At 72.2% G+C, this 48,242-nt stretch carries 45 protein-coding genes and 2 pseudogenes; 33 read left to right on the plus strand and 14 right to left on the minus strand.

Annotated features, from left to right (window positions below; genetic code table 11):
* Positions 1-495: 495 nt before the first annotated feature.
* Positions 496-672: a hypothetical protein gene (locus tag ACH5A8_RS26585; RefSeq protein WP_399006014.1), complete on the plus strand. Its 177-nt coding sequence runs from the start codon at positions 496-498 to the stop codon at positions 670-672.
* A gap of 10 nt (positions 673-682) precedes the next feature.
* On the opposite strand, the gene ACH5A8_RS26590 is transcribed toward ACH5A8_RS26585, so the two are convergent.
* The 3 genes from ACH5A8_RS26590 to ACH5A8_RS26600 all read right to left on the minus strand — a co-directional run bounded on the left by ACH5A8_RS26590 (position 683) and on the right by ACH5A8_RS26600 (position 3,224).
* Entirely contained in the window at positions 683-1,189 is a 507-nt protein-coding gene (locus ACH5A8_RS26590) for a GNAT family N-acetyltransferase (protein ID WP_399006016.1), read from the minus strand.
* A 183-nt stretch (positions 1,190-1,372) separates the two neighbouring features.
* On the minus strand, positions 1,373-1,804 hold the full coding sequence (locus ACH5A8_RS26595) for a hypothetical protein (RefSeq protein ID WP_399006018.1): 432 nt from the start codon (positions 1,802-1,804) through the stop codon (positions 1,373-1,375).
* Between the two features lie 208 nt (positions 1,805-2,012).
* The gene (locus tag ACH5A8_RS26600) at positions 2,013-3,224 is read right to left on the minus strand and encodes a pyridoxal phosphate-dependent aminotransferase (RefSeq protein WP_399006020.1); all 1,212 of its coding nucleotides are present in this window, start codon (positions 3,222-3,224) and stop codon (positions 2,013-2,015) included.
* A 127-nt stretch (positions 3,225-3,351) separates the two neighbouring features.
* Here ACH5A8_RS26600 and ACH5A8_RS26605 point away from each other — a divergent pair, with 127 nt between their 5' ends.
* Both ACH5A8_RS26605 and ACH5A8_RS26610 read left to right on the plus strand, forming a co-directional pair.
* Positions 3,352-4,137, plus strand: a complete 786-nt coding sequence (locus ACH5A8_RS26605) for a hypothetical protein (RefSeq protein ID WP_399006021.1) — start codon at positions 3,352-3,354, stop codon at positions 4,135-4,137.
* Positions 4,138-4,463: 326 nt separating this feature from the next.
* Entirely contained in the window at positions 4,464-5,327 is an 864-nt protein-coding gene (locus ACH5A8_RS26610) for a serine protease (protein WP_399006022.1), read from the plus strand.
* A 42-nt stretch (positions 5,328-5,369) separates the two neighbouring features.
* Here the strand turns inward: ACH5A8_RS26610 and ACH5A8_RS26615 are convergent, their stop codons facing one another.
* A complete protein-coding gene (locus ACH5A8_RS26615; RefSeq protein ID WP_399006023.1) occupies positions 5,370-7,019 on the minus strand; it encodes an amidohydrolase family protein in 1,650 nt (549 codons plus the stop codon).
* Positions 7,020-7,318: 299 nt separating this feature from the next.
* Positions 7,319-8,635 carry an amino acid deaminase gene (locus tag ACH5A8_RS26620; RefSeq protein ID WP_399006025.1) on the minus strand — a complete coding sequence of 439 codons (1,317 nt, stop codon included), beginning with the start codon at positions 8,633-8,635 and terminating at the stop codon, positions 7,319-7,321.
* 82 nt (positions 8,636-8,717) lie between these two features.
* Here ACH5A8_RS26620 and ACH5A8_RS26625 point away from each other — a divergent pair, with 82 nt between their 5' ends.
* The 7 genes from ACH5A8_RS26625 to ACH5A8_RS26655 all read left to right on the plus strand — a co-directional run bounded on the left by ACH5A8_RS26625 (position 8,718) and on the right by ACH5A8_RS26655 (position 15,498).
* Positions 8,718-9,788 (plus strand): sugar kinase, encoded by a 1,071-nt coding sequence (locus tag ACH5A8_RS26625; protein WP_399006027.1) that lies wholly within the window; start codon positions 8,718-8,720, stop codon positions 9,786-9,788.
* Positions 9,785-10,558 (plus strand): IclR family transcriptional regulator, encoded by a 774-nt coding sequence (locus tag ACH5A8_RS26630; protein WP_399006029.1) that lies wholly within the window; start codon positions 9,785-9,787, stop codon positions 10,556-10,558. The genes ACH5A8_RS26625 and ACH5A8_RS26630 overlap by 4 nt, the downstream gene beginning before the upstream one ends.
* Complete coding sequence (locus ACH5A8_RS26635; protein WP_399006031.1) at positions 10,555-10,965, plus strand: RidA family protein; 411 nt, start codon at positions 10,555-10,557, stop codon at positions 10,963-10,965. Before ACH5A8_RS26630 ends, ACH5A8_RS26635 begins: the two co-directional genes overlap by 4 nt.
* 175 nt (positions 10,966-11,140) lie before the next feature.
* The gene (locus ACH5A8_RS26640; protein WP_399006033.1) at positions 11,141-12,616 is read left to right on the plus strand and encodes a GntP family permease; all 1,476 of its coding nucleotides are present in this window, start codon (positions 11,141-11,143) and stop codon (positions 12,614-12,616) included.
* Between the two features lie 119 nt (positions 12,617-12,735).
* Positions 12,736-13,467 carry a hypothetical protein gene (locus ACH5A8_RS26645; protein ID WP_399006035.1) on the plus strand — a complete coding sequence of 244 codons (732 nt, stop codon included), beginning with the start codon at positions 12,736-12,738 and terminating at the stop codon, positions 13,465-13,467.
* A 129-nt stretch (positions 13,468-13,596) separates the two neighbouring features.
* Positions 13,597-14,124: a SigE family RNA polymerase sigma factor gene (locus tag ACH5A8_RS26650; RefSeq protein ID WP_399006037.1), complete on the plus strand. Its 528-nt coding sequence runs from the start codon at positions 13,597-13,599 to the stop codon at positions 14,122-14,124.
* A gap of 117 nt (positions 14,125-14,241) precedes the next feature.
* On the plus strand, positions 14,242-15,498 hold the full coding sequence (locus ACH5A8_RS26655) for a hypothetical protein (RefSeq protein ID WP_399006038.1): 1,257 nt from the start codon (positions 14,242-14,244) through the stop codon (positions 15,496-15,498).
* A gap of 104 nt (positions 15,499-15,602) precedes the next feature.
* Here the strand turns inward: ACH5A8_RS26655 and ACH5A8_RS26660 are convergent, their stop codons facing one another.
* A complete protein-coding gene (locus ACH5A8_RS26660) occupies positions 15,603-17,336 on the minus strand; it encodes a chitinase (RefSeq protein WP_399006039.1) in 1,734 nt (577 codons plus the stop codon).
* Positions 17,337-17,819: 483 nt separating this feature from the next.
* Between ACH5A8_RS26660 and ACH5A8_RS26665 the strand changes: the two genes are divergently transcribed.
* The 15 genes and pseudogenes from ACH5A8_RS26665 to ACH5A8_RS26735 all read left to right on the plus strand — a co-directional run.
* Positions 17,820-18,632 carry a hypothetical protein gene (locus ACH5A8_RS26665; protein WP_399006566.1) on the plus strand — a complete coding sequence of 271 codons (813 nt, stop codon included), beginning with the start codon at positions 17,820-17,822 and terminating at the stop codon, positions 18,630-18,632.
* 68 nt (positions 18,633-18,700) lie between these two features.
* Positions 18,701-19,408 (plus strand): Flp pilus assembly protein CpaB, encoded by a 708-nt coding sequence (gene cpaB, locus ACH5A8_RS26670; protein WP_399006041.1) that lies wholly within the window; start codon positions 18,701-18,703, stop codon positions 19,406-19,408.
* A gap of 13 nt (positions 19,409-19,421) precedes the next feature.
* A complete protein-coding gene (locus ACH5A8_RS26675) occupies positions 19,422-20,681 on the plus strand; it encodes a CpaE family protein (RefSeq protein ID WP_399006043.1) in 1,260 nt (419 codons plus the stop codon).
* Entirely contained in the window at positions 20,678-21,076 is a 399-nt protein-coding gene (locus tag ACH5A8_RS26680; protein WP_399006045.1) for a TadE/TadG family type IV pilus assembly protein, read from the plus strand. Before ACH5A8_RS26675 ends, ACH5A8_RS26680 begins: the two co-directional genes overlap by 4 nt.
* Positions 21,069-21,500, plus strand: coding sequence for a TadE family protein (locus ACH5A8_RS26685; RefSeq protein WP_399006047.1), 432 nt, complete (start codon positions 21,069-21,071; stop codon positions 21,498-21,500). Before ACH5A8_RS26680 ends, ACH5A8_RS26685 begins: the two co-directional genes overlap by 8 nt.
* 30 nt (positions 21,501-21,530) lie before the next feature.
* Positions 21,531-22,868 carry a CpaF family protein gene (locus ACH5A8_RS26690; RefSeq protein ID WP_399006049.1) on the plus strand — a complete coding sequence of 446 codons (1,338 nt, stop codon included), beginning with the start codon at positions 21,531-21,533 and terminating at the stop codon, positions 22,866-22,868.
* A 19-nt stretch (positions 22,869-22,887) separates the two neighbouring features.
* Positions 22,888-23,829 (plus strand): type II secretion system F family protein, encoded by a 942-nt coding sequence (locus ACH5A8_RS26695; protein ID WP_399006051.1) that lies wholly within the window; start codon positions 22,888-22,890, stop codon positions 23,827-23,829.
* Positions 23,830-23,861: 32 nt separating this feature from the next.
* The gene (locus ACH5A8_RS26700) at positions 23,862-24,749 is read left to right on the plus strand and encodes a DUF5936 domain-containing protein (RefSeq protein WP_399006053.1); all 888 of its coding nucleotides are present in this window, start codon (positions 23,862-23,864) and stop codon (positions 24,747-24,749) included.
* Between the two features lie 18 nt (positions 24,750-24,767).
* A complete protein-coding gene (locus ACH5A8_RS26705; RefSeq protein WP_399006055.1) occupies positions 24,768-26,213 on the plus strand; it encodes a sensor histidine kinase in 1,446 nt (481 codons plus the stop codon).
* 35 nt (positions 26,214-26,248) lie between these two features.
* Positions 26,249-27,121: a response regulator gene (locus ACH5A8_RS26710; RefSeq protein ID WP_399006057.1), complete on the plus strand. Its 873-nt coding sequence runs from the start codon at positions 26,249-26,251 to the stop codon at positions 27,119-27,121.
* A gap of 148 nt (positions 27,122-27,269) precedes the next feature.
* A complete protein-coding gene (locus ACH5A8_RS26715; RefSeq protein ID WP_399006058.1) occupies positions 27,270-27,503 on the plus strand; it encodes a Flp family type IVb pilin in 234 nt (77 codons plus the stop codon).
* Positions 27,500-28,105 carry a pilus assembly protein TadG-related protein gene (locus tag ACH5A8_RS26720; RefSeq protein WP_399006060.1) on the plus strand — a complete coding sequence of 202 codons (606 nt, stop codon included), beginning with the start codon at positions 27,500-27,502 and terminating at the stop codon, positions 28,103-28,105. Before ACH5A8_RS26715 ends, ACH5A8_RS26720 begins: the two co-directional genes overlap by 4 nt.
* 31 nt (positions 28,106-28,136) lie before the next feature.
* Positions 28,137-28,718: a hypothetical protein gene (locus ACH5A8_RS26725; RefSeq protein WP_399006568.1), complete on the plus strand. Its 582-nt coding sequence runs from the start codon at positions 28,137-28,139 to the stop codon at positions 28,716-28,718.
* Positions 28,719-28,728: 10 nt separating this feature from the next.
* A complete protein-coding gene (locus tag ACH5A8_RS26730; RefSeq protein WP_399006062.1) occupies positions 28,729-29,358 on the plus strand; it encodes an OmpA family protein in 630 nt (209 codons plus the stop codon).
* Between the two features lie 69 nt (positions 29,359-29,427).
* Positions 29,428-29,565: pseudogene (locus ACH5A8_RS26735) on the plus strand (alpha/beta hydrolase); the annotation flags it as partial.
* Positions 29,566-29,575: 10 nt separating this feature from the next.
* Here ACH5A8_RS26735 and ACH5A8_RS26740 read toward each other — a convergent pair.
* Complete coding sequence (locus ACH5A8_RS26740) at positions 29,576-29,968, minus strand: DUF192 domain-containing protein (protein WP_399006064.1); 393 nt, start codon at positions 29,966-29,968, stop codon at positions 29,576-29,578.
* 144 nt (positions 29,969-30,112) lie between these two features.
* On the opposite strand from ACH5A8_RS26740, the gene ACH5A8_RS26745 reads away from it, so the two are divergent.
* The 6 genes and pseudogenes from ACH5A8_RS26745 (at position 30,113) to ACH5A8_RS26770 (ending at position 37,884) form a co-directional block, all read left to right on the plus strand.
* Positions 30,113-30,862 (plus strand): prepilin peptidase, encoded by a 750-nt coding sequence (locus ACH5A8_RS26745; protein ID WP_399006066.1) that lies wholly within the window; start codon positions 30,113-30,115, stop codon positions 30,860-30,862.
* Between the two features lie 51 nt (positions 30,863-30,913).
* Positions 30,914-31,791, plus strand: a pseudogene (locus ACH5A8_RS26750) (class I SAM-dependent methyltransferase).
* Positions 31,792-32,481: 690 nt separating this feature from the next.
* A complete protein-coding gene (locus ACH5A8_RS26755; RefSeq protein ID WP_399006068.1) occupies positions 32,482-33,255 on the plus strand; it encodes an isoprenyl transferase in 774 nt (257 codons plus the stop codon).
* A gap of 622 nt (positions 33,256-33,877) precedes the next feature.
* Positions 33,878-35,203: a PhoH family protein gene (locus ACH5A8_RS26760; RefSeq protein WP_399006069.1), complete on the plus strand. Its 1,326-nt coding sequence runs from the start codon at positions 33,878-33,880 to the stop codon at positions 35,201-35,203.
* A gap of 413 nt (positions 35,204-35,616) precedes the next feature.
* Complete coding sequence (locus ACH5A8_RS26765) at positions 35,617-36,315, plus strand: lytic transglycosylase domain-containing protein (protein ID WP_399006071.1); 699 nt, start codon at positions 35,617-35,619, stop codon at positions 36,313-36,315.
* 153 nt (positions 36,316-36,468) lie between these two features.
* Entirely contained in the window at positions 36,469-37,884 is a 1,416-nt protein-coding gene (locus ACH5A8_RS26770; RefSeq protein WP_399006073.1) for an AI-2E family transporter, read from the plus strand.
* A gap of 210 nt (positions 37,885-38,094) precedes the next feature.
* Here ACH5A8_RS26770 and ACH5A8_RS26775 read toward each other — a convergent pair whose 3' ends face one another.
* Complete coding sequence (locus ACH5A8_RS26775) at positions 38,095-38,628, minus strand: alkyl hydroperoxide reductase (protein WP_399006075.1); 534 nt, start codon at positions 38,626-38,628, stop codon at positions 38,095-38,097.
* A 3-nt stretch (positions 38,629-38,631) separates the two neighbouring features.
* Positions 38,632-39,186 carry a peroxiredoxin gene (locus ACH5A8_RS26780; protein ID WP_399006077.1) on the minus strand — a complete coding sequence of 185 codons (555 nt, stop codon included), beginning with the start codon at positions 39,184-39,186 and terminating at the stop codon, positions 38,632-38,634.
* Positions 39,187-39,319: 133 nt separating this feature from the next.
* On the opposite strand from ACH5A8_RS26780, the gene ACH5A8_RS26785 reads away from it, so the two are divergent.
* Positions 39,320-40,279 carry a hydrogen peroxide-inducible genes activator gene (locus tag ACH5A8_RS26785; RefSeq protein WP_399006079.1) on the plus strand — a complete coding sequence of 320 codons (960 nt, stop codon included), beginning with the start codon at positions 39,320-39,322 and terminating at the stop codon, positions 40,277-40,279.
* Between the two features lie 91 nt (positions 40,280-40,370).
* Here the strand turns inward: ACH5A8_RS26785 and ACH5A8_RS26790 are convergent, their stop codons facing one another.
* From ACH5A8_RS26790 to ACH5A8_RS26810, 5 genes are all read right to left on the minus strand, one after another.
* Complete coding sequence (locus tag ACH5A8_RS26790; RefSeq protein ID WP_399006081.1) at positions 40,371-42,710, minus strand: ABC transporter permease; 2,340 nt, start codon at positions 42,708-42,710, stop codon at positions 40,371-40,373.
* Positions 42,707-43,396 carry an ABC transporter ATP-binding protein gene (locus ACH5A8_RS26795; protein ID WP_399006083.1) on the minus strand — a complete coding sequence of 230 codons (690 nt, stop codon included), beginning with the start codon at positions 43,394-43,396 and terminating at the stop codon, positions 42,707-42,709. Before ACH5A8_RS26795 ends, ACH5A8_RS26790 begins: the two co-directional genes overlap by 4 nt.
* On the minus strand, positions 43,393-43,917 hold the full coding sequence (locus ACH5A8_RS26800) for a PadR family transcriptional regulator (protein ID WP_399006085.1): 525 nt from the start codon (positions 43,915-43,917) through the stop codon (positions 43,393-43,395). The genes ACH5A8_RS26795 and ACH5A8_RS26800 overlap by 4 nt, the downstream gene beginning before the upstream one ends.
* 364 nt (positions 43,918-44,281) lie before the next feature.
* Complete coding sequence (locus ACH5A8_RS26805; protein WP_399006087.1) at positions 44,282-44,533, minus strand: hypothetical protein; 252 nt, start codon at positions 44,531-44,533, stop codon at positions 44,282-44,284.
* Positions 44,530-45,483: an SPFH domain-containing protein gene (locus tag ACH5A8_RS26810; protein ID WP_399006089.1), complete on the minus strand. Its 954-nt coding sequence runs from the start codon at positions 45,481-45,483 to the stop codon at positions 44,530-44,532. Before ACH5A8_RS26810 ends, ACH5A8_RS26805 begins: the two co-directional genes overlap by 4 nt.
* Before the next feature lie 252 nt (positions 45,484-45,735).
* Here ACH5A8_RS26810 and ACH5A8_RS26815 point away from each other — a divergent pair, with 252 nt between their 5' ends.
* Entirely contained in the window at positions 45,736-48,153 is a 2,418-nt protein-coding gene (locus ACH5A8_RS26815) for a transglycosylase domain-containing protein (RefSeq protein ID WP_399006091.1), read from the plus strand.
* Positions 48,154-48,242: the final 89 nt, after the last annotated feature.

Consider the following 48,242-nt stretch of genomic DNA (forward strand, 5'->3'; position numbering starts at 1 on the left):
CGCGGCGTCGGCCCGCGCGCGCGCCCCCCCCCCCCCCCCCCCCCCGGGGCCGGCCCCCCCCCCCCCCCCCCCCCCGGGGGGGGGGGGGCCCCCCCCGGGGGGCCCCCCCCCCCCCCCCGGCTGTGTCGCCGACGGCGCGGCGGTGCGGCTGTGTCGCCGACGGGCGTACACGCACACGGCCGGTTGTGCCGGCTGCAGACGGGCCCGGCCGCGCTGCCGGTGCGCGTGCCCGGCCGGTTGTGCCGTCGGCAGGCGTGCCCGGCCGTACCGCCGGTGCGCGTGCGCGGCCGGTCGTGCCTCGGTGGCGTACACGGTCGTGCCGCCGAGACAGGCGGATCCGGCCGCGTCACCGGTTCGCGTGCTCGCCCCCCGGCTGGTGCGGCGTGTGCCCCCGTCCGCCGCGGGCGCGCCTCACCCGCTCGGCCGACCCCGCCGTATGGCCGGTCCCGCTCCGGGTACTCGGGAGTCCTCCCGGTGAAGGAGCGTGATGAGGGCATGGCTGGAGACGGTGACTTCTACAAGCACGACCGTCCGGACGATCCGGGCCTGGCCGAGGACCGGCCGCGGGGCGGCGGCCCCGAGGACCCGCAAGGGCGCGGCAACTGGCCGGTCTGGGGCGTGGTCCTGGCCATCCTCGTGCTGTTCGTGGTCTTCGTGGTGATCTTCGGCTGACGCGAACCCGTCACAGTGCTCGCTGGAGCAGCACCGTGTCGAGCCAGCGGCCGTGCTTGTGACCGACGGCGGTCAGCCGTCCCGCCTCGGTGAAGCCGAGCCGGCGGTGGAGTGCGTCCGACGCCTCGCTGCCGGGGGCGGTGATCACGGCGATCACCTGCCGTACCCCGGCCCGGGCGCATCCCGCCAGCACCTCGGCCAGCAGGGCGGCCCCGAGCCCGCGGCCGGTGGCGTCCGGGGCGAGGTAGACGGTGTCCTCGACGGTGTTGCGGTACGCGGGCTTCGGCCGCCAGGGCCCGGCGTACGCGAAGCCCACGACGCGCCCCGCCTCCTCGGCGACGAGGAACGGCAGCTCCCGGTCGGCGACGTCCTCGAACTTCAGCTCCCAGTCGGCGAGGGGGCGCGGCGCCTCGTCGAAGGTGGCGTCGCTGTGCAGGGCGTAGTGCCCGTAGATGACGGCGATGTCCGCGAGGTCGGCCCGTACGGCGGGCCGGACGGTGGCGGTGGGAACGGTCACGTCTTCGTCTCTCGCCCGGGGGACACGGCCCGCGCAGTGTAGGGCACCCGGTCCGCGCGTCGCTGCGGGTGCGCGCGGACCGGGGCCGTAGGGGAGCCCCCGGAACTCCGTCCGGTCACGGGCCGGGCGGTGCGCCGCGCGCCGGGCGGGTCGCGCGGGCGGGGCGGGGGCGGAGGTGAGGGTCTAGTGGGCGGCGCCGCTCAGCTTCCGCGGCTTCTCCTGGGCGGCGGCGTGCGCGTCCATCCGCTCGGCCGCCAGGATGGCCGCCTTGGTGTCGGCCCGGGACGCGGCGACGACGAGCGCCCGCCCGGCGAGGGCGTGCGCCCGCTGGTGCAGAGCCGGCTCCTGGCCGGGCGCGCGGCCGGCCGCCGCCGGGGCGCGGAGCGGGGCGTGGCCGCCGCGCAGCCGGGTCACCTGCCCGGCGAGCCGTTCGGCCGCCGCGTCCAGGTCGGCCGAGGGCGGGGCGAGGGCGCGCAGTTCGTCGGTGACGGCGAGCAGCGCCGCGAGATGGCCGGCGAGCTGGATGTCCAACTCCTCCTCGCGGGAGCGGTGGGGGAAGTCGGAGGGGGTGCCGGCCATCGTGTGGACCGACTTGGCGCGGATCGGTTCGTACATGGGATGGCCTCCTGTGCTCTGACAGAAGACATCCTAGCTTAGAACTCGTCTAAAGTTGAGTCCGTTCGCGGAACGGGACCGTGGACACACCGAGGGTGAGCGCGGGGCCGGACGCTCGGCGGCCTCTCCCGTCGCGCCGGGGGCGGACGGCCGGGGCGGGCCGCGTCAGAGGCGGGCCGTCTGGGGCGGTCGCACCCCCGGCGGGCGGTCAGGGCTGGCCGTAGCCCTCGAGGAAGTGGCCGATGCGGCCCACCGCGTCGCGCAGGTCGCCGACCGAGGGCAGGGTCACGACCCGGAAGTGGTCGGGCTCGGGCCAGTTGAAGCCGGTGCCCTGGACGACCATGATCTTCTCGCGGCGCAGCAGGTCCAGGACCATCCGCCGGTCGTCCTTGATCTTGAAGACCTTGGGGTCCAGCCGCGGGAACAGGTACAGCGCCCCCTTGGGCCGTACGCACGTCACGCCCGGGATCTGCGTGAGCAGTTCGTGGGCGACCTCCATCTGCTCCTTGAGCCGGCCGCCGGGCAGGACCAGGTCTTTGATGGTCTGCCGGCCGCTGAGCGCCGCGACCACGCCGTGCTGCCCCGGCATGTTCGCGCACAGGCGCATGTTCGCCAGGATGGTCAGGCCCTCGATGTAGGAGTCGGCGTGGGCGCGCGGACCGGAGATCGACATCCAGCCGACCCGGTAGCCGGCCACCCGGTACGCCTTGGACATGCCGTTGAAGGTGAGGGTCAGCAGGTCGGGGGCGACGGAGGCCGTCGGGGTGTGCGTGGCGCCGTCGTAGAGGATCTTGTCGTAGATCTCGTCGGAGCAGACCAGCAGGTTGTGCCGGCGGGCGATGTCGGTCAGCCCCTTGAGCACGGCCGGATCGTAGACCGCGCCCGTGGGGTTGTTGGGGTTGATGATGACGATCGCCTTGGTGCGGTCGGTGACCTTGCGCTCCACGTCGGCGAGGTCGGGCATCCAGTCGGACTGCTCGTCGCAGCGGTAGTGCACGGCGGTGCCGCCGGACAGGGAGACGGCGGCGGTCCACAGCGGGTAGTCCGGCGCGGGCACCAGCACCTCGTCGCCGTCGTCCAGCAGGCCCTGCATCGCCATCACGATCAGCTCGGAGACGCCGTTGCCGATGAAGACGTGCTCGACGTCGGTCTCGATGCCGAGGGTCTGGTTGTGCATGACGACGGCGCGCCGCGCCGCCAGCAGGCCCTTGGCGTCGCCGTAGCCGTGCGCCGTGGAGACGTTGCGGAGGATGTCCTCCAGGATCTCCGGCGGGCACTCGAAGCCGAACGCCGCCGGGTTGCCGGTGTTCAGCTTCAGGATGCGGTGACCGGCCGCCTCCAGCCGCATCGCCTCCTCGAGCACCGGGCCCCGGATCTCGTAACAGACGTTGGCGAGCTTGGTCGACTGGATCACCTGCATGTCTGGGAGCTTACGACCGGACCCCGGCCGATGGCTCGTGTTCTCCGCCACGTGAGACACCCCCGGGGTGTCGTGTTGACGCCCGCGCCTGTCCCCGCGGCCACTCCGATACCTATGATTTCCGGCCATGTCCATGTCTTCCGACATCCCCGCCGTCCCCCGGGCGGGTGATGGGCCCCAGGCGCCTCAGGGGCTGCCGCCGAACGTGTACCACCCGCAGGCCCCTGCGGCCCCGGCCTACGAGCAGTACGCCGATCCGGCCGCCGCCCACGGGTGGCAGAACGCGTACGACGAGACGCGCGAGATGCCCCCGTTGACGGCGGACGTCCTCGCGGCGCGGGCCGCGGGGGAGCACGCCGGGGAGGAGGGCCTGGGAGCCGGGGACGGCGGCGGCCGGGGTGCGCGCCGGGCCGGGAAGCGGCGGGCCGCCCGTCGTTCGCGGCGCACGGTGGCCGCCGCCGGGGCCGCGGGGGTCGTCTCCCTCGCCGCCGTGATCGCCGGCCTGACGGCACTGGACTCGTCGGCCGACGGATCGCGGGGCGAAGGGGCCCGTACGGAGCCGACGGCCGGAGCGGCGGACACGGCCGGTCCGGACACCGCCCCGACGCCCGGCGCTCCCACCGCCCCCACAGTGACCTCGGCGCCCTCGCGCCAGGCGGTGGCGCCCCCGCCGGCCGCGAGCGCACCGCCCGCCGCCCGTGCGTCCGCCACCGCCACGGCCGGCCCGAGCGTCACCGCCTCGCGCAGCGCCCCGGCCACGCACGCCGCGAGCGCCGCGCCCTCGGACAGGCCCACCGCCTCCGCCCCGCCCGCGTGGAACCCCACCCCTTCGCCGACCGCGGACACCTCGCCCCCCGACAGCTGGGGCCACGGCGGCCGGCACGGCGGGGGCGGCCACTGGCACGGCGGATGACCACCTGGACGGGACAAGAGCCGGTCGCAGACCGGCCGGGCCGCGCGGCCGAGTGACCGGGTGGCCGCGCGGTCGAGTGACCGGGTGGCCGCGCGGTCGGCGGCCGGGCCGAGCGGCCGGCGGCGGACCGAGCGGGGCCGTGCGGCCGGTGGCCGGAGTGCTGCGGCGGTCACGGCGGTCACGGCGGTCGCCCCTCGGCCGTTCCGGCCGTCTCGGCAGTCCTCTCCGCGTTCTTGTGGGCGCCCCCCGCCCGCCATCACAATGCGCATGACAAAACAGGCGGCCGGAAGATCTCCGGTCGTCTGCGTCTCAAGAGGGGACCCCACATGAACAAGCCTCTCCTTGCCACGCTCGCCACCCTGGTGATCACCGGGGCGGGCATGGCACCCGCGGCCGCCGCCGCGCAGACCGGCGGTGCGGCGCCCGCTCCCGCGAAGAAGACGGCCCCCGCGCTCAAGGCCGTCGACTTCGCCGGCACCGTCTCGCTCAGCAACTGCTCCGGTTCGGTCATCCGCTTCCCCGCCTCCGCGGACAGCGACCCGGCGCTCGTGCTCTCCAACGGTCACTGCCTGGAGACCGGATTCCCGGAGCCGGGCGAGGTCATCACCGGCCAGTCCTCCAGCCGTACCTTCGGCCTGCTGAACTCCGCCGGGACCAAGGTCGCCACGCTCCGCGCCAACCAGGTCGTCTACTCGACCATGACCGACACGGACGTCACGATCTACCGCCTGACCAGCACCTACGCGCAGATCAAGAGCGCGTACGGGATCAACGCGCTGACCGTGAGCGACACCCACCCGGTGGCCGGCACCGCCATCAAGGTGGTGTCCGGGTACTGGAAGCGGATCTACAGCTGCAACATCGACGGGTTCGTCTACCGCCTGAAGGAGGGCGGCTGGACCTGGAAGGACTCCGTCCGCTACACCTCCGCCTGCAACACCATCGGCGGCACCTCCGGCTCGCCCGTCGTCGACAACGCCACCGGCAAGGTCGTCGCCGTCAACAACACCGGCAACGAGGACGGCCAGCGCTGCACGGAGAACAACCCGTGCGAGGTCGACGCGAACGGCAACGTCACCGTTCGCGAGGGCATCAACTACGCCGAGGAGACGTACCAGATACCCGCCTGCTTCACCACCGGCAACAAGCTCGCCCTGAACGCGAGCGGCTGCGTCCTGCCCAAGCCGTAAGGCCCGGGCGCAGGCACACGTTCCGAGCGGTACGGCGGGCGGTCACACCGGAGTACGGCGGACCGCCCGCCCCGCCAGCACGTCGGTGCGCCGGCCGTCCTCGATCACGAACCGGCCGTCGATCAGCACGTGGGGGATCCCCGTCGGCGGCGTGCGCGGCCGCTCGAAGGTGGCGCCGGCCGCGACGGTCGCCGGGTCGAACAGGACCAGGTCGGCCCGATACCCCTCGCGCACCACGCCCCGGTCGGGCAGCCGCAGCCGGGCCGCCGGCCGCCCGGTCAGGTGCGCGACGCACTCCTCCAGCGACAGCACCCCCAACTCCCGCACGTAGTGGCCGAGGTAGCGAGGGAAGGTGCCGTAGGCGCGCGGGTGCGGCTTCGTGCCCCGCAGGATGCCGTCGGAGCCGCCGGTGTGGACGCGGTGGCGCATGATCGCCCGTACGTTCTCCTCGTGGCCGACGTGCTGGAGGATCGTCGTGCCCAGCCGGTCCCCGGTCAGCAGACGGCGGGCGACGGTCCACGGGCTCTCGCCGCGCCGGGCCGCCGACTCGGCGACCGTCCGGCCGACGTACTCGGTGAGCGAGGGCTCGGTGACGCCGGAGACCTCGATCGTCCCCCACTCCACCGGCACCCCGTGGCAGCCGTCCGAGCCGGTCGCCTCCAGGTGGTGGCGGATCCGCTCGGCGTCGGCCTCGTCGGCGAGCCGGCCCAGGATCCGCTCGGGGCCGCCCTCGCTCGCCCAACTCGGCAGCAGGGCCACCAGGGTGGTGCAGCCGGGGGTGTAGGGATAGGTGTCGAGGGTGATGTCGGCGCCGGCGGCCAGCGCGTCGTCCAGCAGCGCCAGCAGCTCGGGCGCCCGGCCCTCGTTCGGGCCGAAGTTCATGGTGGCGTGCGCGAGGTGCAGCGGGCAGCCCGCCTCCCCGGTCAGCGCCACCATCTCGGCGTACGCCTCCAGCGCGCCCGCGCCGTAACTGCGGTGGTGGGGGCAGTAGTAGCCGCCGTAGCGGGCCACCACCCGGCACAGCTCGGTGAGTTCGGCGTCCCCGGCGTACATGCCGGGCGTGTAGGTCAGCCCGGAGGACATGCCGACCGCGCCCTGCTCCATGCCCTCGGCGATCAACTCGCGCATCCGGGCCAGCTCTTCGGGCGTGGCCGGGCGGTCGCCCCAGCCCACGGCGAGCGCGCGGACGGTGCCCTGCGGGATCAGGTAGGCCGCGTTGACGGCGATGCCCTCGCCGTCGAAGCCGTGGTCGAGCCGGTCCAGGTACTCGCCCACCGAACGCCAGGTGAAGTCGACGTCGTCGCCGTACCCGTTCCAGCCGGTGATCGCCCGGCGGACCTCGTCGAGCGTGCGGTCGTCGACCGGCGCGTACGACAGCCCGTCCTGGCCGATCACCTCCAGCGTGACGCCCTGGGCGGCCTTCGCGCTGTGGTCGGGGTCGCGCAGCAGCGCCAGGTCGCTGTGGGCGTGCATGTCGATGAAGCCGGGGGCGAGGACCAGGCCCTCCGCGTCCAGCTCACGCCGCGCCCTGGGGCGCTGGCAGCCGGCCGCCGCGGCCTCCTTGACGATCGAGACGATCCTGCCGCCCCTGACCGCCACGTCCGCGCGGTAGGAGGGCGCGCCGGTGCCGTCGACGACGTCCGCGTCCCGGATGACGAGATCGGCGAAGTCGGCGAGCTCGACCGGATCCATGGGTGACTCCTTCCGTCGGCCCTAGGGGCCGGCTCGTGGGGACGGCGCGGCGTGCGCGGCCGGCTCCCGTGGGCGCCCGCCTCCGTGCGCGCCGGCTTCCGGAAGCGGCGCGAGCGCCCGGGGCCGCGCCCGCTCCCGGAAACGCGAGCGCCCGGGGCCGCGCCCGCTCCCGGAAACGCGAGCGCCCGGGGCCGCGCCCGCTCCCGCAAACGCGAGCGCCCGGGGCCGCGCCCGCTCCCGGAAGAGCGTGCGGATGCGCTTCCAAGGGCGGATGTGTTCTCCAGGGCGCGGATGTACTTCTAGAAGAACGTGCGGATGTAGTCGACGACCGTGCCGTCGGCCTCGGCCACCGGGATCAGCGGCCACTTGTCGAAGGACGTGCACGGGTGGGACAGTCCCATGCCGACCCAGTCGCCGACCTGCAGGTCGACCCCCGGCTCGGTGCTCAGCCAGGCGTGCTGGTCGGACAGGCCGGTGACCGTGACACCGGTGGCCGGCCGCTCCACGCCGTCCCGGCGCACCGCCTGCGCGACGGGCAGGTCCAGGTCGTACGCCGCGTCCCGCTTGCCCGCGTTGGTGAACGCCTGCTCGGCCGAGGGCCGGGAGACGACCTGCGTCCACAGGCGGAAGGCGGGCTCCAGGGCGCCCTCCTCGGGGACGCGGTTGAACGGGGTGACCCTCCGGTAGCGGCCGTCGTCGTGCGAGACGTACGCGCCCGAGCGCAGCAGCTTCAGGACCGGCCGCGAGAGTGCGGGGATGTCGGCGAACACGTCGGCGACCGCGTCGAACCAGGCGCTGCCGCCCGCGCTCACCACGATCTCCTCCGTCCCCCGGAACCGCCCGGCCTCGTCGAAGCCGGCCGCCAGGGACACCAGCCGCCGCAGATAGGCCCGCACCCGCTCCGGGTCGGCGTCGGGGACCTCGCCCTCGTACCCGGCGACGCCGACCAGCCGCAGTGCCGGCGCGGCGGCCACCGCGTCCGCGACCGCCGCGCACTCGGCCTCCGTGCGCACACCGGTCCGGGCGCCCGCACCGGCCGCCAGCTCGACCACGACGTCCAGCGGGCGCCCGGCGCCGCGCAGCGCCGCGTCCATCAGCTCCACCCCGCGCACCGAGTCGACGTAGCAGACCAGGCGGAAGGCCGGGTCGGCGTCGAGCTCGGCGGCGAACCAGCGCAGGGCGGCCGGGTCCACCACCTCGTTGGCCAGGAAGACGCGCTCCACGCCGAACCGGCGCGCCACGCGCACCTGGTGCGGCACGGCGAGGGTGATGCCCCACGCCCCGTGCTCGATCTGCCGCTGGAAGAGCCGCGGCGCCATGGAGGTCTTGCCGTGCGGCGCGAAGGCGAGGCCGTGGCGGGCCGCGTACGTCTCCATGAGCTTCAGGTTGTGCTCCAGGCGCTCGGCGGACAGCGCGAGCACGGGGGTGGTGAAGCCGCCGGTGAAGAGGTTGCGGCGCTGGGCCGCCAGCTCGCCCACGGTCAGTCCGTCCGCGCCCGGCGGGAGGCCCTTGAAACGGTGGTCGACGCGTTCCTCGTCCAGGCCGGCGAGTGCCTCGGTGCTCACGGAACCTCCCTGATCAGGTGCGTTGCGAGTGGTGCAACGCTCATTGCGCATGTCGCTCAGAGCTGTCTAACATCTCGGCCACGCGAGGTCAACGGACGTCCCCGCACCCCGGCACCGAGGAGCTACGAGCATCGTGACCGCCACCGGACCCCGCAACGGCACCGACGCCGTGGACGTCGTGGCACTCGGCGAGTCCATGGTCGCCTTCCGGCCCGCGCACCCCGGCCGCCTCGCCGACGTGCCCTCCTTCGAACGCGGCATCGGCGGCGCCGAGTCCAACGTGGCCTGCGTGCTCGCCGCGGCCGGACACTCCGTGCGCTGGGTGAGCCGGGTCGGCGCCGACGGCTTCGGCGACCACCTGGTGGAGACGATCGGCTCCTGGGGCGTCGACGTCACCGCCGTACGACGCGACCCGGACCGCCCGACCGGCGTCTACTTCCGCACCGCCGGCGACCGTGCCACCGACGCCCACGAGGTGGCGTACTACCGGGCCGGCTCGGCGGCCTCCGCGATGTCCGCCGGCAACGTCGACCCGACCGCGCTGCGCGCCTGCCGCGTGCTGCACCTGTCCGGCATCACGGCGGCGCTCTCCGCCGACTGTCTGGAACTGCTGCGCGAGCTGACCGCCCCCGGACCCGGCCGTCCGCTCATCTCCTTCGACGTCAACTTCCGGCCCGCCCTGTGGCGGGACGCCGACGGCCCGCGCGTGCTGCTGGAGCTGGCCCGCCGCGCCGACATCGTCTTCGTCGGCGACGACGAGGCCCGCGCCGCCTGGGACCTGCGCGGCGGCCGGGCCGTGCGCGAGGCGCTGCCCGAGCCGGGGATCGTCGTCTTCAAGCAGGGGGCGGGCGGGGCGGTCGCGTTCGAGCGGGACGCCGACGTGGCCGAGGACGCCGACGGCGTCGCCACGCACGTCACCGCCCCGCGCGTCGACGTCGTCGCCCACGTCGGCGCCGGCGACGCCTTCGCCGCCGGGTTCCTCTCCGCCACCCTGCGCGGCCTGCCCGTACGCGACCGGCTGCGCCACGGCCACCTCGCGGCCGCCGCCGCGCTCACCGTCCCCGGCGACCTCGCCCCGCCGCCCGCCCGCGACCACGCCGACCGGCTGGCCGCCCTCGACGAGGCCGCGTGGGGGAGACTGCGACTCGGCCCCGGCTGGACGCGCACCGCCCGGCGGGCCGAGGAGGAGGTACGCACCCCATGAGCCAGACCGTCGACCGCGCCCTGAGCATCCTGCCGCTGCTCGCCGAGGGACCCGCCGACCTCGGGAGGGTCGCCGACCGCCTCGGCGTGCACAAGTCCACCGCGCTGCGCCTGCTGCGCACCCTCCACGAACACGGCCTGGTCTACCGCCAGTCCGACCAGCGCTACCGCCTCGGCGCCCGCCTCTTCGCCCTCGCCCAGGAGGCGATGGAGAACCTCGACGTCCGCGAGATCGCCCACCCCCACCTCGTCCGCCTCAACGAGGCCTGCGGCCACACCGTGCACCTCGCCGTGTACGAGGAGGGCGAGGTGCTCTACATCGACAAGGTCGACAGCCGCTACCCGGTGCGCATGTACTCCCGGATCGGCCGCCCGGTCGCCATCACCGTCGCCGCCGTCGCCAAGCTGCTCCTGGCCGACCTGACCGAGCCCGAGCGGCGCGCGGTCGCCGAGAAGCTCGACTACCCCCTGTACACGGCCCGTTCGACGCCCGGCCCCGCCGCCTTCCTCACGGAGCTGGCGACCGTGCGCGAACAGGGCTGGGCCACCGACCTCGGCGGCCACGAGGAGTCCATCAACTGCGTCGCCGCTCCCATCCGCGGCGCCGACGGCCGGGTGGTGGCCGCGATGTCGGTCTCCGCGCCGAACGTCGTCGTCACCGCCGACGAACTCCTCACCCTGCTCCCGCTGGTGCGCCGTACCGCGGACGCCATCAGCGGCGAGTACTCCGGCAGAACCCCCGTACCGACCCCAGACAGGGACCCCGCATGACCGAGAAGACCGCCCTCACCCCCAAGACCCACACCGTCCCGCCCGCGAAGTTCTCCCACGGGGTCAGGAAGGGCAACATCCTCCAGGTCGCCGGCCAGGTCGGCTTCCTGCCCGCCGAGGAGGGCAAGCCCCCCACGCCCGTCGGCCCCGGCCTGCGCGAGCAGACCCTCCAGACCCTCGCCAACGTCAAGGCGATCCTCGAGGAGGGCGGCGCGAGCTGGGACGACGTGATGATGATCCGCGTCTACCTCACCGACGTGGACCACTTCGCGGAGATGAACGCGATCTACAACCAGTACTTCGAGGAGCAGGGCCTCACCCAGCCGCCCGCCGCGCGCACCACGGTCTACGTCGGCCTGCCCGCCGGGCTCCTCGTCGAGATCGACGCGCTCGCCGTACTCGGCTGACGCCGCACGGGGCACGCGCCCCGTGATCCTCTCCTGAGCCGAGGCGCTCCCGCCTCCCTCTCCCGCACCGTCGCACGGCACGGCGCCCACCCCCAGGGCGCCGTGCCGCGATGCGCCCTGCCCGAAAGCCCCATGCACGTAAGCCCCTTACGCCCCTTCCGCAGAGGACCCCCGCATGCCCCCTTCGCTCGCTGCCGCCGCCCCCGCCGCGCCCCCGCACACCGGCGGCCTGCTCCTCCTCGTCGACGGCACCCCCGGCCTGCTGCTGGTGGCCGGGATCGGCATAGCGCTCCTGCTCTTCCTGATCATCAAGGCGCGGCTCCAGCCGTTCGTGGCGCTGCTCGCCGTCTCCATAGCCGTCGGCCTGCTGGCCGGCCTGTCCGTCACCGAACTCTTCGGCACGGTCCAGCGCTCGGACGCCGTCTCCACCATCGAGTCCGGCATGGGCGGCATCCTCGGCCATGTCGCCATCATCATCGGCCTCGGCACGATGCTCGGCGCCATCCTGGAGGTCAGCGGCGGCGCGGAGGTACTGGCCTCCCGGCTGCTGGCACTGTTCGGGGAACGGCGCGCCCCCCTCGCCATGGGCCTGACCGGCCTGATCTTCGGCATCCCGGTCTTCTTCGACGTGGGCATCTTCGTCCTCGCGCCCCTCGTCTACGCCGCCGCCAAGCGGGGCGGCAAGTCCATCGTCCTGTACTGCCTGCCGCTGCTGGCCGGCCTGTCCATGACCCACGCCTTCCTGCCCCCGCACCCCGGCCCGGTGGCCGCCGCCGGCCTCCTGCACGTCCAGCTCGGCTGGATCATCCTCATGGGCGTCGTCTGCGGGATTCCCGCCGTACTGGCCGCCTGGGCGTACGCCGCCTGGATCGGCAGGCGTGTCTTCGTCGAGGTGCCGCAGGACATGGTCGAGGCGGCGGCGGAGGCCCGGCGGGCGGTCCTCGCCGAGCAGCGGGCCTCGGGCGTGGAGCCGAGGGAGACGCCGGTGGCGCTCGGCACGGTCCTCGCCATCATCGGCACGCCCCTGGTGCTGATCCTCGCCGCCACCTTCTCCTCGGTGGCGCTCGACCCGTCGACCGGCCGCTCGGTGATCGAGTTCTTCGGCCACCCGTTCGTCGCGCTCACCATCGCCCTGCTGCTGGCGTACTACCTGCTCGGCATCCGCCGGGGCTGGTCGCGCAAGTCCCTGGAGGCGGTGTCCACGGCCTCCCTGAAGCCGGTCGGCAACATCCTGCTGGTGGTCGGCGCGGGCGGGGTCTTCGGCGCGGTGCTGAAGGCGAGCGGGGTCGCGCAGGCCCTCTCGGACACCTTCAACGGCGTGGGCCTGCCGGTGATCGTCCTGTCGTACCTGATCTCGCTGGTCCTGCGCGTCGCCCAGGGGTCGGCGACGGTCGCGATCGTGACGACGGCGGGCATCGTCGCCCCGCTGCTGTCCGAGGGCCACCACTCCCAGGCCTTCGTCGCCCTGGTCATCATGGCCATCTCGGCCGGCTCGATCTTCGCCTCGCACGTCAACGACGGCGGCTTCTGGATGGTGGCCAAGTACTTCGGCATCAGCGAACGCGACACGCTGAAGACCTGGACGGTGCTGGAGAGCGTGCTGTCGCTGGCGGGGTTCGCGGTGGCGGCGGTGCTGAGCCTGTTCGTCTGAGGGCCGTCCGGCGTGATCCGCCGGACATGTCCCGGGCCCGAGGCGCGAGTTGTAGGAGTCTGATAACGAAGTCGGGGGCGACGGTGCCCGGCACAGGTTCGTCGACCATACTGCCCGCTGTGGAGCAGCGCATAGGTGAGAGCAGCCGGCCCCTGAAGAACGAGCCCGTGAAGGGGGCCGGGTTCGACCCGGCCTTCATCCCCGGCCTCACCGCGCCCGCACCGGCCCCGCCGGCGGACGCGGAGCCGGCGACGGGCCCGGAGGGGACCGAGGAGGAGCCGGCGAAGACGCCCGAGGCCGGGACCGCGGAGCCGACGGCCACGGCGGCCGTCGACACGGCCGTCGCCACCGACGACGAGCCCGAAGACGCCCCCGACGGGCCGGTGTTCGAGGCCGCCGACCGGCGCGCCCGGATCGTCGCGGACCACCGGGGCGTGCGTCTGAGTCTGGACGACCAGGAGTGCGAGTTCCGCTGGGACGAGATCGGCGCGGTGGAGACGGAGACGCCGCGCTTCGGCAAGCGCTTCACGGTCACCGTCCACACCCCCGAACGCCGCTGGTACCCCATCGAGATCGAGGCCCCGGCCAGGTCCCGGTTCGCCGAATGGGAGACGCGGTTGGACGCGGTGCTGGACGCGTACTTCGAGGACGGCGACGACGGCGAGCCCGGCGGGGAGGCCGAGGACGCTCCGGCCGACGCGGCCGACGCGGCCGACTCGGATGCCGAGGTCGTCGAGGACACCGAGAGCCACAAGAGCGTCAAGGACGTCAAGGACGCCAAGAACGCCAAGAACGCCGAGGCGTCGGCATCCGACGCGGCGGGCGCCGAGGAGCCGCGCGCGGAGAGGTGACCGCCCGCGGCCGAACACGGCTCGGGCCGCCGGAGAAAACTTTCCGGGACCTGTGAAACATCCTCCGGGGTCCACCGCATCAATGGGGTGAGAGTGCCACGGAGGGCACGGGAGCCGCGGGGAGCGTGCATGGTGCTTGGGCTGGGGATCGGGCGCGGCGAGGGGTACGCGGAGTTCGCCGCGGCCCGTGCCGGGCATCTGTACCGGTCGGCCTGCCTGCTCACCGGCGGGGACACCCACCTCGCCGAGGACCTCGTCCAGGAGACGCTCGGCCGGGTGTACGTGCGGTGGGGGCGCGTCAGCGCCGCGGACAACCCGGCCGGGTACGTGCAGACCGTGCTGACCCGCACCTTCCTCGCCCACCGGCGCCGCCACAGCAGCCGCAGGGAGCGCACCACCGACGTCCTCCCGGAGGTCCCGGGACCGGACGCGGGCGGTGACGCCTCGCTGCGGCTGACGCTCTTCGAGGCCCTCGGCCAACTCGCCCCCAAGGACCGGGCGGTGGTCGTCCTGCGCTACTGGGAGGACCGCAGCGTCGAGGAGACGGCCGCCGCGATGAACACCAGCTCCGCCGCCGTACGGACGCGGTGCGTCCGGGCGCTGGCCCGGCTGCGCGTGCTGCTCGGCGACGCACTCGGCGAGTACGCCAGATCCTGACCGGCTCCGGCCGGCCCCGCACCGGTGCGGCCACCCCGGCGCCGTACCGGAGTCCGCACCCGCCCCGTCCCTCCGCGCACCGATTGCCCATCCACGTTCGAGAAACGGCGGTTCGTCATGCCCGATGCAGACCACGACTCCTTCGAGGAACGGTTCGCCCACGCCCTGCGGGACAGCGGCGAGGCCCTCGGCGCCGGCCCGTACGGCCTGGCCGCCGACGGTGCGGCGCGGGGCCGGCGGCTGCGCGCCCGCCGCCGGGCCGCCGTCCTGGGCGGGGCCGCCGCCGTCGCGCTCGTGGGGCTCGGCGGGGCCCTCATGCTCCCCGGCGGCACGGACGGCGGCAGCGGACGGCAGCAGTCCGCCGCCGGCAGCCCGAAGGCCCGCGCCACCGCCCCCAGCGCCTCCACCGGGACCGAGGCGCCGGCGGTGTCGGCCGGCGAACTCGTCCGCACCCTCGAGAAGCTGCTGCCCGGCGGCCGGTTGAGCCAGGCCGAGGGACGCGGCACGGACGATCACCCCTACGTGCGGGGCGTGTACGACGACGGCAAGGGCAAGGGCGCGGTCAGCGTCTCCATCAACCGCGTCCCGGCCGGCACCCGGGAGGCGGCTCAGAACACGCAGTGTCCCGACAAGGTGTTCATCGCCTACGACAGCTGTGCCACCACGAAGCTGCCCGACGGCTCCGCCCTGATGATCCTCAAGGGCTACGAGTACCCGAACAGCCGCAGCGGTACGAAGCTGTGGCGCGCCGACCTCGTCACCCCGTCCGGCCAGTACATCGACGTACAGGAGTGGAACGCCGCCGCGGAGAAGGACGCTCCCGTGACCCGGGACGAACCCCCCTTGTCCGCGACCCAGTTGAAGGCTCTGGCCACCGCGCGCCAGTGGCGCGCCGCAGCCGACGCGATCCCGCTCGCCCAGCGGCCGCAGCCCGCGCCGAACGAGCCGAAGGGCACGGGTTCCGTCTCGGCGACCCTCGCCGGCCTGCTGCCCAAGGGCGTCAAGACCGTGGGGAAGGGCAACGCCGACCCGGAGTTCGGGTACGTCGTCGTGGACGACGGCAAGGGCGCGAGCCTGGTGCAGCTGAACGACCAGCCCGACATGCGGGACGTGGAGGGCCAGCTCTTCGGCGAGGGCACCAGGACCCTGCCCGACGGAACCAAGGTGGTCACGCGCAAGTCGTCCGGCGACAAGGACATCGAGGGCATCGTCATGTGGACGGTGGACACCATCCGCCCCGACGGCCGCCGCGTCGTGATCAGCGCTTTCAACTCGGGTGCCCAGAACACCCAGGCGACCCGTGAGGCCCCGGCCCTCACCATGAGGCAACTGGAGAAGATCGCCCTCGACCCGAAGTGGCTGGACCTGGGCTGACGACACTCCGGCGGGAGCGGTATCCGCTCTCCTCCGGCCCGCTCGAAAGGCCGGCGCCCGGACCCGCACGGGGTCCGGGCGCCGGCCGTGGCCGGGCGGTGCGGTTACGGCAGTGCGTGGACGTGGGCGCCCACCGAGTTGGACCAGGCGTTGCCGGCCGCCGCGTCCCAGTTGGTGGACCAGGTCATCGCGCCGCGCAGGTCGGGGTAGGCCTTGGCGGGCTTGAAGGCGCCGCAGTTGGTCAGCTTGGTCAGGCAGTCGAGGGCGTTGTTGACGACCGTCGGGGAGACGTAGCCGCCGCCGGCGCCGCTGGGGGAGGCGGGCAGGCCGAGGCCGACCTGGGAGGGGGCGAGGCCGCCCTGGAGCTGGATGCAGGCGAGGGCGGTCAGGAAGTCGACGGTGCCCTGCGAGTACACCTTGCCGTCGCAGCCCAGCATGGCGCCGCTGTTGTAGTACTGGGTGTTGACGACGGTCAGGATGTCCTTGATGTTCAGCGCGGTCTGGAAGTAGCCGGCCGACGTCGACTGCATGTCGATGGTCTGCGGGGCCATCGTGATGACGAGGTTCGGGCCCGCCTTCGCCGACAGGGCGCGCAGCGCCTGCGTCATGTACGTCGGGTTGAGGCCGTTCTCCAGGTCGATGTCGACGCCGTCGAAGCCGTACGTCTGCATCAGGGAGTAGACCGAGTTGGCGAAGTTCGTCGCCGACGTCGAGTCGCTGACCGAGACGGTGCCCTTCTCGCCGCCGATGGAGACGATGACCTTCTTGCCGGCGGCCTGCTTGGCCTTGATGTCGGCCTTGAACTGGTCGACGGTGTAGCCGTTCAGGCCGGCCGAGTCGAGGTTGAAGGTGACGGCGCCGGGTGTGGTGGTGGCGTCGGCGAAGGAGACCGCGATGATGTCGTAGGCGGACGGCACGTCGGAGATCTTCTGGACGGTGGCGCCGTTGTTGAAGTTCTGCCAGTAGCCGGTCACCGCGTGCTTCGGCAGGCCGGTGCCGCCCCCGCCACCGCCGCCCCCGCCGGTGGCCGCCGTCGTGACCGTCACCGCGGCCGACTTCGCGGACTCGCCGGCCGCATTGGTCGCCGTGACCTGGAAGGAGTACGCGGTGGAGGCCGCCAGGCCCGACACCGTCGCCGAGGTGCCCGTCGCGGAGGCGACCTTCGTGCCGTCGCGGTAGACGTTGTAGCCCGTCGCGCCCGAGACGGTGTTCCAGGACAGGGCCACCGAGGACGAGGTGGTCGAGGAGACGGCGAGGCCGGCCGGCGCCGCCGGGATCGTCGGTGCGGGGTTGCCGCCGCCGTCACCGCCGCCGCCCCCGTCGGGGCCGGTGACCGAGATGTCGTCGGCGTAGTAGGCCGCCTGGCCGTACCAGCCGTGCAGGTAGACCGTGACCGAGCTGGTCGAGGAGCCGGTGGTGAAGGTGGTCTGCAGCTGCTTCCAGGTGTTCGTGTCCGGGGTCCACGTCGACACGTCCGTGGTGCCCGTGCCGGTCGCGCCCAGGTAGGCGTAGCCGCCCTGCACCCAGGCGCTCAGCGTGTACGTCGAGTTGGGCTTGACGGCCACCGTCTGGGTGCACTGGGCGTTGTCCTGCGCGGCGGGGGTGGCCTTCAGCGCGGCGGTGCCGCCGTGCACCGGGGAGGAGACGGTCGCGCCGCTGCCGGCCGAGCACGTCCAGTTGCTCAGGCCCGATTCGAAGCCGGCGTTCTTGGCGTTGTTGACGTCGGCGGCCGAAGCCTGGCCGGCGCCCGCGCAGGAGAGGGCGAGCGCCGCGGTGACGGCTCCGGACCAGATGCTCAGCGGCCGAAGCCGTCTGCCTGGCGTGCGTACGCGGTCCACTGGGGCCTCCGGGGGAGAGGAAGGGGAGACGAGAGAGGGGAGGAGCAAGGGGAAGAACAGGGGAGTGCGGGGAACGATCACGGAAACAGAAGCGTGCTGCACGGTGGCCACCGTTGGTCGTACAAGTTGGTCCAGACCAATTGCCTTGTCAAGAGGTCCAGACCAAAAACGGCCCGCGTGCCCGCCCGCTCCTCGCCGCCCGGAGGCCCCTGAACGAGGGCGCGTGGTCAACGCGTTGACCGGGATCCACGCTTTCGGGCCCGACCTGCGCACGTGACCTGTCCCGTTTTGAAGCGACTTGCGCATGCACAGTTGTCACCCAGCTGCACAATCGCTGTTCTCCGGCCCCGAAGGCGCGGATACAGTGCTCAGGTAGTCACGCAGTGAAGTCAACTCGGTGCGCCGGCAGGGAACGACGGCGGGCCGTCGGGGGTCGATCGGGGAGCTCGCGTGTCAACTGCGATCGCTGTGACCAGTGGCGACATGGCTCTGCCCGCGCAGGACGAACGGACCGTGCCCGCCGTGGTCCTGGACGGCCTGGACCGGCAGCCGCTCGAGCAGACGCTCGACGCGATGCGCGCCCTGCTCGACCAGCACGGCCATGTGATCGTCGTGTGCTCGCAGGCCGTCCCCAGCGGTGTGGAACGCCGGCTCCACACCGTCCGCTCCCTGCTGGAGAGCGACCGTATCGCCCTGTTCCGTCCCGCCCTGCCGCCGCTCGGAATCGCCGTCCTGGCCCGCCAGTTACGCCAGCTGGCCTCCTGCGACCTCAGTCCCGGCGTGCTCGCCTCGGCCGGCCGGCTGCTCACCCACTACGTCCACGCCGGCGCGGTGCTCAACTCCGTCACCCGCCTCGACCGCGTCCCCGTCGGCCTGAAGGCGCACGCCAGGTCCTGGGTACCGGGCAGCCACTTCGGAGTGATCGCCCACCCCGAGCCGCAGCTCGTGCGGATCGGCCCCGAAGCCGCCCTCGCCGGGCCCGACTTCGGCACCTGGATGCTCGTCGCCAAGGGCCAGCTCCAGTCCGACTGGACCCAGACCGTCCTCGCCCCCGCCTGGCAGGTGCTCGGGCTGCGCGAGGCCCCCCTGCCCGCCGAGTCCGCCGCCTGGTGGGGCACGGGAAGACTCGTCGAGTTCTGCACCTACCTGCCCGACCTGTCGGTCCTCTACCAGCTGGTCACCTCGGTGCGCCAGGGCGCGTGCCACTGGTGCGGCATCGACGTCATCGGAGACCGCTGCGTCTTCTGCTCCGCCACCGCGCCGCCGGCCCACGAGAGTCACACCCCCACCGGATAACCGCCGAAAGCCCCGAACCGCCCGCCATCAGCTCCGCTCGACCGCTATCCAACGAGGTTGCACGGTTCATGAACTCCCGTCAGCGCCGCGGCGTGATACTCCTGCTCCTGTCCGTCCTGTGCGCCCTCGGCGCCTTCGCGGGCGTGCTCTCCGTCATCGGCGACGTCAAGTCCAAGGTCGGCCCCGAGGTCACCGCCTACCAGCTCCGGACCGACGTGAAGCCGTACACGACGCTGGACACGAGCCAGTTCGAGAAGATCAGGATGCCCAAGCGGTGGCTGTCGCCGAACGCCGTCACCGACCTCGCCCAAATCCGAGGCAAGATCGCCGTCACCACACTGCGCCAGGGCTCGCTGCTGCAGAACGACATGATCGTGAACCAGCCCGCCCTGCGGCCCGGGCAGCAGGAGGTCGCCATCATGATCGACGCGGCCACCGGCGTCGCCGGCAAGATCACCCCGGGCTCCACCGTCAACGTCTACGCCACCTTCGCGGGCCAGCGGCAGGGCGACCCCGCCCAGTCCAAGATCATCGTGACCGACGCCAAGGTGCTCGACGTGGGCCGCATCACCGCCCTCGACCCCAACGCGGACAACAGGAGCCAGCAGCCCAGCGAGGTCGTCCCCATCACCTTCGCGCTCTCCGCCCTCGACGCCCAGCGCGTCACCTACGCCGAGTCCTTCGCCCAGCGGGTCCGGCTCGCGCTGGTGGCGCCCGGCGGCGACACCGGCGTCCCGGCCAAGGACCGGACCTACGAACTCGCGAAAGACAAGTGAGAGGCCCGCAGCCATGCCCACCAGGATCCTCCCGGCAGCCGGCGACGCGGACGCGGTCCGGTCCATCACCACACTCCTCAGCCAGCTCCCCGACGCGGAGCCGGTGACCCCCGTCGCCGACTCAACCCAGCTCATCGACACCCTCGCCCGCCTGGCCGCCGAGTCCGTCGACGAACTGCCCGAGGTCGTGGTGGTGCACGAGCGGATCGGTCCCGTACCGGCCCTGGAGCTGATCCGCGAGGTGGCCCTGCGCTTCCCCGCCGTCGGCGTCATCCTCATCACCTCCGACGCGAGCCCCGGCCTGTTCTCCGCCGCCATGGACTCCGGCGCGCGCGGCCTGGTCGCCCTGCCCCTGGGGTACGAGGAACTGGCCAGCCGGGTCCAGGCGGTGGCCCAGTGGTCGGTGGGCGTACGACGCCATCTGGGCCACGGAGGCGACGTGTTCACCGGCGTCGGCGGACGCGTGATCACGGTCAGCGGCGCCAAGGGAGGCGTCGGCGCCACCCTCACCGCCGTCCAGCTCGCGCTGGCCGCGCAGGCCTCCGGGCACAGCACCGCCCTCGTCGACATGGACCTCCAGAGCGGCGACATCGCCTCCTACCTGGACGTCCAGTTCCGCCGCTCGGTCGTCGACCTCGCCGCCATCACCGACATCTCCCCCCGCGTCCTCGCCGACGCCGTCTTCCGCCACGACACCGGTATCGCCCTGCTCCTCGCCCCCGGTGAGGGCGAACGCGGCGAGGAGGTCACCGACCGCGCCGCCCGCCAGATCGTCAGCGCCCTGCGCTCCCGCTACGAGGTCGTCGTCCTGGACTGCGGCGCCCGGCTGGACGGGGCGAGCGCCGCCGCCGTGGAGATGGCCGACACCGCGCTGCTGCTCACCACCCCGGACGTGGTCGCCGTACGCGCCGCCAAACGGACGGTGCGGATGTGGGACCGGCTGCAGATCCGCAAGGCCGAGGAGACGACCGTCGTCGTCAACCGCCACACCCGCGGCACGGAGATCCAGCCGCCGCTCATCCAGAAGATCACCGCCACGCCGGTCGCGGCCACCGCCGTCCCGGCCGCCTTCAAGGAACTCCAGGGAGCCGTCGACGCCGGCCGCCTCCACGAACTCGACAACAAGAGCACCGTCAAGCAGGCCCTGTGGGGCCTCGCCGCCGAACTCGGCCTCGTCAAAAGGGCCGACGGCGAGCGCAGGAGCGGCGGCCGGATGCGCGGCGGCGACCGGGGCTCGGTGAGCTTCCGGCGCCGCAGGGAGGCGGGAGGATGAACAGACGCGGGGCGTCGCGCTTACGCGGCGACAGCGGGCAGGTCGCCATCGAGTTCCTCGGGATGGCGCCGACCATCATCATCACGCTGGTGCTGCTGTGGCAGTGCGTGCTGCTCGGCTACACGTACACGCTCGCGGGGAACGCCGCGGACGAGGCGGTGCGTGCGGGGACGGCGGCGCAGGGGGACCCCGAGGCCGCTTGTCAGCGGGAGGGCGTGAAGGACCTGCCGAGCGCATGGCAGGACGGGGCCGACATCACCTGCGGCGGGCGGGGGAGCGGCTACATCAGGGCCACCGTCGAGCTGCACGTGCCCGTCCTCGTCCCCGGACTGATCGACTTCCCCATCCAGGTGAAGGCCCACGCCGGCGCCGTCGAGGAGGTGACGGATGACTGAGCCGCCGTACGCCCGCCCGCCCGCCCGCGCTCACCGCCGCGACCGGGGCGGCCCGCCCGAGCGCCGCTCGGGCCGCGACCGCGGGCAGGTCGCCATCGAGTACCTGGGGTTCGTCCCGATCCTGATGCTGGTCGCCATGGGGGTCATCCAGATCGGCCTCGTCGCCTACAGCGCCCAGCAGGCCGGCACGGCGGCGCGGGCGGGGGCGCGCGCCGCCTCACTGGACCTGAGCGCCCAGCAGGGCTGCCTGGAGGCCGTGTCCTCCTCGCTGCGGGGTCGTACGACCTGCGACGAGGCCCCGGGCGACGGCACGGTCACCGTCACCGCCACGGTCCGCATCCCGTCCATCATCCCCATGTGGGACCCCATAGGCAGCACCAGCAAGGACGCGACCATGCCGCTCGACCACCCGCCGACCCGCTGAACGAGGAACGGACCGAGGAGCCCTGGACCCATGAGCCTCCGCGCACGCATCAACTCCCCCGAGGAGCAAGGCAGCCGGGGCGAGGACGGTCACCTCGTCGCCTCCTACCGGGCGAAACTGCTGGAGGAGATCGACCTCGCGGAGATGAGCTCGCTGGCCGCCGCCGACCGCCGGGCACGGCTGGAGCGCGTCCTCGGGCACATCATCAGCCGCGAGGGACCGGTCCTGTCGACCGTCGAACGCGCCCAGCTGATCCGCCGCGTCGTCGACGAGGCGCTCGGCCTCGGCATCCTCGAACCGCTCCTCGAGGACGCCTCCATCACCGAGATCATGGTCAACGGCCCCGACGCGATCTTCGTCGAGCGCGGCGGCCGGGTCGAACAGCTGCCGTTCCACTTCGCCTCCACCGAGCAGCTGATGCAGACCATCGAGCGGATCGTCTCCACGGTCAACCGCCGCGTGGACGAGACCAACCCCATGGTCGACGCCCGTCTCCCCTCCGGTGAGCGCGTCAACGTGATCATCCCGCCGCTGTCGCTCACCGGCCCGATCCTCACCATCCGCCGCTTCCCGCGCTCCTTCACCCTCCAGGAGCTGATCGGCTTCGGCTCGCTCGACGAGCCCATGCTGTACCTGCTGGCCGGACTGGTGCAGGCGAAGTTCAACATCATCGTCTCGGGCGCCACCGGCACCGGCAAGACGACCCTGCTCAACGCCCTGTCCGGCCTGATCCCCGGCGGCGAGCGCATCATCACCATCGAGGACTCCGCCGAACTCCAGCTCCAGCAGGCCCACGTCATCCGCCTGGAGTCCCGCCCGCCGAACGTCGAGGGCCGCGGCCAGATCAGCATCCGCGACCTCGTCCGCAACTCCCTGCGGATGCGCCCCGACCGCATCGTCGTCGGCGAGGTCCGCGGCGGCGAGTCGCTGGACATGCTCCAGGCGATGTCCACCGGCCACGACGGCTCGCTCGCCACCGTGCACGCCAACAGCGCCGAGGACGCGCTGATGCGGCTGCAGACCCTGGCCTCCATGTCCGACGTCGAGATCCCCTTCCCGGCCCTGCACGACCAGATCAACAGCGCCGTCGACGTGATCGTCCAGCTCACCCGGTTCGCCGACGGCGCCCGCCGCGTCACCGAGATCGCCCTGCTCGACAGTCACGGCAGCGAGCCGTACCGGCTGACGACCGTGGCCCGCTTCGCCGCGCGACCCATGGCGGCCGACGGCCGGATCCACGGCGCCTTCGCGTACCACCCGCTGCCCCGCCGCGCCGCCGACCGCCTCTACATGGCGGGCCAGCCGATCCCCCAGGCCTTCGGCGTCGCCCACTCCGCAGAACAGCTGGCCACCCGAGAAGCCAGGTAGGCAGGTAGGAACCGACCCCATGGAACTGAGCACCCTCGTCACCCTCACCACCGGCGTCACGCTGCTGACCTGCGTGCTGGCCGTCGTGGGCCTGCACGCCTACACCACCGGCAGGGCCCAGCGGGCGGCGCTCGTCGACCGGCTCGCCCAGACCGGGCAGGTCACCTCCGGCCGCCGGCGCCGCTTCCGCGGCCTCGACCGCCGCCTGCGCCGCACCAGGCTCGGCCGCAGGCTGGAGCTGCGGCTCGCCGCCACCGGCCTGGACGTCACCCCGGGCGAGTTCTTCGTCTACATGCTCGCCGCGGTCGCCGCGCTCTGGCTGATCGGCCAGGCCGCCCTGGCCCCCTTCTTCGGCCCGCTCGCCGGCCTCCTCGGCATCTGGGCGGCGCTGCAGTTCCTCGGCTGGCAACGCCAGAAGCGGATCGAGAAGTTCATCAACCAGCTGCCCGAACTGGCCCGCATCCTCGCCAACGCCACCCAGGCCGGCCTCGCCCTGCGCACCGCCGTCGGCATGGCCGCCGAGGAACTGGAGGCCCCGGCCGGCGAGGAACTGGGCAAGGTCGCCCACCAGCTGGCCCTGGGCGCGTCGATGGACGACGCCCTGGGAGAACTCGCCGACCGGCTCCCCTCCCGCGAACTCGTCGTCCTGGTCACCACGCTGGTCCTGTCCAACCGCGCCGGCGGCCAGGTGGTGAGCGCCCTGCGCAACCTCACCGAGACCCTGGAGGAACGCAAGGAGACCCGCCGCGAGGTCCGCACCCAGCTCTCCCAGGTCAACATGACCTCGTACGCGGTCCCCGTGCTCGGCGTCGGCGCGCTGTTCCTGATGAACGGCGTCAAGGCCGGCGCGCTGGACCGCATGACGGGCTCCCCGATCGGGCAGGGCGCGGTCATCGTCGCGTTCGCGCTGTACGCCGTCGGGTTCTTCCTCATCCGCCGCCTGTCCCGCATCGACGTCTGACCCGGCCCGCACACGGAAGGAGGAGGACGGCAATGGCACTGCTGCTCGCACTCGTGATGGGCCTCAGCGTCTGGGGGGTCTTCGCCGGCATCCGCATGTACCGGGCGGACGCCCGACTCCCCAGCGACCTCGCGCTCGCCCTGGAGGTCGGCTCCACCCGCACCGGAGCGGTGGACTCCGTCATCGACCGGCTCGGCATGCGCTACGCCCCCGCCGTGCTGCGCCTGATGGGCCCGGGGCTCGTCGCCAGGTACCGCCGCAAGATCGACATGGCCGGCAACCCGGGCGGCCTCACCATCGACCGCTACGCGGCCAGACGGGCGGTGTACGGCTTCCTGGGCGGCGTCGGCGGACTGGTGTTCGTCCTGCGGGGCCAGTACTTCGTGGCGCTGATCCTGCTCGCGTTCGGCGCGCTGTGGACGGAGGTCGGCATCTGGTCGGCCATCCGCGTCCGCAAGGACGTCATCGAACGCACCCTGCCGGACTTCCTCGACGTCCTCGCCGTCGTGGTGAGCGCGGGCCTCGGCTTCCGTCAGGCGCTGGACCGCGTCGCCTCCCGGTACGAGGGCCCCTGGGCGGACGAACTGCGCATCACCCTGCGGCAGATGGACCTCGGCATGAGCCGCCGCCAGGCCTTCGCGGAACTGCGCCGCCGCAACGACTCCGAGCAGGTCGCCATGTTCGTCTCCGCCCTCCAGCAGGGCGAGGAACTGGGCGCGCCGATCGTCGACACCCTCGTGTCCCTGGCCAAGGACATGCGCCGCACCGACGCGCAGAACGCCCGCCGCAAGGCCGCCCGCGCGGTCCCCAAGGCCACCATGATGATCACCACCTTCATGGTCCCCGCCACGATGATCCTCCTCGGCACGGGCCTGCTCCTGGGCTCCGGCGTCGACTTCGACTCCGTCACGGGGAAGTGAGGGCGGGTGGCCACGCACATGCCGACGAGGGAGGGGCGGGGGCGGCCGGCCCCGCCGAGTCCCGTCACCGGCCGGCCGGCCGCCGACGGCCAACGGACCCCGCAGGGGCCACCGACACCTGACGACGGAACCCGCACGGACGACGGTGCGGGCGGGAACCCCGAAGCGGCCGAACGCGGAGCCGAGATCACCACGCCCCAGGCCCCCCAGGCCCCGCAGGGCTACGCACCCGAAAAACTCCAGATCAGCGCCCTGCAGGCGATGTGCCGCCACGTCTTCGCCTTCCGTCTGGCGATGATCGCCCTCTCCGCCCCCTCCGCCCTCCTCAACGCCGCCCCCGGCCTCGCCACCCGCCTCGTCAGCACAGCCGTGATCGTCACCTTCATGGGCTCCTACGTCCTCTTCCGGGACTGGGAGCGCTTCGGCCCCCTCCTCCTGCGCCACCCCACCCTCCTCGCCCTGGACACCCTCTTCGGCGCACTGCTCCTCATCGCCGCGGGCACCGACAGCACCCTGGCCTATGTCAGCGTCTGCACACCCCTGCTCGCCGGCCTGGTCTACGGCTGGCGGGGAGCCGGTATCTTCGCCTCCCTCCAGTCGCTGATCCTGCTCGCCGTCTACGCGGGCACCAGGCAGCTCCACGCGGACCTGGCCCAGTCCGCCCTGTTCCCCGGCCTGTGCGTGATCGCGGGCGCGGCCGGCGTCACCCTGCGCAACCTGCTCCTGCGCTTCGGCGAGGCCACCAGGGCCCTGACCGCGGTCCAGGCCCGGCTGGCGGCCACGGAGGCGGTGGCCGCCGAACGCGCCCGCCTCGCCCGGGAGATGCACGACTCGGTGGCCAAGACGCTGCACGGAGTCGCGCTGGCCGCGGACGGCCTGGCCGCCTCGGCGGGAACCGACCGCATGACGCCGGCCCTGGTGCGCCGGCAGGCGGAACTCGTGGCCCGCTCGGCCCGCCGGGCGGCCGCCGAGTCCCGCGAACTCCTCACCGACCTGCGCCGCGAGACCGCCCCCTCCCACGGCACGCATATGGTCGCGGAACTGTCCGTGCTGACACAGGACTTCACCACCCGCACGGGCCTGACCGCGACCTGCCGCCCGAACCCGACCGGCGGCGGACAAAGCCTTCCCCCGGTCCCGCACGCCGTCGCCCGCCAGCTCCTCGGCATCGTCTCCGAGGCCATGGAGAACGCCCACCGTCACGCGTCCCCGACCCGGGTCGAGGTACGGGCCGGCGTCCACGGCGACCTGCTCCGCATCAGCGTCCACGACGACGGCACCGGCCTGCCTCCGGGAACCACCCTCGAACAGCTGCGCGGCGCCGGACACTTCGGCCTGGTCGGCATGGTGGAGCGCGCCGCCTCGGTGGGAGCCCGCATCCGCATCGGCCCAGGCTGCCGCCTCAGGGGCACGGAGGTCCGCCTCGAACTCCCCCTGGACGCCCTGACGAGCACCCCGACCTGATCCCACCCCCGACCACGCCCCGAGAGGAGGCACCGGTGCCCGATCCGACACCGCACCCGCCCGAACCCTTCCCGCGCCCCCCGGCCGCCGCCACCCCCCTACGGGTGATCGTGGCGGACGACAACCCGGTGGTCCGCGCGGGCCTGACGGCCCTGCTCTCCGGCCGCGCGGACATCACGGTGGTGGCCGAGGCCGCCGACGGCCGCGAGGCGTGGGAGGCCGCCCGGCGCACCCACCCGGACGTCGTGCTCCTCGATGTGCGGATGCCCGGCGTGGACGGCCTCTCCGCGCTGCCGTACCTGGTACAGATGGCTCCGGTCGTGATGCTCACCTACAGCCGCGAGTCCGAGATCGTCCAGGAGGCCCTGCGCAGAGGCGCCGGCGGCTATCTGGTGCACGGCGAGTTCACGGCAGACCAACTGGTGACGGCGGTACGGGACGTCAAGGAGGGCAGGGCCCACTTCACCCACACGGCAGCGGGCGCGCTGCTGGCCCAGCTGCGCCGCGACCATCCCTCGCCGCAGGTGCGGGGCAGGTTGCCGGAGGACTTGGGCGATGCGACTGCACACGACAAGACCTCCCCAACAGCCAACGGACGTCACGAATCTGCGGAAAGTCTTTCGCAACTGCAACCTGATATGGGACAGTCGTCGTCCGGGTGGACAGGTGGCCGGCCGGCCACCGTCGACAGGTCGAGGTACCAACTCAGCGCGAGGGAGGCGGAGATCATGGACCTCATCGCGTCCGGCATGACCAACCACCAGATCGCCGCCGCCTGCTTCATCAGCGAGAAGACCGTCAAGAACCACATCAACCGCATCTTCGCCAAGCTCCACAGCACCAGCCGCGCCGAGGCCGCCGCGAAGTGGCTGGGCACGGCCCCCGGCTCCGCGCAGGGACCGAGGTGACCCGTGATGACGACGGTGCGCACGAGGCACGGCCGACTCCTTCTTTGGGCCCGGGAATGGGCCCAAGGGCCCTCCGCCTCACGGCGCCTTCCGTCCTACGGTCCCGATGGCGCCAGCGGCACCGAGACCCGACCCGGAGGGGAACACCATGAGCGACCTGATGCTGAAGACCGCGGTTGCGACCAAGGTCCGCGTGAACGGCTGGAAGAACACCACCGCCGCGGCACTCCAGCGGCGAACCGCCGACAAGGGCCAGACCGCGGTGGAGTACCTGGGCATCATCGCGGTGGTGGTGGCCATCGTGCTGGCCATCACGGGGACGAGTATCGGGCAGACGATCCTCACCAAGATCACAGGCCTTATCGGCAAGGTCGGCAATTGACACGCTCTCGCCAGTACGGTGACGCCGGGCAGGCCTTCCCCATCTACATCACGGTGGTGGGGGGCCTGCTCTTCCTTGCGCTCGCCTACTTCGCGGTCGGTCAGGCAACGGTGAGCAGGGGCGGAGCGCAGACGGCGGCTGACGCGGCAGCGCTCGCAGCGGCTCAGGACACGCGGGATCAGTTGGCGGACGAGTGGACGAAGGCCATACTCGACCCGGCCAAATGGCAGGACATACTCCACGGCGAAGGCCAAGTTCCTCAGTCTTCATGCTGGCGTGCGTCTGAACTCGCCGGGCAGAACGACGCGCACATCCCTGGCGGGGGTTGCACGACTGGCTTTTTGAGCTACACGGTCTCAGTGGAGACGAACAAGGTCATAGGGGAATCCGTGGTCCCCATAACTTCCAGCAGGCATTCAAAAGCCCATGCCACTGCCGTCATCGAGCCACTCTGCGACGTCATCAAACCTGTGGCTGCAGACCACGGGCCCGATGAATTGCCGCGCCTCACCTGCAAGAGGGACTGGGAGGTAGACCCGAAGAACCCCAGCAGCCTTCCTAAGCCCCAGGACCTTTTCGATGTTCATCTGGCTGACCAATAAGCGAATGACGAGCGAAGAAGGAAGCAGAGCGATGAGCACTCGGTTCACTGTCAAGGCTCGCAGGGGGATGGTCGCGCTGTCAGTTGTGGTCGGGCTCGCCGCCGGTGCGGTCGGCTGCGGTGGAGGTGGCGATGACAGCAAGAAACCGACCACATCGACAGCTGCCTCTAAGAGTGATGCCCCCGACCCGAGTGCTCAGGAAGGAAAGCCTGAGACACCCATGGCGGAACTCAGGGGCCCGGATGGACTAACGATCCAAGTCATGTCGGCGCAGAGGGATGCCGGTGGATTTGTCACCGTGGGTGGCAACCTGAAGAACGATGGCGCCAAGTCTGTACCTATTCCTGCTCAGGTGAGTGGTGATGAGACCGAGATCATCCAGCACGGGATCTCGCTGGGAGGTGGCACCTTGGTAGATGCGAAAGGCAAGAAGCGTTACTACGTCCTTCGGGATACCGAGGGGCGCCCGCTGACGACAACTGGGTTGGGCACCGTGGACTCGGGCCAAACCATCCCCGTCTTCATGCAATTCCCCTCCCCCCCGGCCAACACCACCGACGTCACGCTCCAACTCCCCACCTTCTCCAGCGGCACCATCAAGATCTCCGGGTGAGGCGGCCACCATGACCCACACCCGCCTCCCCCTCGCCCTCACCGCCGCCACCATGATGGTCGCCGTGAACCTCTACGGCGCAGTGGCGGCCCGCGCGGACGACACCGCCCCCAGCGTGCCCCCGGGCACCGAGGCCTCCGCCTCCGCCCCCGTGAAGGTGGACCCGAACGACCCGGACCTCAAGCTACCCGAGGGCGCCACTCTCGCCGCGCCCAAAGTGCTCGACATCAAGTCGGTGGTCGAGGACCAGGGCGGCGAGGAGCGCCGCGAGGACACCAACACGGACGTGACGTTCGCCCTCCAGGCCGAGGTGCTGTTCGCCAAGGACAGCGCGAAACTGAGCGACCAGGCGAAGTCCCGTATCGACGCGGTCGCGCAGGAGATCAAGAGGCAGCGGGCGACCCAGGTCCGCGTCTTCGGCTTCACCGACAACCTCGGCAGCCACGAACACGGCGTGGTCCTGTCCAAGCAGCGCGCCAACGCGGTCCAGGACGTCCTGTCCCAGGAGCTGAACGACCCGAACGTCACGTTCGACGTACGCGGCTACGCCGAGGACTACCCCATCGCGGACAACTCCACGGAGGACGGCCGCAAGAAGAACCGCCGTGTGGAGGTGACGTTCCCGCGCACGGCGAGCTGACCACCGCCGGGGCCGTGACCACCTGGAGCCGACGTGATGCGGCCGAAGAGGTACGCGTAAGCGGCCGCGGAGCGCGGGTGGCGTACGACCCGCGACTACGTGGCCGCCCTCTTCGACCTCCACCTGCGCGGCATCCCGCAGCCGCTCCTCGACGGTGTCACGGCGCCACACCCCGAGGTCACGTCCCAGCGGCCGGGAACACCGTGAACGAACGCCACTACCTCGCCTCCCGCACCTCCTCCACCACCTCCACCCGCACCCCCGGCCTGACCCCCCACCCCGCCATGGCGCCCGCGGCCGACTCCAGGACGTGGCGGGAGCGGAGACGGGGGAGGCCCAGGCGGCCCGGCCGCATGGTGACGACGGCGAGGACGCGCAGCCGGCGGTCCAGATAGGCGACGTCGATGGGGATCCGCATGCGGAAGGTGTGGATGCCGCTCGCGGGGGAGAGCAGGAGCGCCCCGTCGACGGAGTCACGGCCCAGCAGGCCTCTCGTACGGGCGCGGTAGGAGGTCGCCAGTTCGAGGGGGACGGTCACCCGCTCCGGCGCACCGTCGGCGTCCCCGTGCACGACCAGCCTCGCTCGCCCGTCCCGCCAGCGTCGTCCCACGTCCGGTCCGCCTCCCCGCCTCGTCGCGAACACCGCCGGTCGACCGTATCCGTACGCGGGCCGTCACCGCAGTGGGTCCGCGGGGGCGCCGCATGGGTCCACGGGCCCATGCGGCACCCGGCCGAGTCCCACTAGGGTCCCGGCGTGCGCGTACTGCTGATCGTCGTCGCCGCCCTGTGGGGTGCGGGCGCCGGGCTGCTCGTGCCCCGCGCCGCGCACCGGCTGTCGGTGGAGGCCGAGCGGCCGTGGCGCGGGGACTGTCCCGGCGGGCATCCGATCACGGGGGCGTTCGGCGGCTGGGTCGGCCGGGCGCGCTGCACGGGCGATGAGGCGGGGGACTGCGCGGCGTACGGGCCGAGCGTCCCGGTCGTCGCCACCGTCACCGCGCTCGTGTGCGCCGCGCTCGCCGCCGCGACCGGCCCGCGCCCCGAGGCGGCCGTCTGGCTGTCGGCCGCACCGGCCGGTGTGCTGCTCTCCCTCGTCGACCTGCGCGTGCACCGGCTGCCGGACGTGCTGACGCTGCCGCTCGCCGCCGCGCTCGCCGTACTCCTCGGCGTCGCCGCCACGCTGCCCGCCGCCGGCGGCTCCTGGCCCACCGCTCTGCTCGGCGGACTCGTCCTCAGCGCCGCCTACTTCGTGCTCTTCCTGGTCAACCCGTCCGGCATGGGCTTCGGCGACGTCAAACTGGCGCTGGCGCTGGGTGCGGCGCTCGGCTGGTACGGGTGGTCCGTGGTGGTCGTGGGCGGCCTCGCTGGGCTGCTCTACGGCGGCTGTTACGGGCTGGGGCTGGTCGCGCTGCGCCGGGCGGGACGCGAGTCGGCGATCCCGCTGGGGCCGTTCATGCTCGGCGGGGCGTTCACCGGGCTGCTGCTGGGGGCCGCCGCGGCGTCGTGAGCCGGACGTAAACCGGTGGTGGCCGTCGGCCGCCCCCGCCACGATTTCCCCATGGCAGACACGACAGCCCACCCGCCTGCGGACGACCCGCAAGGGGACCACCAGCACAGCGACCCCCATCACCCCACCAACCCCGACCCCACCTGCCCCACCGCCCCCACCGCCTCCTTCGAAGAGCTCGTCGCCGAGGGGGCCGCCGTCCCCACCGACGGGTGGGACTTCTCCTGGTTCGCCGGGCGTGCCACCGAGGCGCGGCCCTCCTGGGGGTACGCCGTGTCGCTGGCGGAGCGGCTGGCCGGCGCGGACGCCGCGCTCGACGTGGACACCGGCGGCGGCGAGGTCCTGGACTTCGCCCTCGGCCGGGCCCCGCGCGTCCCCGTCCTCCTCGCCGCCACCGAACCCTGGCCGCCCAACGTGGCCAAGGCCACCGAACTGCTGCGCCCCCGCGGCGTGGTGGTCGTCGCCGTCCCGGCGGACGCGCCGCTGCCGTTCGCCGACGGGGCGTTCGACCTCGTGACCAGCCGGCACCCCGTCCGCCCGGACTGGACCGGGATCGCTCGCGTCCTGAGGCCGGGGGCACGTACTTCGCCCAGCACGTCGGGCCGAGCAGCGTCTTCGAACTCGTCGAGCACTTCCTGGGGCCCCTGCCCGGGGAAACCCGCGCCGCCCGGCACCCCGACCGGGAGCGGGCGGACGCGGAGGCCGCCGGGCTGGAGGTCACCGAGCTGCGCGCCGAGCGGCTGCGGATGGAGTTCCACGACATCGCGGCCGTCGTGCACTTCCTGCGCAAGGTGATCTGGATGGTCCCCGGCTTCACGGTCGAGGCGTACGAGCCCGAGTTGCGGGCGCTGCACGAACGGATCGCCGCCGAGGGCCCGTTCGTGGCACACAGCACGCGCCACCTCGTCGTGGCCCGCAAACCGGGCTGAGCACCCGTCCGCACGGCCCGGCTGCTCACAGTTTCCACATTGTTACCGTCCGCCTCTCCCGTCACCCGTCCGGCTCACGTAAGTTCAGACCAACGGAATTCGCGTGAGCAAAGCGGCGCGAGCGGCATCGCGCAGTGGAGGGGGCTGCGCGGCGCCGCACCCCCGGCCGACGAGAGTCTTCCGTGCCGTGAGGACCGCCTCCGGGCCGCCGCCGGCGTCAAGCGGACGTTCGCGGGCGGGTCGCCCGGGAGAGGGATCCCCGGCCAACCCGCATAACGTCACTCAGATGGCGCAAACCCTGCGGTTCTCGCCGAATTCTGACCGCTTTCCCTTGGAATCTGCCGGGATTCGGCCATGATCGGGCATGGAATGACAGGCTCCAGGCTCCTGGGCGCGTCGCCGGTCGACTCCGGAGAGTAGTTGTGGCGCGCCGGGGCACGCAGCATCACTTACGAAGGGTTATGGTGGAAACCCCCCCTCGGGCCGGTCCGTCTCCCCCCCACGGACCGGCCCGTTTCTTTTACGAGCGACGGGGGGTCCGCCTGATACACCCCCACGCCCGTTGGGGCGCCTGGGCGGGCCGGGGGTAGGCTTCGCCCCCGGGGACCGCCATACGGACGAGGCCGCCGCACGGACAGGGATCGCCCCCGGCCGCGCCTGTCCGACCCGCACGGAGGGGCTGACGAACACGTGAACCTGCGCGACAAACTGCGCGGCCTGCTGGTGGGGCTGTACGCGCGCCGGGTGGAAGGCCACCTGGACCACGCTCAGGTGCCCAAGCACATCGGCGTCATCATGGACGGCAACCGGCGCTGGGCGAAGGCCTCGGGCTCCACCACCGTGCACGGCCACCGGGCCGGCGCGGACAAGATCGAGGAGTTCCTCGGCTGGTGCTCCGAGACGGACGTCGAGGTCGTCACCCTCTGGCTGCTGTCCACGGACAACTTCGACCGTCCCCAGGATGAGCTGGTCCCGCTCCTCGGCATCATCGAGGACGTCGTGCGCTCCCTGGCCGCCGACGGCCGCTGGCGCGTGCACCACGTGGGCACCAAGGACCTGCTCCCCTCGGGCATGCAGGCCGCCCTGAAGGAGGCCGAGGAGGCCACCGCCGAGGTCCGGGGAATACTGGTCAACGTCGCCATCGGCTACGGCGGCCGGCAGGAGATCGCCGACGCCGTGCGCTCCATGATCCACGAGGCGCACGACGAGGGCGTGCCGATGGAGGAGCTCGCCGACGCCGTCAGCGTCGACATGATCGGCCGGCACCTCTACACCAAGGCCCAGCCCGACCCGGACCTGGTGATCCGCACCAGCGGTGAGCAGCGGCTCTCGGGATTCATGCTCTGGCAGACCGCGCACTCCGAGTACTACTTCTGCGAGGTCTTCTGGCCGGCCTTCCGCAAGGTCGACTTCCTGCGCGCCCTGCGCGACTACGCCGCCCGCCACCGCCGCTACGGCGGCTGACCCACCCCCGGCGCCCCTCAGCCGCCACACGACGGGAGCCCGCCCCCTGCGCCCCGGACCGGCCCGCGGCCGCCGTACGACGGAAGGGGCCGTGGTGGTACGTCCAAAGCCCGCCGCGTACTGCGGTCCCTCCCGACCCCGGCGAATCCGACTCAGGGCCGTACGTCCGTGTGCGGCGGGCTGGACGTACTACCCCGGCCCCGACCCACCCCGGCCCCGACCCACCCCGGCCCCGACCCACCACGCACCCGCGCGCGACCGCACCCCCGACCCGCCACGCACCCCGCACGCGCCCCCCTGCAACGCCCCCAGCCCGCGACCGCCCCCTCCCGACGCACCCCTCTTCACATGGAGTTCATCCGTGTGCCGCCCCCCGCACTTGCATGGCGGCGCATTTTGGAGGGCATAAGCCAGACAGGTCGACACCCGAACCACGGGTGTCGGATCTCAGCGGACGGCTCGGGGCCGTCCGCCCGGGAGGCCCTTTGCACCAGCCCGACCGTGCGGTCGCAGCACGGACGAAGACGTGGAGGGCCGGCCGCCGGCCCGTGCATCGGAGCCGTCGACCGGTCCAGCTCGTCCTCGTCGCTCCCCGACCTCATCCGAGGGGGTACGTCCTTCCGTGGTGACCAGCACAAAGCGCCCCAAGCCAGACCGGCGCACCTACGTTCTCGACACCAGTGTCCTGCTGGCGGACCCGAACGCCCTGACCCGTTTCGACGAGCACGAGGTCGTGCTCCCCGTCGTCGTGGTCACGGAACTGGAGGCCAAGCGGCACCATCCCGAACTCGGCTACTTCGCCCGGCAGGCGCTGCGCCTGCTGGACGACTACCGGGTCCGGCACGGCCGCCTCGACGCCCCCATCCCGATCGGGGACCTCGGCGGGACGATGCGGGTCGAGCTCAACCACTCGGACCCCAGCGTGCTGCCCACCGGCTACCGCCTGGGGGACAACGACTCCCGCATCCTCGCGGTCGCCCGCAACCTGCAGGCCGAGGGATACGACGTCACCGTCGTCTCGAAGGACCTGCCGCTGAGGATCAAGGCGTCGTCCGTGGGACTCCTCGCCGAGGAGTACCGGGCCGAACTCGCCATCACCGACTCCTCCGGCTGGACCGGGATGTCCGAACTCACCCTGCCGGGCGAGCAGGTGGACATCCTCTTCGAGGAAGGACACGTCCACGCCCCCGAGGCCGCCGGGCTGCCCGTGCACACGGGGCTGACGATCCAGTCGGAGCGCGGCAGGGCACTGGGCCGCGTCACGCCCGAGGGCAACGTGCGCCTGGTGCGCGGCGACCGGGAGGCGTTCGGCATCAAGGGCCGCAGCGCCGAGCAGCGCATCGCGCTCGACCTGCTGCTCGACCCGGACGTCGGAATCGTGTCGATGGGCGGCCGGGCCGGCACCGGCAAGTCGGCGCTGGCGCTGTGCGCGGGCCTGGAGGCGGTGCTGGAGCGCCGTCAGCACCAGAAGGTGATGGTGTTCCGGCCGCTGTACGCGGTGGGCGGGCAGGAGCTCGGCTATCTGCCCGGCTCCGAGGCGGAGAAGATGAGCCCGTGGGCGCAGGCCGTCTTCGACACGCTGTCGGCGGTCACCTCGCGCGAGGTCATCGAGGAGGTCACCGCGCGCGGGATGCTGGAGGTGCTGCCGCTCACCCACATCAGGGGCCGGTCGCTGCACGACGCGTTCGTCATCGTGGACGAGGCCCAGTCCCTGGAGCGCAACGTCCTGCTGACCGTGCTGTCCCGGATCGGCGCCAACTCGCGGGTCGTCCTGACCCATGACGTGGCGCAGCGGGACAACCTGCGGGTCGGCCGCTACGACGGTGTGGTCGCCGTGGTGGAGAAACTGAAGGGGCATCCGCTCTTCGCGCACGTCACGCTGAACCGGTCCGAGAGGTCCCAGATCGCCGCCCTTGTCACCGAAATGCTGGAGGACGGTCATATCTGACCGATTACGCTCCACTTGGGGTGGATGCGGGCAGTCGACGCCGCCGGGCAAAGGCCGAGAGCCTAGCCCGGCGGCGTTGTCGTGTGCGGGTGTTTCACGGAATCCCGTAGGCCAAACGAGATGTGAGCTTTCACACGCAACTCAGAATTGCCTACCCGCGTTGGGTTACGGCAGAGTCTCAGTCCTGTCAGGCCCCGCATACGACACAGCCGTACCCCCAGCGGTACAGCGCCTCTTGAAGCACTCAACTCCATAGCGTCGTCGTATGCCGCCCGAGCACCACGCGGCACTTCCTCCAGGGGAGTTGCCCACCGGGCCCGTCGCCTCCGTGACCCGCAGTTGGGAGGCCAGTGCCAGGGGCACGATTGCGTCCGCCAGGGTCACCGAAGCGGGCGATGCTGGAAGGAACCCGTGTGAGCCGGATCTCGGTCCGGGGATTCGCAGTGGCCTCCGCCACCGCGGTCACCGCTGTCGGTAGCGTCGTGGGCGTTGCCTCGGGCAGTGTCGCCCAGAACAACGACGCCGAAGCGGCGCCGGCAGCCGACGCGACGCTTCTGTCGGACATCCCCGCCGGTCAGCAGGCGCAGGTGCAGACCGCATCTCTCGCCCAGCAGGCCGACGCGCAGGCCATCGCCGCCGACGCGAGCGCCAAGAAGGCCGCCGAGGAGGCGGCCCGCAAGGCCGCCGCCGAGACCGCGATCGCCAAGAAGGCGGATGCCGAGAAGGCGGCCAAGGAGGCCAAGGAGCGGGCGGAGCTCAAGGAGGCGGCCAGCCGCAGCGCGACCCGCGACTCCTCCAGCTTCGCCGTCCAGAGCTCGTACTCCGTGGCGCAGATCCAGGCGATGGCACGTCAGATGGTGCCGAGCGGCCAGTTCCAGTGCTTCAGCAACATCGTGAACCACGAGTCCAGCTGGAACTACCACGCGGTCAACGCCTCCTCCGGCGCCTACGGCCTCTTCCAGGCGCTCCCGGCCGGCAAGTACGCCTCGGCCGGCGCCGACTGGCAGAGCAACCCGGCCACCCAGATCAAGTGGGGCCTCAGCTACATGAACGGCCGGTACGGCAGCCCGTGCGAGGCCTGGTCGTTCTGGGCGGCGAACCACTGGTACTGAGCCCGTCCGGCACGGGCCGGTCACGGTTCGCCCGTGGCTCTCAACCCCGCACAGCCCCTCCCCGTCCTAGGGGGAGGGGCTTTTGCCATGTAGCGTCTGACGGAACGACTCCAGGGGGGAGTGGTGGGGACGGACGGGGGAAGAGGACGGATCATGTCGCGAGTTCCACGGTGGATCGGCAGGCTCGGCGCCGGGCTGACCGAGATGGGTGAGCGGTTGGACGAGCGTCGCGCCGAGGTGGAGAAGGAGCACTCCGTTCCCGAACCCGGACCGGCCGTGGACACCACGCCGCTGCCCGACCACGTGACCGTCGTGCCGGCCCGCCCCGATCCGGCCCAGGCGGTGCCCTGGGGTGTGCGGGTGGCCGCGGAGGCCGGCTGGCGGGTGCTGATCCTGGCCGGCACCGTCTGGGTGCTGATGCGGGTCATCAGCGCCGTCCAGCTGGTGGTCCTCGCGTTCGTGGCCGCGCTGCTCATCACCGCCCTGATGCAGCCGACGGTGGCGCGGCTGAGACGGTACGGGCTGCCCCGCGGTCCGGCCACCGCGCTCACCGCGATCCTCGGCTTCGTCATCATGGGCCTGATCGGGTGGTTCGTGACGTGGCAGGTCATGGAGAACATCGACACGCTCTCCACCCAGATCCAGGACGGCATCGACGAGCTGCGCAAGTGGCTGCTGAACAGCCCCTTCCACGTCACCGACAAGCAGATCAACCAGATCGCGAAGAACCTGCGCGAGGCGATCGGCGCCAACACCGACCAGATAACGTCCGCCGGCCTGGAGGGCGTGACGGTCGTGGTGGAGGCGCTGACCGGGATTCTGCTGACGATGTTCTCGACGCTGTTCCTCCTCTACGACGGCCGGCGCATCTGGGAGTGGACGCTCAAGCTGGTGCCCGCGGCGGCCCGGCCGGGCGTGGCCGGCGCAGGCCCGCGCGCCTGGCGCACGCTGACGGCGTATGTGCGGGGCACGGTGATCGTGGCGCTGATCGACGCCATCTTCATCGGCCTCGGCATCTACTTCCTGAACGTGCCGATGGCGGTCCCGCTGGCCGTGTTCATCTTCCTGTTCGCGTTCGTCCCGCTGGTGGGCGCGGTGGTGTCGGGTGCGCTGGCGGTGGTCGTCGCGCTGGTCACCCAGGGCGTGTTCACGGCGGTGATGGTGCTGGTGGTGGTGCTCGCGGTGCAGCAGATCGAGGGGCATGTGCTGCAGCCGTTCATCCTGGGGCGCGCGGTGCGCGTCCACCCGCTGGCGGTGGTCCTGTCCGTCGCGGCCGGCGGCATGATCGCGGGGATCGGCGGCGCCGTGGTGGCGGTGCCGCTGGTCGCGGTGACCAACACGGTGGTCGGCTATCTGCGCGGCTACGCCGAGGAGGCGGCGACCCGGCAGGCCCGGCAGGCCCAGGGCGGCGCCACGGCGCTGAGCGCGGTGACCGCCGAGCGGACACAGACACCGACGACACAGACACCGACGACACAGTCACAGACACCGACGCAGACGCAGGCGACCGGGAGCACCTCGCCCGGCACCCCGTCCGACACGCCGCCGGAGTCCGGGCCGGACCAGTAGCGCGCCGCAGCGCCGGACGACGGGATGCGCCGCTCTTGGCGCCCGGGCGACCGCGTCCCCCGGGCCGTCCGGGAGCACGGCCCCGACGACGGCGGCGGTGACTCCGGGGCCGTCGCCCCGCGGCTGGGCGGCCGGCTCCTCAGCGCCACGTACGGACGACGAAGGCCCCCACCCTGGAACGGGTGGGGGCCTTCGTGCGTCGGTGCGAGGTCACTCGGCGAGGACGGCTTCCGCCTCCAGGGTCACGCCGACGGCCTGGACGACCGAGGCGATCTTGAATGCCTCCTGGACGGTCTCGCGCTCGACACCGGCCTTGCGCAGGACCTGCTCGTGCGAGTCCAGGCACATGCCGCAGCCGTTGATGGCCGAGACCGCGAAGGACCACAGCTCGAAGTCGGTCTTGTCGACACCGGGGTTGCCGATGACGTTCATCCGCAGACCGGCGCGCAGGGTGCCGTACTCGTGGTCCGACAGCAGGTGCCGGGTGCGGTAGAAGACGTTGTTCATCGCCATGATGGCGGCGGCGGACTTGGCCGCCGTGTACGCCTCGGGCGTGAGGTTCGCCTTCGCCTCCGGCTCCAGCTCACGCAGGACGATCGGCGAGCGCGACGCGATGGCCGTGGCCAGCACGGTGCCCCACAGCTGCTGCGCCGGCAGGTCGCTGTTGCCGATGACCGAGCCCAGGTTGAGCTTCAGGTCCTTGGCGTAGTCCGGGACGGCGGACTTCAGGGAGTCGAGGGACATGCCTCACTCACCGGCCAGCAGCGCGACCGGGTCCAGCGTCTCGTCGCCCTTGCTCCAGTTGCACGGGCACAGCTCGTCGGTCTGCAGGGCGTCCAGGACCCGCAGGACCTCCTTCGGGTTACGGCCGACGGAACCCGCGGTGACCATCGTGAACTGGATCTCGTGGTTCGGGTCCACGACGAAGACGGCGCGCTGCGCGAAGCCGTCCTCGCCCTCGATGCCCAGCTCGCGCATCAGCTCGTGCTTGGAGTCGGCCATCATCGGGAACGGCAGGTCGGTCAGGTCCGGGTGGTCCTTGCGCCAGGCGTGGTGCACGAACTCGGAGTCACCCGAGAAGCCCAGGATCTGGGCGTCGCGGTCGGCGAACTCGTCGTTCAGCTTCCCGAACGCGGCGATCTCGGTCGGGCAGACGAAGGTGAAGTCCTTGGGCCAGGCGAAGACCACCAGCCACTTGCCCTCGTAGGACTTGTGGTGGATCTGCTCGAACTCCTTGCCCTTCTCCAGCGAGACGCAGGCGGTCAGTTCGAACTCGGGGAACTTGTCACCGACAGTGAGCACACGCTCTCCTTGCAGCGAAGAAACACCGGCTTTGCCCGTGTTTCCCATGGGTTGGACCTTCCCGATGTTGGCACAGGGTGCATTGATTACGGAAATAGCTACACTCGGTCGTGTTGATCGGAGGTAGTTATCAGTGAGCGTCGGTAACGTCGGCAGGCGCAAGCACCTGCCCAGCCTGTCGCAGCTACGCGCCTTCTCGGCCGTCGCCGAGCACCTGCACTTCAGGGACGCCGCCGCCGACATCGGCATGAGCCAGCCGGCCCTCTCCGGCGCCGTCTCGGCCCTGGAGGAGACACTCGGTGTCACCCTGGTGGAGCGTACGACGCGCAAGGTGCTGCTCTCCTCCGCGGGTGAGCGCCTCGCCGTCCGGGCCAGGGCGGTGCTCGAGGAGGTCGGCGCGCTGATGGAGGAGGCCGAGGCGGTCCGGGCGCCCTTCACCGGCGTACTGCGACTGGGCGTCATCCCCACCGTCGCCCCCTACCTGCTGCCCACCGTCCTGCGCCTGGTCCACGGCCGCTACCCCGACCTCGACCTCCAGGTCCACGAGGAACAGACCGCCAGCCTGCTGGACGGACTGGCCGGCGGCCGGCTCGACCTGCTGCTCCTGGCCGTGCCGCTGGGCGTTCCCGGGGTTGTGGAACTGCCCCTGTTCGACGAGGACTTCGTCCTGGTCACCCCGCTCGACCACGGCCTCGGCGGCCGGGAGGGCATACCCCGCGAGGCGCTCAAGGAGCTGAACCTGCTCCTCCTGGACGAGGGCCACTGCCTGCGCGACCAGGCCCTCGACATCTGCCGGGAGGCCGGCCGCGAGGACGCCCCGGTCACCACGACCGCCGCCGGCCTGTCCACCCTGGTCCAGCTCGTCGCCGGCGGGCTCGGCTGCACGCTGCTGCCGCGCACCGCCCTCAAGGTCGAGATCTCCCGCAGCAGCCAGCTGCTGACCGGCTACTTCGCCGACCCCGCTCCCTCCCGCCGGGTCGCCCTCGCCATGCGCGGCGGCGCGGCGCGCGGCGCCGAGTACCGGGAACTGGCCGCCGCCCTGCGCACGGACCTGCGGGCCCTGCCCGTACGGGTCCTGGACCCGGCCGCCTGAGGATCCCCCCGCGGAGCGGACACGGACGAGGCGCGGAAGAGGCCCCTCCCGGGAGGGGGAGGGGCCTCGGCGGACGCCGCGGGTGGGCCGGCTACTCCGTGCGCAGCCCCTCCGGCCGCATCAGCCGCAGCAGCGGCGGCAGACTCAGCAGCGTCACCACGAGGACGACGCCCGCGCCGATGCCCGTCATCGTCAGCACGCTCGCCCAGTCCACGGCGACGCCCGTGCTCGTCATCTTCAGCAGCACCGCCCCCAGCGTCAGACCCACGGCCGCCGCCAGCAGCAGGCCCAGCGCCACCGGGATGGCGGTCTGCCACAGCACCGACAGGCTCAGGGTGCGCCGCCGGGTGCCGAAGGCGACCAGCGCCGACAGCAGCTTCCTGCGCTCGCGCAACTGCTCCAGTTGCGACACCAGCAGGCTCGCCCCGATCAGCGCCAGCACACAGCAGGCGCCGACCAGCAGCCCGGTGCGGATGGAGGCGAACTTCTTGGACTCCTCCGTGCGCGTCCAGACCATCACGTCGGCGAACCGGTCCACGGCCGCCGCCGTGTTGCGCACGTGCTCGCGGACGTCCGGTACGCCGTCGTCGATCGAGACGAAGACCTGTGCGACGGGCTGCCCGGCCGCCGCGGGCACCGCGCCGCGCGTCAGCAGGAAGCCGCCGTGCTCCACGCCGCTGGGGTCCTTGCCCGGGCCGACCTTGACGAGGCCGCGCGGCACCGTCCACCGCACCTCGGGGCCGTCGTCCATCCCCCGGGAGGTGTCCAGGTACAGCGTCCTGCCGGGCTTCGCCAGGGTCGGGGTGTCCGTGTCGTACTCGACGCCCTGGACGACGAAGGCGTCACCGTCGTGGCAGGAGGGGAGGGTCGCCACCTCGCGCAGCGCCGCGCAGTCGCCGATGGTCACCTCGGAGTTGAGCTGGGGGCCGTCGGACGACTTCCGGCCGGTGTCGCCGAAGCTGCCGGAGGCCAGCGCGACGGCCTTGCGCACGCCCCGGGTCGCCCGGAACTTCGCGACGGCGTCGTCGGCATCGGTCCCACGTGAGAGCTGGACCTGGATCTGGGCCCGGCCGAGGTCGTTCTTCGACTCCTTGGTGTACTCGCCCTCGACGCCCGCGAAGAGCATCTGCAGGGCGATCGCGCCGGCCACCGCGACCGCGATGCCGTTCACCATGCGGGCCGCCGTGCCGCTGCTCAACTGGAGTCGACGGACGGCCAGTTGCCAGGCGACGGGACCGTGGCCCATCCGGGCGACGACCGCCTCCACGATCCACGGCAGCAGCGCGGTGACGCCGATCAGCAGCAGGATGACGCCGCCGGACACCAGGTACTGGTTGAAGTTCCCGTCCGAGCGCCCCTTGCCGATCATCGGGTAGAGCATCGCCAGGCCGGCCACCGGCAGCAGCAGCCGCCACCACAGGCGCCGCCGCGCGGGCCGGGCGGTGCGGACCACTCCGAGCGGCTCGATGACCACTCCGCGCAGCGCGAGCAGGGTCACCAGCACCGCGGCCGCCGGGACGGCCACGGCCACCAGCGCGGCCAGCGCGGGCGTCGGGTTGAGATAGCTCGGGAAGACGCTGATGTCGAGGATCTCCAGCGAACCGGCCGCCTCCCGGCCGATCAGGAAGAAGACCGTGCCGAAGACCAGTCCGAGCACCGAGCCCGCCAGCGCCTCGCCCGCCGCGATCCGGCGGGTCATCCGGCTGTCGGAGCCGACCAGCCGCAGCGCGGCCAGCCGCCGGTCGCGCTGCTCGCCGCCGAAGCGCACGGCCGCCGTGATGAACACGGCCACCGGCATCAGCAGCACCACGAACACCACCAGCACCAGCAGGATCAGCACCGGGTCCGACCTGGCCGGGGCGCGGTTCGGGCTGCCGTACTCGCTGATCCGCGCCGTCTGCCAGCCGTTGATGTGCCGTGCCAGGTCCGTCGCGCCGGCGTAGTAGGCCAGTTCCTGTGAGCCGATGAGCCCGCTCTCGCCGATCGTCCCGACCACCCGGTACGGCAGCCGCTCGCGCAGCAGCCCGCCGTCGCCCGAGTCCAGCAGCTTCTTCAGCGCGGGGGAGACCACCATGTCGCCCGGCGCGGGGTACTTCGTCAGGCCCGGGGCGAGCGGCGCGCGCGGCCCCTCGGGCTCCACCAGCCGCCCGCGGATCTCCTTGTCGCCGTACGACGTGTCGATGTCGGAGATCACGAGGGTGTCGTCGGCCTTGGGCTCGACCTTCTGGCTGTACGTGTAGTCGGTACGGTCCTCGTCGCGCTGGTGGCGTACCGCCAGCGCGCTCGGTATCGCGGTCGTCAGCAGCAGCAGCGCCACGCCGAGCCCGACGCCGACGGCCGTCAGCAGCACCCGGGTCCAGCCCTCGCGCCCGCCGGTGAAGGCGAACTTGGCGCCCAGACGCAGATCGGCGGCCCATTGGCTCAGATTCATACGAGCCGCTCCATGTCCCGCGACCTGCCGTCCCGTACGACGATCTCCCGGTCGGAGTAGGCGGCGACCCGCGCCTCGTGCGTGACGAGCACGACGGCGGCGTTCGCGGACCGGGCGGCCTCGGTGAGCAGTTCCATCACGCGCTCGCCGTTGAGGGAGTCGAGCGCGCCGGTCGGCTCGTCGGCGAACAGCACCCGGGGCCCGGTGACCAGCGACCGGGCGACCGCGACCCGCTGGCCCTGGCCGCCGGAGACCTCACCCGGCCGCTTCTTGGCCAGGTCGTCCACCTCCAGCCGGGCCATCCAGGCGACCGCGGCCCGCTCGGCCTCCTTGCGGGAGGTGCCGTTCAGCCGCAGCGGCAGCGCCACGTTCTCCACGCAGGTCAGTTCGGGCACGAGCTGGCCGAACTGGAAGACGAACCCGAACTCCGAGCGGCGCAGCGCGCTGCGCTGGGCATCGGACATGGTGGACAGCTCGCGGCCGTCGTAGGTGATCGACCCGGAGTCCGGGGTGACGATGCCGGCGAGGCAGTGCAGCAGCGTGGACTTGCCGGAGCCGGAGGGTCCCATCACGGCGACGACCTCGCCGGGGTGGATGGAGAACTCGGCGCCGTCCAGCGCGGTGGTCGGGCCGTAGGCCTTGTGCAGGTTCTCGGCGGCCAGCAGGGAGCCGGGGGGAGGAGTCATCGGGCCACCGCCTCACGGAGCTTGTCGAGGCGCGCGGCGGTCAGTTCCAGCCACCGCAGGTCGGCCTCCAGGTGGAAGAGGGCGTGATCGCAGATCAGCTGGTCCGCGAGGTCGCCCTTGCGCTTGCGGTCGGTCAGGATCCGCATGCCGCGCAGGTGCTCGGAGCGCTGGGTGTCGAGGATGTCGGCGGCGTCGCGACGGGTGAGCAGCGCGAGGACGACCTTCGTGTAGAGGGTCGACTGGAGATACGGCTCGGGCTTCTCCGGCGTGGCCAGCCAGCGCTCCACGTCGGTGATGCCGGCCTGGGTGATCGCGTAGCGCTTGCGCTCGGGACCGTCGCCGGCCTCGATGCCGTCGACTTCGACCAGGCCGTTCTTCAGCAGCCGGGACATCGTCGAGTAGACCTGGCCGTAGTGCAGCGGCCGGTCGTGACCGAACTTCTCGTCGAAGGCCCGCTTCAGGTCGTAGCCGTGACGCGGCCCGGACTCCAGGAGCCCCAGGAGGGTGTGACCGATGGACATGACCCGACTCTACACACCGTGTATACGTGCCGTGTATACGCGGGGTGTGTAGTCGGTGGCGAGGGGTGCGGAAGCGCAGGTGGGAGGCGATTGTCACGGTTCTGCTACCGGTGCGGGCCGGGCCGGCGGGGGCGGGGGCCCGCCTTGTGGAGACCCGGTCCGACCTGCGGTCCGACTGCGGTTTCCCGTCGGTGGCGTACGGCGGATCCGCCGATCGTGGCCACCGGGCGCGGCCCCCACGGGCCGCCTGCCGGCCCCGGGGCCCCGGCTTCGATCCCTGGCCCCGAGGTTCTGGCTCCGGAACCCTCGCCCACAAGCCCAGGCCTCGTAACCCCTGGCCCCGAGGCCCCGGCCCCGCCCCAGGTCACTCCGGCGCGGTAGGGGGTGTGCGGGGCGGGCGGCCCCGGCGGGGGAGCGGGCCCGCCTCCCCCGGGAGGCGGCCGGCCTCCGCGAGGGCGCGGCGCAGCAGGAACTCGATCTGGGCGTTGGCCGAGCGCAGTTCGTCCGCCGCCCAGCGCGCCAGCGCGTCGTGGACCGACGGGTCCAGCCGCAGCAGCACCTGCTTGCGCTGCCGCGGCCGGCGCCTGGGAGGCGTGCCCTCCTCGGGTGCGGTCACTGGTAGAGCGTCCCGGTGTTGAGGATCGGCTGCGGCGCCCGGTCCCCGCACAGCACCACCATCAGGTTCGACACCATCGCCGCCTTCCGTTCGTCGTCGAGCTCCACGATGTCCCGCTCGGCGATCCGGGCGAGCGCCGTCTCCACCATGCCGACGGCTCCGTCCACGATCTCGCGCCGGGCGGCGACGACCGCGCCCGCCTGCTGCCGCTGGAGCATCGCCGAGGCGATCTCGGGTGCGTAGGCGAGGTGGGTGAAGCGCGACTCGATGATCTGGACACCGGCCGCCTCCACGCGCGCGTGCAGTTCGAGGGCGAGCTTCTCGGTGATCTCCTCGGCGTTGCCGCGCAGCGACAGGCCGGTCTCCTCGTGGGCGTCGTAGGGGTACTCGATGGCGATGTGCCGTACGGCCGCCTCGGTCTGGGTGGAGACGAACTCCAGGTAGTTGTCCACCTCGAAGGAGGCCTGCGCGGTGTCCCGGACCTTCCACACCACGACCGCGGCCAGTTCGATCGGGTTGCCGTAGGCGTCGTTGACCTTCAGGACGGCGGTCTCGTGGTTGCGGACCCGGGTGGAGATCTTCTCCCGGGAGGTCAGCGGGTTGACCCAGCGCAGGCCGTCCTCGCGGATCGTGCCCCGGTAGCGGCCGAAGAGCTGGACGACCCGCGCCTCGCCCGGCGCCACCATGTTCAGCCCGCACATGGCGAACAGCGCGGCGACGCCGGTCACGACGCCGACGACGATCAGTGCGGCCTTGACGCCGGTCGCGGTGACGGCCGCGCCGCCCACGATCAGCGCCACCGCGGCCAGCAGGCCGAGCAGCCCGAGCAGCAGCGCGAGGCCGCCCTTGATGCTGTGCGCCGGGACCTCGCGCACCTGGGGCGCGGGCATGTCGGGCACGTCGGCCGCGCCGGGTGCGCGGGTGGCGGGTGAGGCGTCCTGTGCGGGCATGGGAGATCCCCCGTTCTCGTACGTTCCCGTACGTCTGGCGGCCGGCCGCGTGGGTCCGGCCGCTCTGGCTGATGCTCACTAAGTGATATCACTTTATGAGCGTCTGGCAAGCCCGGGCGTGATCCGGAATGCCGGTTCCGCCGGACGCGTGCTCAGTGAATCGCGGGGCTTTTGTCACAGAGGCCGGTGTTAGCTTTCTGAGCTGACCTGCACGTAGGCGACAGCCGAGACGGAAGCGGAGCGAACGGGCGAATGGGACGAGCGGAAGAGAGACGAGCGCGACAGCGCGGTGGCCGCCGCGCGGTGCCCAGGACCTCGTCCGGGACGACGGCCGCCGTCGGGTCCGCGGGTCCGGTTCCCGGCCCCCGGGCCGCGGCCCGCCGGGCGGCGCGGCCCGGCGGGGCGGGGAAGCCGGGGCGGCCCGGGAAGTCCGGCATACGCCGGCTGTTCACCTGGAAGAAGATCCTCGGCACGTTCCTCGGCGTGTGCCTGCTCGGCCTCGGCGCCTTCGTCGTGCTCTACATGGTGGTGGACATACCCGAGGGCAACGCCGACGCGCAGCGCCAGAGCAACGTCTACAAGTACAGCGACGGCTCGGTCCTGGCGCGCGACGGCAAGGTCAACCGGGAGAGCGTCTCCCTGGACAAGGTGCCCCAGGCCGTCCAGCACTGCTTCGTCGCGGCCGAGAACAAGACCTTCTACCACGACTCCGGCGTCGACCTGAAGGGAACGGCCCGCGGCCTGCTCAACACGCTGTCCGGAAAGGGCACCCAGGGCGGCTCGACGATCACCCAGCAGTACGTCAAGAACTTCTACCTCAACCAGGACCAGACCGTCTCGCGCAAGCTGAAGGAACTGGTCATCTCGCTGAAGGTGGACCAGAAGAAGTCCAAGGACGAGATCCTCGCCGGCTACATCAACACCAGCTACTACGGCCGCGGCGCCTACGGCATCCAGGCCGCCGCGCAGGCCTACTACCGCGTCGACGCTCAGGACCTGACGGTCGAGCAGGGCGCCTACCTCGCCGCCCTGATGCAGGCGCCCAGCCAGTACGACTGGGCGGTCGCCGGCGAGAACGGCAAGCGGCTCGCCAAGGCCCGCTGGAACTACGTGCTGGACAAGATGGTCGAGCAGCACTGGCTGGACGCGGGCAAGCGGCGGACGATGAAGTTCCCGGTTCCGAAGGACCCGAGGGGCACCCCCGGGCAGGAGGGCCAGAAGGGCTACCTGATCGCCCTCGCCAACACCCAGCTCGAACAGCAGCTGATGAAGGACCAGGGCCTCACCCAGTCCGAGGCGGAGCGGGCCGTCGAGGACCAGGGCTGGACCATCACCCTGAACATCGACAAGAAGAAGCAGGCCGCGCTGGAGCGCGCGGTCAAGGAACAGCTGACCGCCAAGCTCGACCCGAAGAAGCGCGAGGTGGACGCGGACGTCCAGGCCGGCGCCGTCTCCGTCGACCCGAGAACGGGGCGGATCCTCGCCCTGTACGGGGGCGTGGACTACTTCAAGCACTACTACGACAACGCCACCCGGCGGGACTACCAGCCGGCCTCCACCTTCAAGCCGGTCATCCTCGCCGCGGCCGTCGACGGCGACGCCAGGACCCAGGACGGCCGGCCGATCACGGCGAACACCGTCTACGACGGCACCAGCGGCCGGCAGGCCGTGGACCACGGCAGGAAGGTCGGCTTCGGCCCGCCCAACGAGGACGACCAGAACTACGGCCCCGTCACCGTGCAGACGGCGATGAACCAGTCCGTGAACTCCGTCTTCGCCCAGATGGGCATCGACGTGGGCATGGAGAAGGTGATGAGCGTCGCCGGCGAGCTCGGCATGGACACCAAGGGCATGCAGGCGGTCCCGGCCCAGACGCTCGGCTCCATGGGCGCCAGCCCGCTGGAGATGGCCGGCATCTACGCCACCTTCGACAACCACGGCAAGAAGGTCACCCCGACCATCGTCGCCAAGGCCGAGCAGCAGAGCCGGGGCACGGTCGAGATGGCCGACCCGATCGGCGGCCAGGTCATCACCCGAGAGGCCGCCGACACGGTCACCTCGGTGCTGACGGGCGTGGTCGACGACGGCACGGCCAAGAAGTCGGTGGCGGACAACCCGCTGCGCGACGGCCAGCAGGTCGCGGGCAAGACGGGCACCTCCGACAAGAACCGGTCGGCCTGGTTCACCGGATACACGCCCGGCCTGGTCACCTCGGTCGGCCTGTTCGGCGAGTCCGTGGGCGAGAGCGGCAAGCACGTCCCGCTGTACGGAGCGGGCGGTGTGCCGCGCGTCAACGGCGGCGGCTATCCGGCGCAGATCTGGGCGGCGTACACCTTCGGCGTGATGGACCAGACCGCCAGGTTCGACCTGGACACCACGCAGGGCGTGGCCGTCCAGCCGTCCACGACCCCCTCGGCCGACCGGTCGCCGAGCCGGTCGGCGTCCCCGTCGGTGAGCAGCCCGCCGCCGTCGCGGTCCCAGTCGTCGAGCAGCCCGCCGCCCAGCCTGACCCCGGCCAGTCCGCCGGCCAGTCCGAGCACGTCCCCGCCGTCGTCCAGCCAGTCGCCGCCCGCCTCACCCGATCCGTCGAGGAGCACGGGCCTCGGCGGCGATCCGTTCGGCCCGGCGGGCGACGGACAGCACCTGAACGACAGGGAGCGGGCCCAGTGACACACGGGGGCGGGGGGGGGCCCCCGCGCGCCCCCCCCGGGCCCGGTGTGTCGGCTCCGCTCTCCGGCGGGCCCTCGCTCGTCAGCCGA

The organism is Streptomyces sp. NPDC018610 (assembly GCF_044391765.1).
Lineage (GTDB): Bacteria > Actinomycetota > Actinomycetes > Streptomycetales > Streptomycetaceae > Streptomyces.

Coding starts and splice junctions, on each gene's coding strand:
- ACH5A8_RS26585 (WP_399006014.1), top strand. CDS start 496: ATGGCTGGAGACGGTGACTTCTACAAGCACGACCGTCCGGACGATCCG.
- ACH5A8_RS26595 (WP_399006018.1), bottom strand. CDS start 1,804: ATGTACGAACCGATCCGCGCCAAGTCGGTCCACACGATGGCCGGCACC.
- ACH5A8_RS26600 (WP_399006020.1), bottom strand. CDS start 3,224: ATGCAGGTGATCCAGTCGACCAAGCTCGCCAACGTCTGTTACGAGATC.
- ACH5A8_RS26605 (WP_399006021.1), top strand. CDS start 3,352: ATGTCCATGTCTTCCGACATCCCCGCCGTCCCCCGGGCGGGTGATGGG.
- ACH5A8_RS26610 (WP_399006022.1), top strand. CDS start 4,464: ATGAACAAGCCTCTCCTTGCCACGCTCGCCACCCTGGTGATCACCGGG.
- ACH5A8_RS26615 (WP_399006023.1), bottom strand. CDS start 7,019: ATGGATCCGGTCGAGCTCGCCGACTTCGCCGATCTCGTCATCCGGGAC.
- ACH5A8_RS26620 (WP_399006025.1), bottom strand. CDS start 8,635: ATGCGCAATGAGCGTTGCACCACTCGCAACGCACCTGATCAGGGAGGT.
- ACH5A8_RS26630 (WP_399006029.1), top strand. CDS start 9,785: ATGAGCCAGACCGTCGACCGCGCCCTGAGCATCCTGCCGCTGCTCGCC.
- ACH5A8_RS26635 (WP_399006031.1), top strand. CDS start 10,555: ATGACCGAGAAGACCGCCCTCACCCCCAAGACCCACACCGTCCCGCCC.
- ACH5A8_RS26640 (WP_399006033.1), top strand. CDS start 11,141: ATGCCCCCTTCGCTCGCTGCCGCCGCCCCCGCCGCGCCCCCGCACACC.
- ACH5A8_RS26650 (WP_399006037.1), top strand. CDS start 13,597: ATGGTGCTTGGGCTGGGGATCGGGCGCGGCGAGGGGTACGCGGAGTTC.
- ACH5A8_RS26655 (WP_399006038.1), top strand. CDS start 14,242: ATGCCCGATGCAGACCACGACTCCTTCGAGGAACGGTTCGCCCACGCC.
- ACH5A8_RS26665 (WP_399006566.1), top strand. CDS start 17,820: ATGGCTCTGCCCGCGCAGGACGAACGGACCGTGCCCGCCGTGGTCCTG.
- cpaB (WP_399006041.1), top strand. CDS start 18,701: ATGAACTCCCGTCAGCGCCGCGGCGTGATACTCCTGCTCCTGTCCGTC.
- ACH5A8_RS26675 (WP_399006043.1), top strand. CDS start 19,422: ATGCCCACCAGGATCCTCCCGGCAGCCGGCGACGCGGACGCGGTCCGG.
- ACH5A8_RS26680 (WP_399006045.1), top strand. CDS start 20,678: ATGAACAGACGCGGGGCGTCGCGCTTACGCGGCGACAGCGGGCAGGTC.
- ACH5A8_RS26685 (WP_399006047.1), top strand. CDS start 21,069: ATGACTGAGCCGCCGTACGCCCGCCCGCCCGCCCGCGCTCACCGCCGC.
- ACH5A8_RS26690 (WP_399006049.1), top strand. CDS start 21,531: ATGAGCCTCCGCGCACGCATCAACTCCCCCGAGGAGCAAGGCAGCCGG.
- ACH5A8_RS26695 (WP_399006051.1), top strand. CDS start 22,888: ATGGAACTGAGCACCCTCGTCACCCTCACCACCGGCGTCACGCTGCTG.
- ACH5A8_RS26700 (WP_399006053.1), top strand. CDS start 23,862: ATGGCACTGCTGCTCGCACTCGTGATGGGCCTCAGCGTCTGGGGGGTC.
- ACH5A8_RS26705 (WP_399006055.1), top strand. CDS start 24,768: ATGCCGACGAGGGAGGGGCGGGGGCGGCCGGCCCCGCCGAGTCCCGTC.
- ACH5A8_RS26715 (WP_399006058.1), top strand. CDS start 27,270: ATGAGCGACCTGATGCTGAAGACCGCGGTTGCGACCAAGGTCCGCGTG.
- ACH5A8_RS26725 (WP_399006568.1), top strand. CDS start 28,137: ATGAGCACTCGGTTCACTGTCAAGGCTCGCAGGGGGATGGTCGCGCTG.
- ACH5A8_RS26730 (WP_399006062.1), top strand. CDS start 28,729: ATGACCCACACCCGCCTCCCCCTCGCCCTCACCGCCGCCACCATGATG.
- ACH5A8_RS26770 (WP_399006073.1), top strand. CDS start 36,469: ATGTCGCGAGTTCCACGGTGGATCGGCAGGCTCGGCGCCGGGCTGACC.
- ACH5A8_RS26775 (WP_399006075.1), bottom strand. CDS start 38,628: ATGTCCCTCGACTCCCTGAAGTCCGCCGTCCCGGACTACGCCAAGGAC.
- ACH5A8_RS26790 (WP_399006081.1), bottom strand. CDS start 42,710: ATGAATCTGAGCCAATGGGCCGCCGATCTGCGTCTGGGCGCCAAGTTC.
- ACH5A8_RS26795 (WP_399006083.1), bottom strand. CDS start 43,396: ATGACTCCTCCCCCCGGCTCCCTGCTGGCCGCCGAGAACCTGCACAAG.
- ACH5A8_RS26800 (WP_399006085.1), bottom strand. CDS start 43,917: ATGTCCATCGGTCACACCCTCCTGGGGCTCCTGGAGTCCGGGCCGCGT.
- ACH5A8_RS26810 (WP_399006089.1), bottom strand. CDS start 45,483: ATGCCCGCACAGGACGCCTCACCCGCCACCCGCGCACCCGGCGCGGCC.
- ACH5A8_RS26815 (WP_399006091.1), top strand. CDS start 45,736: ATGGGACGAGCGGAAGAGAGACGAGCGCGACAGCGCGGTGGCCGCCGC.